66 protein-coding genes (2 of these 66 cut by a window edge) are annotated in these 54,656 nt (G+C 48.4%); 28 read left to right on the top strand and 38 right to left on the bottom strand.

Going from position 1 to position 54,656, the window contains the following annotated elements:
• The 4 genes in view from B3S86_RS06075 to B3S86_RS06060 are tightly spaced (at most 34 nt apart) and all read right to left on the bottom strand, a layout consistent with a single transcriptional unit that may run on beyond the window.
• Nucleotides 1–479, bottom strand: partial view of a protein phosphatase 2C domain-containing protein gene (locus tag B3S86_RS06075; protein WP_290750355.1) — the 5' portion only. Its footprint begins 313 nt before the window's first position; only the first 479 of its 792 coding nucleotides appear in the window; it begins with the start codon at nt 477–479; its stop codon lies beyond the left edge, outside the window.
• Between the two features lie 18 nt (nt 480–497).
• Nucleotides 498–1,418, bottom strand: coding sequence for an alpha/beta hydrolase (locus B3S86_RS06070; RefSeq protein ID WP_290750352.1), 921 nt, complete (start codon nt 1,416–1,418; stop codon nt 498–500).
• 34 nt (nt 1,419–1,452) lie between these two features.
• The gene (locus B3S86_RS06065) at nt 1,453–2,901 is read right to left on the bottom strand and encodes a PH domain-containing protein (protein ID WP_290750349.1); all 1,449 of its coding nucleotides are present in this window, start codon (nt 2,899–2,901) and stop codon (nt 1,453–1,455) included.
• Nucleotides 2,898–3,389: a PH domain-containing protein gene (locus B3S86_RS06060; RefSeq protein WP_290750346.1), complete on the bottom strand. Its 492-nt coding sequence runs from the start codon at nt 3,387–3,389 to the stop codon at nt 2,898–2,900. The genes B3S86_RS06065 and B3S86_RS06060 overlap by 4 nt, the downstream gene beginning before the upstream one ends.
• Before the next feature lie 126 nt (nt 3,390–3,515).
• On the opposite strand from B3S86_RS06060, the gene B3S86_RS06055 reads away from it, so the two are divergent.
• Nucleotides 3,516–3,971, top strand: a complete 456-nt coding sequence (locus tag B3S86_RS06055; protein WP_290750343.1) for a hypothetical protein — start codon at nt 3,516–3,518, stop codon at nt 3,969–3,971.
• 17 nt (nt 3,972–3,988) lie between these two features.
• Here B3S86_RS06055 and B3S86_RS06050 read toward each other — a convergent pair whose 3' ends face one another.
• Complete coding sequence (locus tag B3S86_RS06050) at nt 3,989–4,420, bottom strand: MarR family winged helix-turn-helix transcriptional regulator (protein ID WP_290750339.1); 432 nt, start codon at nt 4,418–4,420, stop codon at nt 3,989–3,991.
• Nucleotides 4,421–4,528: 108 nt separating this feature from the next.
• On the opposite strand from B3S86_RS06050, the gene B3S86_RS06045 reads away from it, so the two are divergent.
• Complete coding sequence (locus B3S86_RS06045; protein ID WP_023468292.1) at nt 4,529–4,951, top strand: organic hydroperoxide resistance protein; 423 nt, start codon at nt 4,529–4,531, stop codon at nt 4,949–4,951.
• Nucleotides 4,952–5,081: 130 nt separating this feature from the next.
• Here B3S86_RS06045 and B3S86_RS06040 read toward each other — a convergent pair whose 3' ends face one another.
• A complete protein-coding gene (locus B3S86_RS06040) occupies nt 5,082–6,218 on the bottom strand; it encodes a Six-bladed beta-propeller, TolB-like protein (RefSeq protein ID WP_290750335.1) in 1,137 nt (378 codons plus the stop codon).
• A 140-nt stretch (nt 6,219–6,358) separates the two neighbouring features.
• Between B3S86_RS06040 and B3S86_RS06035 the strand changes: the two genes are divergently transcribed.
• The 4 genes from B3S86_RS06035 to B3S86_RS06020 all read left to right on the top strand — a co-directional run bounded on the left by B3S86_RS06035 (nt 6,359) and on the right by B3S86_RS06020 (nt 8,837).
• Nucleotides 6,359–7,435, top strand: coding sequence for a GTP pyrophosphokinase (locus B3S86_RS06035; protein WP_231496854.1), 1,077 nt, complete (start codon nt 6,359–6,361; stop codon nt 7,433–7,435).
• A 71-nt stretch (nt 7,436–7,506) separates the two neighbouring features.
• Nucleotides 7,507–7,950: a MarR family winged helix-turn-helix transcriptional regulator gene (locus B3S86_RS06030; protein WP_035408025.1), complete on the top strand. Its 444-nt coding sequence runs from the start codon at nt 7,507–7,509 to the stop codon at nt 7,948–7,950.
• Nucleotides 7,951–8,022: 72 nt separating this feature from the next.
• On the top strand, nt 8,023–8,508 hold the full coding sequence (locus tag B3S86_RS06025; RefSeq protein ID WP_290750328.1) for a tetratricopeptide repeat protein: 486 nt from the start codon (nt 8,023–8,025) through the stop codon (nt 8,506–8,508).
• Between the two features lie 80 nt (nt 8,509–8,588).
• Complete coding sequence (locus tag B3S86_RS06020) at nt 8,589–8,837, top strand: hypothetical protein (protein WP_231496855.1); 249 nt, start codon at nt 8,589–8,591, stop codon at nt 8,835–8,837.
• A 75-nt stretch (nt 8,838–8,912) separates the two neighbouring features.
• On the opposite strand, the gene B3S86_RS06015 is transcribed toward B3S86_RS06020, so the two are convergent.
• The 5 genes from B3S86_RS06015 to B3S86_RS05995 are packed head-to-tail and all read right to left on the bottom strand — an operon-like array spanning nt 8,913 to nt 13,083.
• Complete coding sequence (locus tag B3S86_RS06015) at nt 8,913–9,800, bottom strand: aminoglycoside phosphotransferase family protein (protein ID WP_290750322.1); 888 nt, start codon at nt 9,798–9,800, stop codon at nt 8,913–8,915.
• 51 nt (nt 9,801–9,851) lie between these two features.
• Nucleotides 9,852–10,409: a guanylate kinase gene (locus tag B3S86_RS06010; RefSeq protein ID WP_214853717.1), complete on the bottom strand. Its 558-nt coding sequence runs from the start codon at nt 10,407–10,409 to the stop codon at nt 9,852–9,854.
• A gap of 10 nt (nt 10,410–10,419) precedes the next feature.
• Entirely contained in the window at nt 10,420–10,869 is a 450-nt protein-coding gene (locus B3S86_RS06005) for a hypothetical protein (protein ID WP_035408033.1), read from the bottom strand.
• Nucleotides 10,870–10,882: 13 nt separating this feature from the next.
• Nucleotides 10,883–11,605: a glycerophosphodiester phosphodiesterase gene (locus B3S86_RS06000; RefSeq protein ID WP_290750311.1), complete on the bottom strand. Its 723-nt coding sequence runs from the start codon at nt 11,603–11,605 to the stop codon at nt 10,883–10,885.
• The gene (locus tag B3S86_RS05995; RefSeq protein ID WP_290750307.1) at nt 11,605–13,083 is read right to left on the bottom strand and encodes a carboxypeptidase M32; all 1,479 of its coding nucleotides are present in this window, start codon (nt 13,081–13,083) and stop codon (nt 11,605–11,607) included. Before B3S86_RS05995 ends, B3S86_RS06000 begins: the two co-directional genes overlap by 1 nt.
• 155 nt (nt 13,084–13,238) lie before the next feature.
• Here B3S86_RS05995 and B3S86_RS05990 point away from each other — a divergent pair, with 155 nt between their 5' ends.
• Nucleotides 13,239–13,859 (top strand): hypothetical protein, encoded by a 621-nt coding sequence (locus B3S86_RS05990; RefSeq protein WP_056061341.1) that lies wholly within the window; start codon nt 13,239–13,241, stop codon nt 13,857–13,859.
• A 51-nt stretch (nt 13,860–13,910) separates the two neighbouring features.
• Here the strand turns inward: B3S86_RS05990 and B3S86_RS05985 are convergent, their stop codons facing one another.
• The 3 genes from B3S86_RS05985 to B3S86_RS05975 form a co-directional block, all read right to left on the bottom strand.
• On the bottom strand, nt 13,911–14,852 hold the full coding sequence (locus B3S86_RS05985) for a sensor domain-containing diguanylate cyclase (protein ID WP_290753218.1): 942 nt from the start codon (nt 14,850–14,852) through the stop codon (nt 13,911–13,913).
• A 386-nt stretch (nt 14,853–15,238) separates the two neighbouring features.
• Nucleotides 15,239–15,934, bottom strand: coding sequence for a hypothetical protein (locus B3S86_RS05980; RefSeq protein WP_290750303.1), 696 nt, complete (start codon nt 15,932–15,934; stop codon nt 15,239–15,241).
• A gap of 78 nt (nt 15,935–16,012) precedes the next feature.
• On the bottom strand, nt 16,013–17,305 hold the full coding sequence (locus B3S86_RS05975; protein WP_290750299.1) for a globin-coupled sensor protein: 1,293 nt from the start codon (nt 17,303–17,305) through the stop codon (nt 16,013–16,015).
• A 290-nt stretch (nt 17,306–17,595) separates the two neighbouring features.
• On the opposite strand from B3S86_RS05975, the gene B3S86_RS05970 reads away from it, so the two are divergent.
• The 3 genes from B3S86_RS05970 (at nt 17,596) to B3S86_RS05960 (ending at nt 20,559) form a co-directional block, all read left to right on the top strand.
• On the top strand, nt 17,596–18,648 hold the full coding sequence (locus tag B3S86_RS05970) for a hypothetical protein (RefSeq protein ID WP_290750296.1): 1,053 nt from the start codon (nt 17,596–17,598) through the stop codon (nt 18,646–18,648).
• A 118-nt stretch (nt 18,649–18,766) separates the two neighbouring features.
• The gene (locus B3S86_RS05965) at nt 18,767–19,369 is read left to right on the top strand and encodes a TetR/AcrR family transcriptional regulator (protein WP_290750293.1); all 603 of its coding nucleotides are present in this window, start codon (nt 18,767–18,769) and stop codon (nt 19,367–19,369) included.
• A gap of 8 nt (nt 19,370–19,377) precedes the next feature.
• Entirely contained in the window at nt 19,378–20,559 is a 1,182-nt protein-coding gene (locus B3S86_RS05960; RefSeq protein WP_290750289.1) for an MFS transporter, read from the top strand.
• Nucleotides 20,560–20,598: 39 nt separating this feature from the next.
• Here B3S86_RS05960 and B3S86_RS05955 read toward each other — a convergent pair whose 3' ends face one another.
• The 3 genes from B3S86_RS05955 to B3S86_RS05945 form a co-directional block, all read right to left on the bottom strand.
• Nucleotides 20,599–21,204, bottom strand: a complete 606-nt coding sequence (locus B3S86_RS05955) for an HAD-IA family hydrolase (RefSeq protein ID WP_290750285.1) — start codon at nt 21,202–21,204, stop codon at nt 20,599–20,601.
• Nucleotides 21,176–22,087 (bottom strand): PhzF family phenazine biosynthesis protein, encoded by a 912-nt coding sequence (locus B3S86_RS05950; RefSeq protein ID WP_290750282.1) that lies wholly within the window; start codon nt 22,085–22,087, stop codon nt 21,176–21,178. The genes B3S86_RS05955 and B3S86_RS05950 overlap by 29 nt, the downstream gene beginning before the upstream one ends.
• 133 nt (nt 22,088–22,220) lie before the next feature.
• Entirely contained in the window at nt 22,221–22,439 is a 219-nt protein-coding gene (locus B3S86_RS05945) for a hypothetical protein (RefSeq protein ID WP_155960153.1), read from the bottom strand.
• A 172-nt stretch (nt 22,440–22,611) separates the two neighbouring features.
• Here B3S86_RS05945 and B3S86_RS05940 point away from each other — a divergent pair, with 172 nt between their 5' ends.
• From B3S86_RS05940 to B3S86_RS05920, 5 genes are all read left to right on the top strand, one after another.
• Nucleotides 22,612–22,893, top strand: coding sequence for a hypothetical protein (locus B3S86_RS05940; RefSeq protein ID WP_290750277.1), 282 nt, complete (start codon nt 22,612–22,614; stop codon nt 22,891–22,893).
• 179 nt (nt 22,894–23,072) lie between these two features.
• Entirely contained in the window at nt 23,073–23,279 is a 207-nt protein-coding gene (locus B3S86_RS05935; protein ID WP_035408056.1) for a helix-turn-helix transcriptional regulator, read from the top strand.
• The gene (locus B3S86_RS05930; protein WP_290750273.1) at nt 23,279–23,755 is read left to right on the top strand and encodes a hypothetical protein; all 477 of its coding nucleotides are present in this window, start codon (nt 23,279–23,281) and stop codon (nt 23,753–23,755) included. Before B3S86_RS05935 ends, B3S86_RS05930 begins: the two co-directional genes overlap by 1 nt.
• Before the next feature lie 162 nt (nt 23,756–23,917).
• Complete coding sequence (locus tag B3S86_RS05925) at nt 23,918–24,448, top strand: GNAT family N-acetyltransferase (protein ID WP_290750270.1); 531 nt, start codon at nt 23,918–23,920, stop codon at nt 24,446–24,448.
• Nucleotides 24,445–25,230: an endonuclease/exonuclease/phosphatase family protein gene (locus B3S86_RS05920; RefSeq protein ID WP_290750267.1), complete on the top strand. Its 786-nt coding sequence runs from the start codon at nt 24,445–24,447 to the stop codon at nt 25,228–25,230. The genes B3S86_RS05925 and B3S86_RS05920 overlap by 4 nt, the downstream gene beginning before the upstream one ends.
• 246 nt (nt 25,231–25,476) lie before the next feature.
• On the opposite strand, the gene B3S86_RS05915 is transcribed toward B3S86_RS05920, so the two are convergent.
• From B3S86_RS05915 to B3S86_RS05890, 6 genes are all read right to left on the bottom strand, one after another.
• Nucleotides 25,477–25,962 (bottom strand): YusW family protein, encoded by a 486-nt coding sequence (locus tag B3S86_RS05915; protein WP_290750264.1) that lies wholly within the window; start codon nt 25,960–25,962, stop codon nt 25,477–25,479.
• The gene (locus B3S86_RS05910) at nt 25,959–26,576 is read right to left on the bottom strand and encodes a flavodoxin family protein (RefSeq protein WP_056061306.1); all 618 of its coding nucleotides are present in this window, start codon (nt 26,574–26,576) and stop codon (nt 25,959–25,961) included. The genes B3S86_RS05915 and B3S86_RS05910 overlap by 4 nt, the downstream gene beginning before the upstream one ends.
• A 108-nt stretch (nt 26,577–26,684) precedes the next feature.
• The gene (locus B3S86_RS05905; protein WP_290750262.1) at nt 26,685–28,343 is read right to left on the bottom strand and encodes an FAD-dependent oxidoreductase; all 1,659 of its coding nucleotides are present in this window, start codon (nt 28,341–28,343) and stop codon (nt 26,685–26,687) included.
• 15 nt (nt 28,344–28,358) lie between these two features.
• Nucleotides 28,359–29,654: an arsenic transporter gene (locus B3S86_RS05900; RefSeq protein ID WP_290750260.1), complete on the bottom strand. Its 1,296-nt coding sequence runs from the start codon at nt 29,652–29,654 to the stop codon at nt 28,359–28,361.
• Nucleotides 29,655–29,673: 19 nt separating this feature from the next.
• Nucleotides 29,674–30,003, bottom strand: a complete 330-nt coding sequence (locus tag B3S86_RS05895; protein WP_052019022.1) for an ArsR/SmtB family transcription factor — start codon at nt 30,001–30,003, stop codon at nt 29,674–29,676.
• Nucleotides 30,004–30,082: 79 nt separating this feature from the next.
• Complete coding sequence (locus B3S86_RS05890; protein ID WP_290750256.1) at nt 30,083–30,523, bottom strand: VOC family protein; 441 nt, start codon at nt 30,521–30,523, stop codon at nt 30,083–30,085.
• A 72-nt stretch (nt 30,524–30,595) separates the two neighbouring features.
• Here B3S86_RS05890 and B3S86_RS05885 point away from each other — a divergent pair, with 72 nt between their 5' ends.
• Entirely contained in the window at nt 30,596–30,913 is a 318-nt protein-coding gene (locus tag B3S86_RS05885; protein ID WP_290750253.1) for a bacteriorhodopsin, read from the top strand.
• A gap of 241 nt (nt 30,914–31,154) precedes the next feature.
• Nucleotides 31,155–31,658: a DNA topology modulation protein gene (locus B3S86_RS05880; RefSeq protein ID WP_290750251.1), complete on the top strand. Its 504-nt coding sequence runs from the start codon at nt 31,155–31,157 to the stop codon at nt 31,656–31,658.
• A gap of 142 nt (nt 31,659–31,800) precedes the next feature.
• Here B3S86_RS05880 and B3S86_RS05875 read toward each other — a convergent pair whose 3' ends face one another.
• Nucleotides 31,801–33,507, bottom strand: coding sequence for a methyl-accepting chemotaxis protein (locus tag B3S86_RS05875; RefSeq protein ID WP_290750249.1), 1,707 nt, complete (start codon nt 33,505–33,507; stop codon nt 31,801–31,803).
• Between the two features lie 162 nt (nt 33,508–33,669).
• Between B3S86_RS05875 and B3S86_RS05870 the strand changes: the two genes are divergently transcribed.
• Complete coding sequence (locus tag B3S86_RS05870) at nt 33,670–34,722, top strand: C45 family autoproteolytic acyltransferase/hydolase (protein ID WP_035408076.1); 1,053 nt, start codon at nt 33,670–33,672, stop codon at nt 34,720–34,722.
• Nucleotides 34,723–34,761: 39 nt separating this feature from the next.
• Here the strand turns inward: B3S86_RS05870 and B3S86_RS05865 are convergent, their stop codons facing one another.
• The 4 genes from B3S86_RS05865 to B3S86_RS05850 all read right to left on the bottom strand — a co-directional run bounded on the left by B3S86_RS05865 (nt 34,762) and on the right by B3S86_RS05850 (nt 37,336).
• The gene (locus tag B3S86_RS05865; RefSeq protein ID WP_056061289.1) at nt 34,762–35,238 is read right to left on the bottom strand and encodes a GNAT family N-acetyltransferase; all 477 of its coding nucleotides are present in this window, start codon (nt 35,236–35,238) and stop codon (nt 34,762–34,764) included.
• The gene (locus B3S86_RS05860) at nt 35,220–35,798 is read right to left on the bottom strand and encodes a GNAT family N-acetyltransferase (RefSeq protein WP_290750246.1); all 579 of its coding nucleotides are present in this window, start codon (nt 35,796–35,798) and stop codon (nt 35,220–35,222) included. Before B3S86_RS05860 ends, B3S86_RS05865 begins: the two co-directional genes overlap by 19 nt.
• Before the next feature lie 34 nt (nt 35,799–35,832).
• Entirely contained in the window at nt 35,833–36,321 is a 489-nt protein-coding gene (locus tag B3S86_RS05855; protein ID WP_056061282.1) for a GNAT family N-acetyltransferase, read from the bottom strand.
• 109 nt (nt 36,322–36,430) lie between these two features.
• Nucleotides 36,431–37,336: a methyl-accepting chemotaxis protein gene (locus B3S86_RS05850; RefSeq protein WP_035408084.1), complete on the bottom strand. Its 906-nt coding sequence runs from the start codon at nt 37,334–37,336 to the stop codon at nt 36,431–36,433.
• 259 nt (nt 37,337–37,595) lie between these two features.
• Between B3S86_RS05850 and B3S86_RS05845 the strand changes: the two genes are divergently transcribed.
• The 3 genes from B3S86_RS05845 to B3S86_RS05835 are packed head-to-tail and all read left to right on the top strand — an operon-like array spanning nt 37,596 to nt 40,134.
• Nucleotides 37,596–38,579: an ROK family protein gene (locus B3S86_RS05845; protein WP_290750243.1), complete on the top strand. Its 984-nt coding sequence runs from the start codon at nt 37,596–37,598 to the stop codon at nt 38,577–38,579.
• Nucleotides 38,576–39,739 carry an MFS transporter gene (locus tag B3S86_RS05840; protein ID WP_290750240.1) on the top strand — a complete coding sequence of 388 codons (1,164 nt, stop codon included), beginning with the start codon at nt 38,576–38,578 and terminating at the stop codon, nt 39,737–39,739. The genes B3S86_RS05845 and B3S86_RS05840 overlap by 4 nt, the downstream gene beginning before the upstream one ends.
• Before the next feature lie 17 nt (nt 39,740–39,756).
• On the top strand, nt 39,757–40,134 hold the full coding sequence (locus tag B3S86_RS05835) for a VOC family protein (protein WP_035408090.1): 378 nt from the start codon (nt 39,757–39,759) through the stop codon (nt 40,132–40,134).
• Nucleotides 40,135–40,199: 65 nt separating this feature from the next.
• On the opposite strand, the gene B3S86_RS05830 is transcribed toward B3S86_RS05835, so the two are convergent.
• On the bottom strand, nt 40,200–40,673 hold the full coding sequence (locus B3S86_RS05830; protein WP_035408091.1) for a hypothetical protein: 474 nt from the start codon (nt 40,671–40,673) through the stop codon (nt 40,200–40,202).
• Between the two features lie 445 nt (nt 40,674–41,118).
• Here B3S86_RS05830 and B3S86_RS05825 point away from each other — a divergent pair, with 445 nt between their 5' ends.
• Nucleotides 41,119–44,340, top strand: coding sequence for an ABC transporter permease (locus B3S86_RS05825; RefSeq protein ID WP_290750233.1), 3,222 nt, complete (start codon nt 41,119–41,121; stop codon nt 44,338–44,340).
• A 135-nt stretch (nt 44,341–44,475) separates the two neighbouring features.
• Here B3S86_RS05825 and B3S86_RS05820 read toward each other — a convergent pair whose 3' ends face one another.
• Both B3S86_RS05820 and B3S86_RS05815 read right to left on the bottom strand, forming a co-directional pair.
• Nucleotides 44,476–44,760, bottom strand: coding sequence for a hypothetical protein (locus B3S86_RS05820; RefSeq protein WP_035408095.1), 285 nt, complete (start codon nt 44,758–44,760; stop codon nt 44,476–44,478).
• The gene (locus tag B3S86_RS05815; protein ID WP_290750227.1) at nt 44,757–45,059 is read right to left on the bottom strand and encodes a DUF2089 family protein; all 303 of its coding nucleotides are present in this window, start codon (nt 45,057–45,059) and stop codon (nt 44,757–44,759) included. Before B3S86_RS05815 ends, B3S86_RS05820 begins: the two co-directional genes overlap by 4 nt.
• A gap of 187 nt (nt 45,060–45,246) precedes the next feature.
• On the opposite strand from B3S86_RS05815, the gene B3S86_RS05810 reads away from it, so the two are divergent.
• Genes B3S86_RS05810 through B3S86_RS05800 form a run of 3 tightly spaced genes read left to right on the top strand, consistent with a single transcriptional unit; the run spans nt 45,247 to nt 47,307 of the window.
• Nucleotides 45,247–45,660 (top strand): DUF4064 domain-containing protein, encoded by a 414-nt coding sequence (locus B3S86_RS05810; RefSeq protein ID WP_056061264.1) that lies wholly within the window; start codon nt 45,247–45,249, stop codon nt 45,658–45,660.
• 28 nt (nt 45,661–45,688) lie between these two features.
• Nucleotides 45,689–46,378: an ABC transporter permease gene (locus B3S86_RS05805; RefSeq protein WP_290750222.1), complete on the top strand. Its 690-nt coding sequence runs from the start codon at nt 45,689–45,691 to the stop codon at nt 46,376–46,378.
• A complete protein-coding gene (locus B3S86_RS05800) occupies nt 46,378–47,307 on the top strand; it encodes an ABC transporter ATP-binding protein (protein ID WP_290750219.1) in 930 nt (309 codons plus the stop codon). The genes B3S86_RS05805 and B3S86_RS05800 overlap by 1 nt, the downstream gene beginning before the upstream one ends.
• A gap of 118 nt (nt 47,308–47,425) precedes the next feature.
• Here B3S86_RS05800 and B3S86_RS05795 read toward each other — a convergent pair whose 3' ends face one another.
• The gene (locus B3S86_RS05795; RefSeq protein ID WP_290750216.1) at nt 47,426–47,758 is read right to left on the bottom strand and encodes a hypothetical protein; all 333 of its coding nucleotides are present in this window, start codon (nt 47,756–47,758) and stop codon (nt 47,426–47,428) included.
• A 75-nt stretch (nt 47,759–47,833) separates the two neighbouring features.
• Here B3S86_RS05795 and B3S86_RS05790 point away from each other — a divergent pair, with 75 nt between their 5' ends.
• The gene (locus tag B3S86_RS05790; RefSeq protein WP_290750213.1) at nt 47,834–48,409 is read left to right on the top strand and encodes a hypothetical protein; all 576 of its coding nucleotides are present in this window, start codon (nt 47,834–47,836) and stop codon (nt 48,407–48,409) included.
• A gap of 105 nt (nt 48,410–48,514) precedes the next feature.
• On the opposite strand, the gene B3S86_RS05785 is transcribed toward B3S86_RS05790, so the two are convergent.
• Genes B3S86_RS05785 through B3S86_RS05775 form a run of 3 tightly spaced genes read right to left on the bottom strand, consistent with a single transcriptional unit; the run spans nt 48,515 to nt 51,442 of the window.
• Nucleotides 48,515–49,474, bottom strand: a complete 960-nt coding sequence (locus tag B3S86_RS05785) for a FecCD family ABC transporter permease (RefSeq protein ID WP_290753216.1) — start codon at nt 49,472–49,474, stop codon at nt 48,515–48,517.
• Nucleotides 49,475–49,479: 5 nt separating this feature from the next.
• Nucleotides 49,480–50,463, bottom strand: a complete 984-nt coding sequence (locus tag B3S86_RS05780) for a FecCD family ABC transporter permease (RefSeq protein ID WP_035408110.1) — start codon at nt 50,461–50,463, stop codon at nt 49,480–49,482.
• Between the two features lie 58 nt (nt 50,464–50,521).
• The gene (locus tag B3S86_RS05775; RefSeq protein WP_290750210.1) at nt 50,522–51,442 is read right to left on the bottom strand and encodes an ABC transporter substrate-binding protein; all 921 of its coding nucleotides are present in this window, start codon (nt 51,440–51,442) and stop codon (nt 50,522–50,524) included.
• 183 nt (nt 51,443–51,625) lie between these two features.
• Here B3S86_RS05775 and B3S86_RS05770 point away from each other — a divergent pair, with 183 nt between their 5' ends.
• Both B3S86_RS05770 and B3S86_RS05765 read left to right on the top strand, forming a co-directional pair.
• Nucleotides 51,626–52,369: an arylamine N-acetyltransferase family protein gene (locus tag B3S86_RS05770; protein ID WP_290750205.1), complete on the top strand. Its 744-nt coding sequence runs from the start codon at nt 51,626–51,628 to the stop codon at nt 52,367–52,369.
• Nucleotides 52,370–52,374: 5 nt separating this feature from the next.
• Nucleotides 52,375–52,845: an NUDIX hydrolase gene (locus B3S86_RS05765; RefSeq protein WP_290750202.1), complete on the top strand. Its 471-nt coding sequence runs from the start codon at nt 52,375–52,377 to the stop codon at nt 52,843–52,845.
• A 44-nt stretch (nt 52,846–52,889) separates the two neighbouring features.
• Here the strand turns inward: B3S86_RS05765 and B3S86_RS05760 are convergent, their stop codons facing one another.
• The 3 genes in view from B3S86_RS05760 to B3S86_RS05750 are tightly spaced (at most 16 nt apart) and all read right to left on the bottom strand, a layout consistent with a single transcriptional unit that may run on beyond the window.
• Nucleotides 52,890–53,594, bottom strand: coding sequence for a DUF554 domain-containing protein (locus tag B3S86_RS05760; RefSeq protein ID WP_290750199.1), 705 nt, complete (start codon nt 53,592–53,594; stop codon nt 52,890–52,892).
• 16 nt (nt 53,595–53,610) lie between these two features.
• A complete protein-coding gene (locus B3S86_RS05755) occupies nt 53,611–54,543 on the bottom strand; it encodes a multidrug resistance efflux transporter family protein (RefSeq protein WP_290750196.1) in 933 nt (310 codons plus the stop codon).
• Nucleotides 54,543–54,656 carry the 3' portion of a GntR family transcriptional regulator gene (locus tag B3S86_RS05750; RefSeq protein ID WP_290750193.1) on the bottom strand. It continues 552 nt past the right edge of the window, so 114 of the gene's 666 nt are visible here — the last part of the coding sequence; the start codon falls outside the window, past its right edge; the stop codon is at nt 54,543–54,545. Before B3S86_RS05750 ends, B3S86_RS05755 begins: the two co-directional genes overlap by 1 nt.

The following is a 54,656-nucleotide window of genomic DNA, read 5'->3' as shown; positions in this document are numbered from 1 at the left end:
GCTTGTCCCATATTCATCAACTCTGGATGAAACAGGTACAAGACGACATCACCAATGGATAACCACCAGATGAAGCGCCCTTTGCGGACGGCGATCAAACAAGCGGTTTCTCCTTGCAACATCGCACACGCCGCTAAAAAGTCCGGGTCTTGAAATAGATCCAGCACGGTCGTCTCGATCCGTCGGAATGCTTCCGTAAGTGGTGCATCAAGATCAGTCCGAATACGCGACTCGTGTTGTGCCAACTGCTCTAAGACAAGTGCTGCACTATCCGCTGTCTTATGAGCGTCTAAGACGACGGTCATCTCCCAATCGTCGCCGATCAAGATGGCAGCCCCGTCTTCGTTTTTATATTGACCGCTTCTTGAGCAGCCTCCGAATCGACCGAGCGTCACCCGACCAATCTGGTCAATCTGCTTCGTGTCAACGAATGGTTCGTCGGATCCGACCCAGTAGTAGGATGATTGTGTCGTCTGCATGCATCAGTCTTCCCTTCTTTACATCTCCCGCAAGTACGGTTGCAGGAATAAGCGTAATCGTTTTTCGTAGTTGTCCGGGTCCATCATATACGTCTCGTCATGACCGGCATCGCGAACCGGATACAATTGTTTTAATCCCGTTTTTGCTTGATACAGTTCGTACATCATCCGAACCGGGACGAGATCGTCCTTCAGTCCGTGGATGAACATCGTCGGAACCCGACTCTTCGTTGCTTGGCGCGTCACCGAGACGTCGCCATAAAAGAAATCCTGCTCACCTTTGTTCCACATGCTCGCGACCGTCAGAGACGGCAGTGCCGGGTAAAGGATTTGTTCATCCGCGAGTAGACTGAACCAGTCGTCGAGTCGGGCGTAAGCTCCTTCAGCAACGATCGCCCGGACTTGTGTCGGTACGGTCTCGCCAGAAGCGAGTAAGACGGTCGATGCGCCGACACCGAGTCCATGATAGACGATCCGTGTATCGTCTCCGTTTTCAGCAAGCAAGCGCTTCGTCCATTCCAAGGCATCCAGTCGATCGAGCCAACCGTAATTCCGGACGCCACCGCTACGATCCTGACCACGCCGTTCGATGAGTAAGACATTAAAATCCGCCTCATGGTAATAGCGGGCAAGTGCATAAACACCGGTCTGTGAAAACATCATCTCATCCGGGACGAGGAGGACTGTCTGTTTGCTACCGTCAACCGGTAGATAACGACCGAAGCGGACGAGCCCGTCCTTCGACCATTGCTGTGTCTCGCTCGTTTGTTTGAACCATGTCTCGTCTTTCGTCACCTGTCCGTCCGTTCTCGTCGTCTTCAGAATCGGAGAAGCGTCCGACTGACCGATCAATGTTTCTTGCATCCGGTATCCATCATAGACGATGAACAGTAGCAGACACGTGACGAGCAACACGATGCCGATTCCCCATTTGCGCATGTGCTTCGCTTCCTTTCCGACAGTGAGTCTTTCCTTATTCGTCGTCGGTTTTCACTTCCCCTGCTAACGGGGTCGAAAGGAACGATTGTTTATACCAGCGCTGTAAGGTATCGATATCCGTTCGTTCGAAATAAAGCGCGTTAAAAGCAGTATTGCCCCGTAGTTGAATCTCAATCCGGGCAATCTCCTTTGCTTCGAGCCAGCGAGAAACGGACCAGGTCAATTCCTCGATTTTCAGTCGTGGCGTATAGACGGTCTCTTTTTGGACCCATTGTTTGCGTAACATCAAGAGATCGTGGCCGGTTCCGAAACGGGTCTTTCGGTAACCGCTGCGCACAGCGAAGTAATAGAACGGTAACCAGATGAACAGAAGCAAGATCAGGAAGCGCCATGAGGAATCAAGGACGATGATGACGACACTGCTTAATGCAGTAAACAACAGCGCATAACCGAGTAACGGCCAACGAACCCGGTAGCGAAAGCCAATCGGTGCGACTTCATGCTGCGGACTGAACTGTCGAAAGCGCGGCAGATATGTCGCCAGAAACGGATCAATCTCGTTCGTCCGGATGAACGGATGGAGCAACAGTCGCTCCTTCTCTCCGGTCGCTGAGATGATGTGCAAGGACAGGCTCGCTCGTCCGATCAAACGCTGAATCCAGCTTTCCTGAATGACGAGGGCTTGAATCTTATCAGCATGAAACGCGACCTCGGTCCGGTTCAACATCCCGTACCCGATCAACAATCGGTTGTGTTGCAAAACGGCACGGTACGAACCGTATTTCAAGATATAGACGATGATCGAGCCGATGTAGATGACGAGTAAGACGAGTACGCCAAGTCCCGTCAAAACGAACAACGATAAATGAGCGAGTTCTGAGAACAGTCGATCGACATAACGTTCAATGAACTGATCGATGAATTGATAGGCGGTCCCGATCCCGACGAGCGCTAGTCCGACGCGTCCCGACAAGGCACCAGCTAATGCCAAATCGCGGACAGGGATCGTATAGGCGACTTCCGCCTGTTGTTCTTCGACGACGAGCTGTCCCTCGTTTTTGATCGACGATTTCAGTTCTTTCGCAAAATCAAGTCGGATCCCTTTTAGTTCGACTTCCGGTGTTCCGCTCTCAGACGATGTCTCGACGGTCAACGTCGCAAGACGCAACAGTCGTTCGATGACGTTTTGCTGAATGCCGATCGACTCGATCCGTTTACGTTGCGTCGTCCGTTCACTTTTTTGGAGAATTCCTTTGCGGACCCGAATCGTCTCGGCATCAATCGTGATCGTATAGAAATACCAGGAGGCGATCCCGTATAAGAGGACGAACACAATCCCGACACTGATCCCGATCCACGTATAGGTGTTGATCTCGCCTTTTCGGATCGCATTTAAAATCAAGGCGGCGAACGGAATCAGGAGCGAGCGGATGATCGAGATACTCGACATCACGATGAACAGCGGGTGGACGCGCCGGGTCATAACGATTCCTCCTCCCGCTCCTCGAGTTTCGCGAATCGTTCGACTTGTGTGCGTAGCGCGTCTCCTTGAGCACGATCGAGTCTTGACAACGTGACGAAGCCGGATGCCGTTCGAATATCAAGTGTGATCAAATCATAGCGACGCAGAATCGGTCCCGTTTGGCTATCGATCAATTGCACCTTGACGAGCGGCACGGTGACTTCGCGGCGGAAGAAGATGCCGTTGCGGACGACGAGAAATTCCTCATCGATGCGATAACGCATATACTTCAAGCGAAGAACGGGTATGTAGACGATACGGGGAATGAAATAGATCAGCCAAAGCAGACCGACGATGCCCATCCACCAAGGTGTCAGGTCGAGCCACATGACTTGGGTGATCGTCGTTCCGATCAAGATGACGGCGATTAAGCCGTGTAACGGCAACAATCCGAGCCGTTCTGCTAGAATCGATCGTTCTGGCAGCGTATGCCATTGTACAGTAGACATCAAAAAACACTTCCTTTCGTTTCCATTTACGGTTAAAAACGTCGCTTGGTTTCAGACAGCGGTTGACATTTTGTTTGAATTCATCGCATATATAGAAGTGAAGAACTGTAACACCAAGGAGGAACCATGTTAACTTTTGAACAAAAATTACGAATTATCGAGACGTTCCCGCAACTCGTCCGAAAAGATGTCTCACTGAAGCGTGTCAATTTCCAATTTCCGGACAGTCAGTACGAGAAGAAGAATCTCGTCTATCATTTACATCCGAACGGTAACGGCTTCGTCTATGCCGCCGGTCTACCAGGTTATGAAACGGACGAAAAAGGGTTCGTCAACATCCGTGAATTCTCAGAGCCTGCTTTAATTCTCTTATTAGAAGATGCAATCAAAGCACTCTCAACAGTCCAATCGGTCGAAACACTCGAAGAAACATGGGTCAACGATAACCAGTTCGAATTGACGTTACTCAATGAAGACATCGACACGTGGCTCGTCTACGCCGGTGATCTTTTAGACGGTGCATTCAACTCGTATAAGGAAGCAGCGAATTATCTTGAAGAAGAAGGCTTCCGCCGTAAATAAGACAATGAGCGATCCGGTTAATCCGGGTCGCTCATTGTCATGACGAGACGATTCAGTGCCGCTTTGACGACGCGTAAGTCTTCCTCATCGACGTCGAGTGTTTGGACGAGATCAAGCGGAATGGTCTCTGCTTGTTTCCGTAACGCACGACCGGCATCTGTCAAAAAAATCTGGATGTGCCGTTCGTCTTCCGGCTTACGGACGCGTCGCAACAAATCTGCTGCTTCGAGTTTCTTTAGTAACGGCGTCAACGTACCGGAGTCAAGATGGAGCCGTTCGCCGATGGCTTTCAGCGATTGTCCCTCCTCCTCCCAGACGACGAGCATGACGAGATATTGTGGATACGTCAGACCGAGGGGTTCAAGTAACGGACGATAACGACGCGTGATCTCACGCGAAATCGCATAAAACGGAAAACAGAGTTGTTCATCTAAAGCTAACGGGTTCATAAAAAATTCCTCCTATCGTGAGCAAACGAGTTGCATTTCGATTTAAATTGTATACAATCTAATTGTAAGCTACTTATTTGAATCTAACAACGAAAGGGAGTTACACACATGAAACCAATGTTCACATCATCTGCAACAGCTGTCGGAGGTCGCGACGGACGCGTCGTATCGGAGGACGGAATCCTTGACGTCGCCCTCGCAATGCCAGTACCAGGATCGAAAAAACAAGCAACGAACCCAGAACAACTCTTTGCTGCAGGATATTCTGCTTGCTTCGACTCTGCCTTGAACATGGTCGCTCGCAAACAAGGGATCAAACACGATGGCAGTGAAGTCACAGCACACGTGACATTAAACGAAGCAGCTGACGGATTCATGCTTTCCGTCGAACTCGATGTTCTCGTCCGCGGGATCTCAGAAGAAGCGGCCGCTGAACTTGCGAAAGTCGCGCATACGGTCTGCCCTTACTCACGTGCAACTGCTGGAAACATTCAAGTCGACGTCTACACACGTACGACTGACGCAGAATAAGTGTAGCATTTCTAGCCAGTCTGAGGTTTACTCTCGGCTGGTTTTATTTTTTGTATTTATTTTGGTAGTTGAAATAATTTTATTCTAGATGATAAACGGTTGCTCTTACAAAAAGAACAACCGCCTTTTTTTAAAGTTGATGGACCGATAAGATGACGAGTTCCCCGGATACGGTGACATAATAGGCATCCTCGAACCGATAGCGTTCATTGTGTTCTGCGTCATAGACGGTGACCATTGGTTCCGCGTTGTCTCCAATCGCTTCGTGTAGATAGAAACGTCCGCGTAAGACACGTTCGAACGGTTCTTTATCAAGGAATCGGGCACCGTTGCGTAAGTTGATTACTTCATGATGGTGCTCGGATCGGTCATTAACGATGAAGATCGTTGACTCAACATCATCGTAGGTGAAATCGAGCGGTTCGTAGTCACTCCACTGGATCCGGGCGACCTCTTCGACACTCGCTTCCGTATCGATCCGGTAAAAGATTTCTTCGTTCAGACGATCGGTATAGGCACTGAAGATGAGATGCCCTTCTTGTTCCCCGAGATACTGGACGGTATCCCCTTCCCCATCTAATTTCAGTAGTGTCGCAAATGATAAATGTTCGACACCTTGTTCAATCTCCTCAATCAAGGTCGACAGTGGTGCGATCAACAGACTTTCGGAGTGATCAATCGGATCTTCTGGTGAGATGACACCACTTTCAAGGGCATCATAGAACGAGAACTCATCGAGCCGAGCATTACAGACGATGTACTCCTTCTCTTCGAGCGTGACGAGAAAGAAATAGAGTTCCCGGTAATTCTCCGTCATCCCGTAGAGCCGTGGATCGCGAATCGTCTGCCGCGACTCATCTTTGACGTCATACAAAAACGCGGACGTCGTATCGGTCGTTTGTAAGAATACGAGATAATTCTCATTGAGCACCCAGTAGAGCGTCAAATCCCCTTCGACATAAAACGACGCAATCTGCTCGCGTTTCCCGGACAAGAGATCGAGGACGAGCACTTCCGTCTCCCCGCCCTGCTCTTGCGTATGTTCATTCAAACAATAGACTCTTCCGTGCCGCACGAACGGTCGGGTCGGTCCGTGATCCGTCAAGGCTTCTGGCGTTAGATCGACCTGTTCCTGATCTTCAAGATCATATCGGCTGATGTGGTAACGGGCGTCATCAAGACGACGTCGAAAATAGATCGACGATGGTGTGACATGCAAGACATCCATATGATCGGCGGGTAAAGCACGGGCATCCACTATTTCCATGATTAATCTCCTCCCGGACACGTACTACTTGTCTTTTTCCCACGAATCGTACTGCTTCAAACAGGGTCTTGCTGTGCGTTTAACGAAGCAGAGTGCTACAATATGGCTAGATGACTACAGGATGAGGAAGGTGCGAAACGGTGCAATCACAAGATTTAAATACGATGATGCTCGAATATGTCAACGATAAGGAAGAATACGATGCCTATGCCGACAAGTTGAAGATGCTTCTGTCCGAGCTGTTAGACGCAGCGGGTATCAAGTACCACTCAATCGTCGCCCGGACGAAGGACTCCGAGAGTCTGTATCAAAAAGTCTTACGGCAACCGAACAAATACCGTTCCCTCAAGGACGTCCATGACTTGACCGGGATCCGGATCGTCACTTATTTCCATGACGATGTCCGGGAAGCGGCACGCATCATCGAGAATGAGTTCGCAATCGATCGCGATCAATCGGTCGATAAGTCGACCTTGCTTGATACGACGGAATTCGGTTACCTCTCGGTCCACTTCGTCGCGTCACTCAGTGAACAGCGGCTTGCCTTGAGCGAGTATGGACGTTTCAAGGACTATACGGCAGAGATTCAGATCCGCTCGATCCTCCAACATGCGTGGGCCGAGATCGAGCATGATCTCGGATATAAAAATCCGAACAGTGTCCCGGCAGAAGTTCGGCGTAGCTTCAGTCGAGTGGCAGGACTTCTAGAGATCGCCGATCAGGAGTTCGTCAATATCAAGAAACAGTTGAAACAATTTGAAGACGAGACCGTTCAACAAATCTTGTCTGATCCCCATCAAGTCCGGATCACGGCAGATAACTTGAACTATTTCATCGATCATTCCCCGGTCATCAACGAGCTCGATAAACGACTCGTCACGTCACAGATGATGCTCGATTCCGATCAACAACTGATCAACGAACTGATTCGGATGTTCCATTACGTCGATATCCGGACGTACGGTGAACTGATTGAAGCGGTCTCGACACATAGTCCGCTCGCCTTACGTTGTGCAAAGGTCATGCCGAACCCATTCTTGCCTCGTCAAGGAATCGGGATCGCCTATATCTGTATGGCATTGACGATCGCTGGCGAAGATACGCACCGCATTGACTACTTCTTCCGCCGTTTCTATCCGGAGTTACGTAACGTCGAAGAAATCGTCGCTCAAGTCGCCCGTGTCGTCGAGTCAGATGATTCAAGAGAAAAATATTGATTAAACTAAAATTTTTCACTATACTAAATCACGAGTGAAAGAAACTACGGTATAGAAAGAGTGAAGGATACATGGCAACTACACTAGAAGTAGCACTACGCGATCAGTTGATCGTCGATACGGAAAAAGGATTACGGATGAACTACCGCGCGATCAAAAAGGACGTGCGTAGCATGTTTACGACTTACTTGACACGTAACGAGTTCTTCATCTTAAAATCACTTTGTGCGAACAGTCCACAAATTGCTTCAGCGCTCTCACAAGAGTTCCAGTTTTCAGCAAGCATGATTACGGCTCTGGCAGACGAATTGACGAAAAAAGAGTTGATCTCACGTGAGCGGAGCGAGCTCGATCGTCGTGTCGTCGAACTGCGAGCAACACCGAAAGGCATCGAGCTTTACGAAAAACTCGAGTCGATGAAGATGGATTACCTTGCAGACGTCTTTGAGGACTTCTCGGATCAGGAACTGGAGTTGTTCCGTTCGCTCTTAACGAAGCTTGAAAAAACAGTCTAAGCTGTTCGATGGAACGGATCCGGTCAAAAGCGATTGGATCCGTTTTTTAGTAATCGATTAGGAGGAAACACGATGTTTGATTTCGAATCAGTCCAACACTTACGAAAGACAGGGCAGTATGAAGCAGCAAAGGAACTCGTCCGTCAGTATGTCGAAACAGCCCCTAACGATCCGACGGTCCTCTATCAGATGGCCTGGTGTCATGATAGTCTTGGTGAGGAACAGGCTGCTGTCCCCTACTATGAACAAGCACTTGCGCTCGGTCTTGCTGGTGAGGACCGCTTGCAAGCTTATATCGGGCTCGGCAGTACATACCGCGTCATCGGTCAGTTCAAACAAGCATCAAGCGTTTTCCGAAGCGCGTTGCTTGAATTTCCAGACGCCCACGCCTTACAAGCATTCCTCGCGATGACGGAGTACAACCTTGGTCAAGTCAATCAGGCTGTCGGTCGGTTACTCAAGAGTCTTGCTGCGACGTCGTCGGACGCCTCGATTCAGACATTTAACCGGGCACTTCGTTATTATGCCGATCATTTGGACGAGATCGACACGGAATAAAGCAACAGTTGACGATGGATTGGTTCGCACAGCATAATGTAACAGCCAAGCGGACTCGCTTTTGGCAGGAAAGGAAGTTAATGATGTCATCAAAAAAAGTATGGACAGTAGAAGGTTATGAAGAACAAGGGCAAGAAAAACACGGCAAGGCAAGTAAGTCAGAAACATATACGACTGAAGCGGATGCTAAGAAAGCCGCTAAGAAGATGGCGGATCAAAACGATCATCTCGACGTCTACGTGATTTATACGAATACGGTAAACGGTAAAACAGAAGAACGGTTCTTCAATTCGAACGGCAAGTATAGTGAAGAAGGATTCGAATGGTAATCTCCCTTTTCATTTAAAGGTCCACTCAAAAAATAATGGATTCGTTTCTCTTCAAGTGAGAGACGAATCCATTTTTTAGTCATGGCTTTGCCTCTCATACCAAAGCGGTATTTCACACTGAAACCCATCGTGGTCTCGGATGATCCGCTGAACACGTCGTTGCATTGCCTCCAATCCGTCTACATCGAACCGTTTTGCCCAGACGAGAGACGAGAAGACGACCATCGCCATATAGAGGCTGTAGATTTGCCAAAAGTTAGAAGGTACTTCGTTCTCAAAGTATCCATCGATCATGTGACGGGCAAAGACGGGACTCGTCTCGACTTGAAACAACCCACATTTGACGAAGTCATGCCACGGATCGCCGTAATCATGGTTCCCGTAATCGAGGAAGGCACAAAGATGTCCATTCTCAACAAGAAGATTATCGAGATGGACATCGTCATGTTGCAGTTGATTCGGACGCTCAGCTAAAAGGGAGAGCCTCAAAAGAATGAACCGATCGAGTCGCTCGATCCACTCTGGCTCAAGCAACCCATCAACCGCTGCGCGATAGCGGTCATGTTTCGCCTGACAACGTTCCTTCCATGCCGCCGTCCCGCTCGGTGCTATCACGTCATGAATGCATCTCAACGCTCGCCCTGCCTCCTGGCCGAGTCGAGGGGCTAATTCTGGTGACTCGAGAAGCACGCTTCGAACGGTTCGTCCGGGTAGGTATGGATAAATGCCGTACGCGGTCGTCGCAGTCCGTCCGGTCGCTAGCGGTAAGGCGTGAGAAATGCCCTTTTGTTCTGGGATCATTAAAGCCGCCTCACGTTCAAACTGACGACTTAATGGGTCCGTCACGACCTTGACGATGTAGTGTGCTGTTGCCGTCTTGACGGACCAGACGGCTTGATGCGAGCGTCCGGTAAGCCGTCTAACGCTATCGATATCAGTCAGTAATGGATGATCTGGTAGCATGAAGACTCCTTTCTGAAGACAAAAAGAGGACGCTTACTTGCGTCCTCTTCGTCATGCCTGTGGGATATAGCTGGCAATGATCTCAAGCAGATCGGCATACGCCGTTTCGAAATCGATGTTTTCGATCATATAATCGTAGTGATCGCGGTCTTTCCACGCTTCCTCGTAATCGACGAGTCGCGCTTCGAACTCCGGTGTATCACCGCGCATCAACAATCGCTCCTTCATCAAATCGGGTGGGACCGAGACGAAGATCGTGATGACTTGGTCACCAAACAGACGTTTAAAGTTTGCTGCTCCTTTTGGATCGATGTCCTTGATGACGATTTGATCCTGCTCGAGGACATCGACATACGCTTGCCGTGGTGTTCCGTACCACGCGCGGTGAACATGCGCGTATTCGATGAACCCGTCCTCTTGGATCAGTTGCTGGAACGTCTTGACGTCGACGAAGTGATAGCTTGCTCCATCAATTTCCGTCGGACGTTTCGGTCGTGTCGTCACGGACGGGATGAACCGGACGTGTGCGTATTCCGTCCGCAGACGTTTGATTAGGGAAGACTTTCCGCTGCCCGATCCACCAATCAAGAGAATGATTTTACCTGACATCGTTTTCCCCCTATTGTTGTGTCGTGAAATAACCTGTAAAGCGGAGCGCGAACTGTTCTAGTTCACTATCAACGACCGTCCCGTATATTGGTCGGATGACGATCAAGTAGCGTTCATACGAGATGATCCGGGACGTCTCATTACGTGTCATCTGGACTTGAGCTTCCGGGTAACTCTCAACATAGTACCAATCGACCGCAATCCGTTCATCGGATGGGGTCTCATAGATCCAAGTCACCGTCGTTCCATTAGCAGGAAGGGTGCTTTTCAAGGTGAAGCGCTGAATCTGCTTCAATTCACGTTTCGCTGATGCAAGTCCTGCCTCATAATCCGCAGGGCGCATCGGTGTCGTCGTCACTTGTTTCGGTTTTGGTTCCGGCAAGCGGGCAAATCCGAGCTGGAGACCGACGAATAAAGCGACGAGCGACAAACTAATGACGAATACGTATTCCTTGCGCATCCCTTCCTCCTCCTCATCCTTCGAGTGTGTCGCGCATTCCTTTTGGATCATTGACGATGACGGCGTCAACACCGATCGTTTGCATCTGACGGACATCGTCGATCGTCTTCGGGGTATAGACCCGAACCGTGACGTCTCTTGCGTGAGCGAACGCGACATCCGCCTCCGTCACGCGTCGGTAATCGGGATGAATCCCTGTCGCACCGATCCGGAGGGCTTGTTCTTCCGGATGATAGATCGGATACGGATACAGAATCGCCGTCTCGACGCTCGGGTCAAGCTTGCGAATCAGAGCAACCGAATAATGGTTGAACGAACTGAACAACAACCGATCCGTCGCAATGCCGTGCGCCACGCAACGCTCGAGGACATACGCCTCAATGCCATCATAGCGAATCGTATCCGTCTTCAGCTCGATGTTGAGCCGCAGTGTCGCTGGTGCGAGGATTGCGAGTACTTCGTCAAGCGTCGGAATCTTCGTCTTGATCGCTTCCCCTTTGAAACGTGCTCCGGCATCGAGTGCTTGCAGTTCAGCGACCGTCATGTCGATCACACGCCCTGTCCCGTTCGTCGTCCGGTTGACAGTCTCGTCATGAATGATGACACCAACACCATCCTTTGAGAAATGGACATCGAACTCGACACCATCGACGTCGTCTTCGATCGCAGCGGCGATTGCTTCAAGCGTGTTCTCAGGAAAACGGTCACTGACACCGCGGTGTGCAAACCATAACATCAGAGTGCCTCGACGACACGCGTGTATTTCTTCGTCAAGTAGTTGACGAGGGGTGCGACCGAGATCGATTGACCCGTTGCTGCTTCGATCAGTTCAGCCGGTGTCTTCGATTTCCCGTGACGGTGAATGTTTTCTTTCAGCCAGCTTTTGATCGGTGCGAGTGTACCAGCTGCAATCAGACCATCGACGTTTTCGACGTCACGACGAAGCGCTTCGTTCAATTGTGCTGCATAGACGAGACCAAGCGCGTAACTTGGGAAGTAACCAAACGAGCCTCCTGACCAGTGGACGTCTTGTAAGACCCCTTTATCGTCACTCGGGACATCGACGCCGAGATACTCTTTATAGAGACGGTTCCATTCTTGCGGGAGATCCTTCACTTCGAGTTCTTTCGTCATCAGGCGCTTTTCAAGCTCATACCGAATGATGATATGAAGGGCATATGTCAATTCATCGGCTTCGATCCGAATGAGTGACGGCTTGACTTCGTTGACCGCTGCGTAGAAGCGTTCGAACGGGACATCAGCAAGCGACGGGATTGCTTGTTGTAGACCATGATAACGCGCTGATAAGAAGCCTTGATTACGTCCGATGAAATTCTCGAAGAACAGTGATTGTGATTCGTGGATCCCCATCGAAGCACCTTCACCGAGACCGAGAGAATCGAGTTCCGGTTCGATACCTTGCTCATACGTCGCGTGTCCGGCTTCATGCATCGTGCCGAAGACGGAGTTCCGGTAGTCGTTCTCATCATATTTCGTCGTGATCCGCGCATCCTTCCGGTTGATCGTCGTTTGGAACGGGTGAACCGTCTCATCCAATCGACCGGACGTGAAGTCATAACCGATATCACGGAGCCATTCTTGATTCAAGGCGATCTGTGTCTCGCGGTCCGCTGACCAATCAAGCGTCGGGAAGTCTTTTCCTTCGAGCTGACTGAGCAAACCAATGATTGCTTGACGGAGTTCCGCAAACAATGGATCGAGTGTTGCGACCGTCATCCCTGGCTCATAGTCATGCAACAATGCGTCGTATGGATGCGCGTCATAACCCCAATACTCAACAAACTGGCGTTCCATCGCGACGATTTTCTCGAGATATGGTTCAAACATCGACCAATCATTCGCGTCCTTCGCCTTTTCCCAGACACTCTCTGCCTCAGAGATCAACGTGATGAACGTTTGATACTCGGCTTCTGGAATCTTCGAGTCGCGATCGAATGCTTCTTTTGCTTTCGCGAACGAGATTGCTTCGATGCCCGTCAGCGTCTCTTGCTCCATCGCTGCCAGTAATTGTTGGTACGTTTTCCCTGTCCGGCGACGGAAGCTCTCTGTTGAGAGGAATCCGATTGAAGCGGAACGGTTCGCTGCACCTTGATCCGGCATGTATGTCCGCATATCCCAGTATAGTAATGCGACGGCTTCTTCGTATGCGCGAAGACCATCAAAATGGTCGCGCCATTGTTGTGTCGTTGACATGATTAGAGACCCCCTTGAAGTATGTAACAGTGTAGCATTTTTAGCATATCACAAAATGTTCAAAACTTTCACACACGAATGATTTTTGAAACTTTTCCCGTCAGATGAGCGTATAATGAACATACGATCAAGCAGAGCGAAAGGAAGTGGCAACAGTGAAGACAGACGCTGAGTTAGCCGATTTGATTCAGTTGAAAGAAACGGGACCGGTCTGTACGATCGAACATCTCCCAAAAGAGCTCGACTGGATCGGCACCGGTCGTAGCGCCTATGTATTCCGGGTTCGTGGCACCGACCGCGTCATCAAGAAGTTCTATCCGTCATTTCGTCCTCTCGCTGAGTTAGAAGGCGGCATTTATGAACAACTGACGACGTTTTCGACGTATGCGAGGATGTTCGAATATGGACCCGATTACCTTGTGCTCGAATACATCGAGGGACAAACGTTATTCGAATGCCTCGTCAGCGGGACCTATATTCCAGAATCCGTCTTAACGACAGTCGATGCAGCGCTAGCAGAGGCACGCGCCGTAGGTCTTAATCCATCAGATATTCATCTACGCAATATTTTGTTAACGGCAAATGGAACACGGATCATCGATGTCGCAAGGTTCCGTCAAACCGAACCGTGTACACAATGGGATGATTTGAAGAAAGCCTACCAGTATGTCTATGCAAAACCGTTCTTCCCGAAAAAACTGAGCGAGACGTTCCTCAATACGATCGCTGATGTCTATAAGGGACGCTTGTTCGAATCGATTCGAAAGACCGGTTAATTGAAAACGCGATGCTCCTCCTTGTGAGGAAACATCGCGTTTTTTCGTTGATTATTGGATGCGATGTGAGACAGCATCCGCAAAACGAAACGTATTCTTACCGTCTTTTTTTGCGGCATATAACGCACGGTCTGCCTGTTGAATGATTGTTTTTAGCTTAATGGTTTCATCATCAAACAGCACGATCCCGATGCTGGTCGAGACAGCGTATGGCGTCTGCCATGTTCCAAGTTTCTGAAGGAGCTGCTGCGCAATTCGTTCGTACTCCTTTTTCGTCTTCTGATGGGTGAAACGAATCAAGAACTCGTCTCCCCCGATCCGGACAGTAAACGCGTCTTCATAAGAACGTGTACTATCCTGTAGTCGTTTCGCGACATCGACCAACACTTGGTCGCCGGTCTCATGCCCATACACGTCGTTCACTTGCTTGAATCCGTCGAGATCAAGATAAAACAGTGCACCGGAATGTTGCTGTTCCATTTCCCACTGTCTCGTCAAATAACGTCGGTTATACAATTGTGTTAGCGTGTCCTTCCAAGCAAATTGTTCGAGCTCAAGGTAATACGAAAACAGTTTCGCGATCCGTTGGAGAAGTTGAATGCTCTTCTCTTCGAATTGACTTGCTTCATCATGGACAGCGCACAACGTACCAAAGGTTTGACCATTCGTTAAACTGATTGGAATCCCGAGATAGGACTCGATCTGTAACGCTTTTAATGCGTCCTGCATATCTTCTAAGCGCTCGTCATCGCTAATGGACTCATACCAGATGGGTTCGTTCTGTTCGAAATTGATGTGACGACAAAGTGTCTTTTCCATCTCAAACACTTGTCCTGCTCGAATCTCGATTCGTTGATGATCATTTGAGAGTCGTAAAATCATCTGTTGGTTTTCTTCGATCGTCGTTAAATATAACAATTGATCAGGTAGAATCTCTTTCGCTAATTCCAATACATCATCTGCCAGTTCGTTAAAATTCCGATACAGTGTCATTTCTTGCAACGTATCACACCTCATTCGTTATTCGTTCTTTTTAGATCATAATCGATTGCACAATCCTTATATTTTCCAGTCGTATTGCGAATCATCACCCATACACTCCTTCTTGAATCATACCGACCTTCTGCATGATTCCTCCTGGAGCTTTATCGATATTATGGGCGACTGAAACCTTATAAAGGAGCATTTCTTGAAAACCAAAGACAAGGACTGCAGCTAATCCCTCACTACCATTTCCATTGTTCCACAATCCGTTCTAAACATCGCTTCCGTATCAGCCAGTCGGATTTTTCGTAATCGGAGCCGTTTAGTATGTAATGCCGTACTCCCTTGAAACCGATTCATTTTATTTTAACAGCAATAAGGTATTTGAAATAAAATCATTTTGAATAAACAAGTCGAAAGACGATCATGCTTGCGACAGCTAATAGACGTATATTCGTCTCACAATCAAAGTCAAGTTGCGCCCCGTGTCGTGAACCCGTCGCAATGCAGTCCCCGTTTTGATAAACGCCGATCTTTCTTTTGACTGTTGAGGAACGAATTTGATACTCCTGACCGGCATACGAGACGAGTAAAACTTCTTGTAATCGCAATTGCTGACGAAGTGCCGGATCGGTACGGATTGTACCGACGTCACGTCCATCTTTACGAATCACGAAATGTGTCGTATTGCGAAGCCATTCCGTTCTCGTTTCTTTAATTTGAAGACGGGTTCCTTCTCCGTCGAACGTTACATCGAGGAAAAACGATTCAAACTTCTTGAAGCGCACAAGGATCGCCTGCCACCACGTGGCATAACGTCGTGAGAACGTCAGCCATTGTTCATGCGCGAGAAAAACCGTATTCGTCTTTTGGGTCGCCCGGTCCGCTAAGTGAACGGACACCCCTGCCTCTCGTCCACGATAACGCAAATCACGCCGGATTTGCCACCATTCGACTCCACCGATCAAGAAAGCGACGCCCGTTAAACCAAGTAATCCATACAACTCACGTGGAGCGAGTTCCCCTGTCATCAGGTAACGTCCGATCAAAGCGAAAAAGCATAAAACAATCAATAATAGACTCTGCACCATAAACCTTCCACACCTCCAGCTTTATTTTTCCATAAAACGTCAAAAAAGTCCTCCTTTCACATGGAAAGGAGGACTAAATCAGAGGGTCGCGGCGACTTCTTGTAAATCATCCGCTGTCTCAGCAATCGCTTCTGCAATCTTACGCATGCCTTCGATCGTGCCGGCGACATCCTTCGTATCAGTCGATAGTTCATGAATTTGCCGCGAGACATTGTCGGTCTGTTCCGAAATCCGTGAAAAGGCACGGACGACTTGTTGCATCTCTGTCGTAGTCCGGACGACCGCTGTCTCCGTCGTTCCCATCCGCTCTGAGACGACGAGCATCTTTTGCGTAATCTCTTGGGCGATCCGCGACGTCTCTGTTGCCGACTGTTTACTCTCTTCGGCAAGCTTCCGAATTTCTTGCGCAACGACGGTGAACCCGCGTCCCATCTCCCCGGCACGTGCCGCTTCGATTGAGGCGTTCAAACTGAGTAGATTCGTCTGATCAGAAATCGTCGTCACCATCCCAGCGATTCGTTCGATTTCCTGCGACAGACGGGACAGTTCAGCGACTTGTTCGGTCGTCCGTGATAAATCTGCAACGACATGCTCAAAGCGCCGTGTCTCTTCTTCAACCAGGACGACACCCGCTTCTGCTTCACTGACCGCTTCCGTCAACTGGATCGAAATCGCGTTTGTCGTCGTTGAGACGTGTTTAGCGTGCCGTTCAATCTCTTGGAAGTTCGCTGACGACTCCTCACTCATCGCAGCGAGTTCCTCGGTCGATTTTTGAACGCCATCCCCGACGTGTTGTTTTGCTGTCACGATCGCTTGGCGTTCTTCATCGATTTGATCCTCATACATCGTCATGACGATCTGTTGTTCGAGGTTGAATAGTTTTCCCGCTGCCCGCATGATTCGGACGCGCTCTGCTTCCGGCCAAGCACTGTCGTCAATCTTCTCACTGAGAACATTCCAGACTTTCTGGAAGGCAGCGATGTACCATTTATTGTGCAAACCGATCCGAACATGCCGTTCAGCAATCCGGCGCCGGGCTTCGATGTAGTCCATTGTCACCTGACCATCGAACATTTGTAAGATGTGCCGAGCGAGGGTGCCTTTCAATCGTTCGAGTGTCGAATGTTTTTCAATCAACTGACGGAGAGACGGAACCCGGACTAACTCCTCGTAGAACGCATCGACCATGCTCGGCATCCAACGGGAAACATCCTCGCGGATGACTCGTGCAATTTGTAAATCGATGGCGTGTAGACCGATTAGACGTAATTGTTCATGTAAAGATGCTGGAACATTCAATATGACATGCGTGCCTTCGACTTCAATGAGCGCGTCAAAGGAAGGTGAAGGTGATTTCTTAAACCAATTCATATATTCATCTCCTTGTTTTAAATTCACTTCACCTCTTATATCGTCACCGTTGATTGACCTTTAAAGGGATACGTTAGTCTCTTTCTACATGTCATGGTAATTGCATGTTGGAATATTCCGGATATTTTGAAGTTCATACGATCATTAATCATGTAACTGTAATACTAGGTTTCTCATTGTTACTTCCCGGAAATATAAGAGCTATGCGCGTAAGAAACTTGAGGTGAAGCTTTGCTATTCATGAACATCTCAAACTTGAAAGATTAATTTTGGGAGAGGTAGTGCTGATTATGGAAAAAACAAATAAAGGCTTTTCATCCCATTTCCGAGCGGAAGCGGACGATGCGGGTCGTAACATTTCATGGAGTTCAATTTTTGCCGGTGTGGTATCATTCTTATCTTTATTGATTCTTTTCAGTCTGATCGGATCGGCGATCGGTCTCGGCGTCACGGACGTCACGTCGAATAACCCGTTCGATGGCGTCGGAACAGGCTTGATCATCTGGGCGATTCTGTCATTGCTCATTTCGTTATTCGTTGCCGGATTCGTTTCTGGTGTGACGTCAGCTCGAGCCGGTCTCATTCACGGATTTTTGACTTGGTCGACGAGCGTCATCCTCTTGTTCGCTCTCTTGACGTTTACGACCGTCAATACGTTACAATCGGTCGGTTCATTACTCGGAACAGTCGGTGGAGCTGCCGGTAGCGGCATCGGGTCTGTTGCGTCGACTGCTAAAGACGCTGCGACGAAAGGATTCGACTCCGTTACGAAAAACGTCTCAGATATCGATACGAAGGAACTCGATGGAAACGTCGAAGAAATTCTTAAGGATACAGACATCAAAGAATTACAACCTAATTACCTGCAAGGTCAACTGGATGCTGTCAAAGATGACGTCACGGCTGCCGGTAAAGAGGCTATTACGAAACCAGAAGACTTCGACAAAATCGTTCAGGATCTCGGTGATTCATTGACAGCACGATCTGAGAAAATCGAGAAATCCGTCGATGAAAAGAAAATCGCTGACGCTGTTGCGAAGAACACGGATCTTACAGGCGCCGAGGCAGATAAAGCGACGCAAAACATTGTCGATGGTTTAAACACGGCAACAAAAGAAACAACGCAACAAATCAATAATGCGAAACAAACACTTGACGAGACATCAGCTGACTTGAAGAAAACGGTTCAAGATGTTCGTCAGCAAACGGAACAAGCGACACAAACGGCATCGAAAGTTTCGATCTGGGCGTTCGTCGGTCTCCTTCTGACACTGATCTTCACATCATTCGCTGGGATTGTCGGTTCACGCGTCGCAACACGCGGTCGTGTCATGAATAAATAATGATTCCTTATAAAACTGATTCCGCCATGGCGGAGTCAGTTTTTTTGTGCGGTAGGACACTCTCATTGACTGCCCATGAAATTTCCTGTTACAGTATTACCTAACGACCGTTAGGAAGGTGATTTATCTGAAAGCGCAACAATTGTTACAGACGAGCATCCATCATTTTGCAGCGCATGGTTATGAAGGAGCATCGCTACAAGAGATCGCAACAGAAGTCGGCATCAAAAAACCGTCCATCTACGCGCATTATAAAGGCAAAGACGACCTTTTTCTGCAAGCGACGACATATGCCTTGCAGGAACAAAAGCGTCGTTTCGCTACGTATTTCACAAAAACACGACAGCAACCGCTCGAGCAATCCTTGCACGGCTTCTTCGATTGGTTCATTTTAGAGCAACAGGATGATGTCCTGATGCGATTCATCCTTCGGGCAGCCTATTTTCCACCAGAAAAACTCGAACAAGAGATGACCGATCGCTTCAACCCGTTCTTCGATTCACTGCATGATTTATTGACGCGTCTGTTACGCGAACGTGACCGAACGGAACAGATCCTCTATTCGACGGATTACAAAAGTGCAGCGCTTGCTTATTTGACGGTCGCTGAAGGTACGCTGACAGAACTTGTCTATAACGGCGTCGACGCCTTTCATGCTAGACAGCAAGCCGTATGGCCAATCGTCTGGCGTGGCATGTCGAAAACGATCCCAAACAATTGAGGTGACCTATGCAAAACAATACATTGATTTTAAGTACACTCCTGCTCAACTTATTCATCGCTTTTCTCGGAATCGGACTCGTCATTCCTGTCACACCAACGATCATGAATGAGTTAAGCATTTCCGGGGCGACGGTCGGTTACATGGTATCTGCCTTCGCCTTCGCGCAATTGATTCTGTCCCCGCTTGCAGGACGTGCCGTCGATAAGTACGGACGCAAGCCAATGATCATTATCGGTTTATTCATCTTTAGCATGTCTGAGCTCTTGTTCGGTCTCGGTCAACAGGTCGAAGTCCTGTTCGCGTCGCGGATTCTCGGTGGTGTCAGTGCGGCCTTCATCATGCCAGCTGTCACCGCTTTCATCGCTGACATCACGACGAACGAAACCCGTCCGAAAGCGCTTGGCTATATGTCTGCCGCCATCTCGACCGGTTTCATCATCGGACCCGGGATCGGCGGGTTCCTTGCTGACCTCGGCACGCGGACGCCGTTCTTCTTTGCTGCCGCGTTCGGTCTGACGGCAATGGTGTTATCTATCTTTACGCTCAAGGAACCTAACCGTCATTATGAGGCGACGACCATCAAACAACAGACGGGTTTTCGGAAAGTATTTAGTCCACTCTATTTCATCGCTTTCCTAGTCCTATTGATTTCGTCGTTCGGCCTCGCCTCGTTCGAGTCCTTGTTCGCGCTTTTCGTTGACCGGAAGTTCGGTTTCACGGCGAAAGATATCGCGCTTGCGATCTCCCTTGGTGCGATTGTCGGCGTCATCGTCCAAGTCGGGCTGTTCGATCGTTTGACACGTTGGTTCGGCGAGATTCGCTTGATCCGTTACAGCTTGATCGGTTCGACGTTGCTCGTCGTCTTGATGACGTTCGTGACGAACTATGTCTCGATCATTCTCGTGACGATGGTCGTCTTCGTTGGCTTTGATTTGATGAGACCTGCCGTCACGACCTATCTTTCGAAGATTGCCGGGGATGAACAAGGTTTTGTCGGTGGAATGAACTCGATGTTTACGAGTATCGGGAATATTCTCGGACCGATCGTCGGCGGATTATTGTTTGACGTCAACCTCAACTATCCGTTTTATTTCGCGACGATGATGCTTGCGGTCGGTATTTTACTGACATACTTCTGGCATGCACCACGCACTGAAGTAACTGAAACCGATCGTTTGTCTTCTTAAAAAACAGCCCCGTTCCCATCACTGGAAGCGGGGCTGTCGTTATGTCAGCAATCGTTCGTGTAATTGTTCAGGCGTCGGCACCGTATAGGTCGCTACCGTCTCATTTGGTCGTTCGTTGATCAGACATGTGGCAATACCCGCACGATGTCCCGCTAAGACGTCGAGTTCCCGGTCCCCGATCATGATCGTCTCGTCTAGAGCCATCTGATGCCGATTAATCAAGTACGTGACAGCTTCCGGATCCGGCTTACGGACGAAGCCATGTGCTGCAGTCAGGATGTCTTGAAAATGATGCGTCAATTCGTGTTTTGCAAGCAACGCATGAATGGATGTTCCACGATGGGTGACGATATGATGCGTCGCACCACTTGCCGATAATGTCTCAAGCAATTCATGAATTCCCGGAAACGGACCGGACCGTTCGCGCTCGATCGTCGCCTTTTGTTGTTTGTAGTTCGTAATGAATGCTTCGGACACCGCAAACGCCTCATACATCGTCTTAGCCGAGATCGCTATCAACTCAGCGACACGTTCTCGATCGACCGATTGCCCCTCGCTCTCGAGCATGTCCACGAAAATATCGATCAACACCGGATATGTATCGAACAAGGTGCCGTCAAAATCCCAAATGAAGTGTTTCAACATCTGCCTCTTCCTCTCCCACTTTCTTTACACCAACAAAGACGGCTTGCCCGTCCATCTCAACCTTCCAGTCGTTGTGATTAAGTCCTTCACCGGAGACATGAATTTTTACCTGACCTGATCGTCCTATCTCATGTCCTTGCTCGACAGTGATCATCGTTCCTGAGACGGATGGCTTCATGAATTTTCGGTAGTAGACACCCATCACACCACTCGCCGTTCCTGTTACCGGATCTTCAATGCTGCCTGATCCCGTTGCTGAGAAGTGACGTCCGTGTAAAGTCGCCTGCGCATCATATGTATCGAAACAGATGGGGTGAATCGATGCTTGAGGATAGTCAGCCAAAACGGATGCAAATTGTTGATGATCTGGCATCATCCGTTGAAAATCGACGAGACGGCGAATCGGCAACACAAGCGTCCAATTCCCGGTACTTCCATAAACGATCGGAAATCGTTCATCTAAATGTTTCATTTCTAATCCAATCGATGCTAAGACTGCCTCAACGTCACCATTAAATGGGTGCAGACAAGGTCGCCCTTGTCGTAAACGAAACATGCCATGCGCTAATCGAATCACAGGCAAGATACCTGATTTTGTCTTGATGTGACATGTTGCAGGTACACCAATGTGTGAATCGATCGCCGTCAATGCAGCGATCGTACCATGTCCACACAAGTCCATCTCCCGTTCTGGTGCAAAGAAACGCATTTGATAATCTGCCTGCTCGCAAGAGAGGACGAATGTCGTTTCCGTGAATCCACTCGTTCGAGCAATCCGTTGCATCTCAAGCTCCGACAATCGATCGGCGGATAACACGACTCCGGCTGGATTACCGGTTCCGGGTGTCGTCGTAAATACATCATAGTGCAATATTTCAATCATCTGTCTCCTCCTGTCCAGTTTTCAGATCACGCACCGTGTTGTTATGTATCTTTGATTTCTGACATGCTGATTTCATTTTTATAAAATAAGTCTAACAGAACAGATGAAAAAACAAGGACGAGACGCCCTTGCCTTAGGATGATTGCATTTGCTGCCAGTCGTCTTCTTCATAAATCGACTGGACCCATTCGATCGGTACATAGAGGGACCTTGCAATTGCTTCGTCTGTCTTACCCAGTTTTCGCAACAGATGGACGATTCGAATCCTTCGTTCGAGCTCCCGGTCATCCGGTATCAGTTCAGGCATCATCTTCTCTTCTCCTTTCCACTGAATCGGCGATGGTGTTTTCATGATGATACCCGATTATTATCTGAATATTCCGATTGGTGCGTAGAAGCAAGGATTTTTGATAAAGTTCCGAGAAAGATAACAGACAGGAATTCGATTCATTTTGACGAATGACTAGAAGGTAGACGCACCGATCACGAAGTCGTGCATCAAAAAACAGATGAGGAGCATCTATATGATTAAATCCAAAAAACGGTTTCAGCTCTCGATTGGTTTGCTATTGATTGGTGTTTTTAGCGGGATCCTTTTTCAAACACTGGGCTACTTTCCGCACGCGACAGCGTATCTATTGAGTATTCCGATCGCTTCCCATGACACGGAATTTCTTTTAGGATGGATTGTTACCGGTGTCACGATCGCAGGGCTTGTTTTGCTTCCCTTGTCCTTACGACGACATCACGTCATTACGACGTTCGTATGTCTCGTAGCCATCATTGTAACGCCGCACATCATGTAATGTTTGCAAATGGCTCGCTTCATTCCCATTGCAATATAAACCAATTTGAATGTATCGCTTACGACTTAGCCAATGGATCGTCTTGATTCATTGGCTTTTTCTCATCCAAAAAGTAAAGTTCGCTTTACAAAATGTAAAACAGACTTTACAATATAAACAACTGGAAAGGAGGTCGCTGGATGAAGCTGACGAATCAAGTCCGGATTTACCGCCAACAACAGAAGTGGACGCAGGAACAGTTCGCTGAACGGATCGGCGTGACACGCCAGACCGTCATCTCGCTTGAAAAAGGCAGCTATACGCCATCCTTACTACTCGCAATGCAAATTGCTCGCGTCTTCGATCGACCAGTAGAGGAATTATTTCAATTAGAGGAGGAGTCTTGATGAACCGCGTCATAACCCAATCTGTCTTAAATTGTTGTCTCTATTTTTTAGCTGCGTCTCTCATAAGTGCGATTCATGACAAACTTCAATTATTTCAAGATGATCCTGTATCCGGTACCGGTCTGTCGTTTGAGCTCGATCTCAGCATCATGCTACCACTGATCATCATCGCTATTGTCGTCTCATGCATTGGCTATTTCTCACGAACGGATCGCTCCCGGTCATTTTCAAAATGGTCGACGTCAACAGCAGAATTCTCTGACTCGGACGAACGAGAAGCCCTCATCACTGGTAAGGCGACCCGCGCAGCGTACGTTGCTTTTTTGATCAGTCTTCCTATCCTGATGATTGCCTTTTTATTTGAACAGCCACTACTTGAACGGTATCCTTCGTTTCCGTTTTATGCGATCGCGCTCGTCCTATCGGTTGGAACCCTTACCTATATGACCGCTTGGATCGTCCACGTTCGCCGTTAACATCGTTTGACGAAGGACTATTGAGTTTGCGCCTGCTCCGGATGGTCCGTCAGTTGACCCTATTCGTGATACACCGTTTCCCTAGCATATACATGTGACCGATTACAATCCGACAACAATACCACAATGCTGGCATATTCTATCTAGATGGGAGGCTAATATATGCAGACGACGCACCACTCATTTAATACGCAACGTTACCACATTCGTCCGGCTCGTCTTAGTGATGCTGAAGCACTTGCTGCACTACGTCAAGCACTTGACGCGGAAACGGAGTACTTCGACCGGATGCCTGGTGAGGACGTGATGACGGCGACCGATTTCGTTGATCAGTTACACAATTCATCGGTTCCGGATCAAATCCTCGTCGTTGAACGGGAGGAACAACTCATTGCTTACGCCAGGTGTCGTGGATTTGCATTAAAGCGCTTTGCCCATAAAGCATCGTTCGGCTTAGGGGTCCTGCGTTCGGATTGGGGACAAGGAATCGGCACCCAATTGACGATCCGGATGATCGCTTGGGCGAAGACGCAGTCGCTTCTGAAAATCCAACTCGAAGTCGTCGAGACGAATCACGGGGCGATCCGACTCTACCAACGTCACAGTTTCCTAGAAGAAGGACGACTACGCCACGATCGGTTGCTGTCGGACGGCTGTTATTATGATACTGTCCTGATGGGCTTAGCGTTATGAGTTTCTCATTATCGATCGCGACGTATAACATTTGGCATCATCCATACAAGCGTCAGGAACGGTTTGCGGCATTGTGTGCGGAAATCAATCAGCATCAACCGGATGTTCTTCTTCTGCAGGAAGTGATGTCGACGTTTCATCCGGATGAACCGTTCGTCTCAATCGCCGAACATCTCGCAGAGGCGACCGGTTATCCTTATTGGATGATGGATCCTTATATGGATTCACCGGATGAAGGACTTGCCATTTTAACGAAACTGCCGTTTGAGCGAACGGATTCGAGTGCCGCCGCGACAGCAAACATCAATCATCACTGTGCGATTCGGATTCCGTTTTCGATTAAAGGTGTTCGTTTTGCCGTGACGAACATTCATTTCAACTGGCGTGCTTCAGACATTCGACTCGATCAACTTCGATTCGTCAACGAATGGATTGCCTCACAGACGGATGACGCGACGGTCGAGTTCCTTGGTGGTGACTTTAATGATTGTCCAAATTCTTCTCTGCATCAAGCAACGCTTAAGGAGTGGGTCGATCTCGCTGACAGTTTTGCCATGCGGACCGGTCAACTTGCTCCTGTGACTCTTGATCCTATGACGAATTCGTATGCTAAAAAGAATGACGGAATCACGACACCTGCCCGGTACGATTGGTTGCTGTGTCAACGATCACCGGCACCAGTAACCTTACAACGCGTTCAATTGATCGGACATGAACGACTGCCCCATCACGTCATACCAAGTGATCATTATGGGGTCCTCGCTCATATGACGATTCACTAAAACGACGAGGCTGACTCAAAAAAGAATGACGCGTCTTTTTACGCCCTTTCCTCAGGCGAGACACAAGCCAGTTTTCTTGCTTCATTCAAGCAGGAAAGCGGGTCTTGTTTGTCTCTGACAGCGCATAATACGCTTTTTCCTGTAGGAGTGGCGTGTGACGCGTCATTTTTTTACGAGATAAGGGTGGCAGATCATCATTCTGCCACCCTTATCTTTAGAGGACGACATGTGAGTCAGCCCCGTCGTTTATTTTTTGTATTCTTTTTCTGTTCCGTCCGAGAAGTCGATCTCCACCTCGAGGCGGGACGCATCTTGAATCGCAAATACACGCTCCACTTCCGCGATGACATCTTTCTCAGATGTATCCGCATCTACTTTTAAGTTCTTGAACTTCGCGTCGAGTTCCGTCATCGCCGCGTCCCCGCGTTTGTTTTCATCTTTATACTGGTATTCGGCTTCCGTGCCGTCATTCTCTCGGTCATAGCTGATGTCGATTGCGTCCATATCCCCGTTGACGTCCGCTTCAATCGATAAACTGGTGAATCCATAATCCGTATCTGCATTTTTCGTGACCGCATCCTTATCTTTCATCGTATTGTCGGTCGTATTCGAGTTTGTAGATCCGTCCTCGACCTTGTCCGACGCCGTTTCGTCGTTCCCGCATCCTGCTACCATTAGACTCATCGCAAATAAGGTCGCAACACCGTATCCTGTAACATATCCTCTCTTCATTCCATCACATTCCCTTCTGCTGGAATCGGGTGCGCTTTCAATAGCCGAGCAAGATGCAAAAGATTGGCAGCTAAAAACTGGGCATGCCGTTTCGTGAAGTCATTGTCACGTCCGGCTTCGATGTAAGACGGTCCAGGTCCCGCTTCACCGACCCAGTACGCATCGACATTGGGGGGAATCGTGAATCCGATGTGCGACAGACCGTATAAAATCGACGCGGACGCGTGTTTCGCCCCATCCTCGTTGCCGGTGACGATGACACCACCGACCTTGTTATAATAGATGGCTTGTCCAACGTCGTTCGTCAAGCCACTTCCCCCGTATAACCGTTCGATGACTTGTGTCGCGACACTACTTTTTTCACCGAGCCACAGCGGCGTCCCGATGACGACGATATCTGCCTGTTTGACTTTGTCGAAGAGTGCCGGCCATTCGTCGCCGTTCCCTTCATCTTCCGTCACACCGAATGCGACTTGATGATCGACGACTCGAACAATTTCTGAATCGACGTCCTCATGCTCCCAGTACGAAATCACGTCGCGAATCAACGCTTCCGTGTTCGATGGTTCTTGTGATGCTTTTAAAGTACAGTTCAAAAATAAAGCGCGTACCATCCGTTCATCCTCCCCTTTTGAATTGACATGTTCCTCGTCCTTAATCCTTTCCTGATTCTAATCCGAAGTAAACAAAAAAAGCCTCCGCTTTCGCGAAGACTTTCCTTGTCAGAGACATGACTTGATGTGTTGATAGTTTTGATTGCCACCGGATAAGTTACAGACGTCCCTGAACCCGAGATTCTTCAAGACGTTCTGTGCCGCGTTTCCTGTGACACCTTTATTGCAGTAAACGATCGTCGGTACCGTCGGATCAAGTTCCTTCGCCCGCTCACGTAACTCACCGAGCGGAATATGGATTGCCCCGTCGACATGACTCTTCTCGAACTGAGCGCGTGAGCGCGTATCGATGATTTGGAAGACCTGACCCTTAGCGACCTCTTCCATCAAAGCATTCGGTGTTTTCAAGCGTGCGTTTTGTTTGATTGCGTTATCGAGGGCCATCCCGGTGTAAAGAACGGGGTCCTTCGTCGTCGAGAATGGCGGCGCATAGGCTAGATCAAGATGGAATAAGTCTTCCGCTTTTGCCTTGAAGCTGATTGCGGTCGCAAGGACATCAATCCGTTTATCGACCCCTTGCGGACCAACGATTTGGGCACCGAGGACACGACCATCGTTCCGATCTGCAATCGCCTTGATGACCATTTCTTTCCCGCCGAGATATTCCGGGCGATCCGGCTTGATGTTGTGTAACACTTCGATATCATACCCGGCGTCGTGGGCTTCTTTTTCAGTCAATCCGGTCTGGGCGACCGTCAAATCGAATGCTTTAAAAATTCCCGTTCCAAGGATTCCCCGGTGTTCAATCGCTTCACCAGTGATGACCATCCCAGCAATCCGCCCCATCTTGTTCGCTGTCGAACCAAGCGGGCGGTAAAGGGGTTGACCGGTGATGACGGAAAAGCTCTCGGCGACATCGCCGACCGCATAAACGCCTTCGATGTTCGTCTGCATCTGTCGATTGACGGCGATCGCACCCGTCTGCCCAATCGTCACACCGATCTCTTGTGCGAGTTGCGTGTTTGGTTTGACACCGACTGACAGGATGACGAGATCCGTCTCGATCGTCTCGCCACTTGCAAGAACGACTGCACGAGCCGTTTTCTCCCCTTCGAACGAAGCGACGGACTCACCGAGTCGCAAGATGACGCCCTTCGCTTCAAGATGGTCACTAACGCGTTTTGCCATATCAACGTCTAGCGGTGGCATGACTTGCGTCAACCGTTCTACGAGTGTCACTTCGATTCCGCGATATGTCAACTGTTCCGCCATCTCGAGTCCGATGAATCCACCGCCGACGATGATAGCACGTTTTGGAGCTTGCGCGTCGACGTACCGACGAATCGCATCTGCATTACGGATGTTACGGACCGGGAAGACGTTTTCGAGATCGACGCCCGGTAGCGGCGGAATGATGCTAGAGGCACCAGTCGCGAAAACGAGCGTATCGTACGTATCCGTGAATGTCTCACCCGAATCCAGATGACGGATCGTCGCTGTCTTCGTCTCGTGATCAATCGCTTCGACGTTATGACGCGTCTTAACGTCGATGTTGTAACGTTTCTTGAAGAACGCTGCGTCGCGTGGCGTCAATTCATCGAGCTCAGCGACTTCACCGCCGACGAAATAGGGAATCCCACAACCGGAATAGGAAATGTCCTCGTCCCGGTCGTAGATCGTGATCTCTAAGTCTTCGCTATTACGGCGTGCCTTCGCCCCAACTGATGTGCCGGCAGCGACCGAGCCGATGATAAGTAGTTTCGCCATATTCATGTCCTCCTCTTAATAGAGTAATAAACTGATGTAGAGTCCGAGCAACGCGATGGCGAGCGTCGGAATCGTCAAAACGGTACCAATTTTGAAATATTGTCCCCACCCAATCCGGACCCCTTTCGAGCGCAAGACATGGAGCCACAGTAAGGTTGCAAGACTTCCGATCGGCGTGATCTTTGGACCGAGATCGCTACCGATGACATTTGCGTAGATTAAGGCGTCACGAATCGCTCCCGTCGTTGCCGTATGCTCGATCGACAACGCATTGATCATGACGGTCGGCATATTGTTCATGACAGAAGACAACAGAGCGGCAAGGAATCCCATTCCAAACGTCGCCGATGCGAGGTTCGTCGCCATCCACTCGATCAACTCCGCAAGGACTTGCGTCAGTCCCGCATTGCGCAGACCGTAGACGACGATATACATACCGAGCGAGAAGAAGACGATCGCCCACGGGGCACCGGCAAGGACCTTCTTCGTCGGAACACTCGGTGATTTTTGCGCCAGGAATAAGAAAAAGACAGCGATGATGCCAGCAACGAGACTGACCGGAATGCCAATCGCATCACTCGTAAAGTATCCGACGAGCAACAAGCCAAGGACGATCCATGAAGCACGGAACATCCGCATATCGCGAATCGCAGACGTCGGTTTCGCCAAATCCTCGACGGCATAGACTTTCGGGATCTGCTTCTTGAAATAGAAGTACAAGACAAGCAGACTACCAACGACCGAAAAGACGTTGACGAAGACCATCCGTGCCGCATACTCTGTAAAACCGATGTGAAAGAAGTCCGCCGAAACGATGTTGACGAGGTTCGAGATGACGAACGGAAGACTTGCCGTGTCGGCGATAAAGCCGGAGGCGAAGACATATGCCAGGACGACCGCATCCGGTAACTTCAAGTGACGGACCATCGCGAGGACGATCGGTGTCAGAATCAAGGCAGCCCCATCATTCGCGAACAAGGCCGAGACAAGGGCACCGAGTAACGTCATGTAGATGAATAGTTTAAGACCGCCACCGCGGGCGATTCGGGCCATATGTAACGCGGCCCATTCAAAGAAACCGATCTCATCTAAAATCAACGAGATGACGATCAAGGCGATGAAGGTGAACGTCGCGTTCCAGATGATCCCCCAGACGGTCGCGACGTCTCCCAGTTCGACGACGCCCGTTAAAAGTGCGACAATCGCCATCCCGATCGCCGAGTATCCGATGCCGAGCCCTTTCGGTTGTTTGATGATCAAAAATAAGGTGATCAGAAATATTCCGATCGCAAGCCATTGTGATGCTGTCAATTAATTCACTTCATTTCTGTTAGATTTCTAATACGGTACAGGAACTGGAGCGCACATCTGCTGTATCCAGCCGTCTTAGCATCCATTCCAGTTGACCGTAATAAGGATGTTCCCGATTTAAGCGATAATAGATCCATTGCCGATCGCGGCGTTCGGAGATGATCGCTTGTTCTCGAAGTCGTTTTAAATGTCGACTGATCGCGGGTTGTGAAATATCGAATGCCGCGGTCAAATCACAGACACAGTGTTCGCGCACCTGTAATCGACGTAAGATATCCAGCCGTACCGGATCACTTAACCCTTTGAGATACTGACTCATCGTTTCTATTTCTGGATCAAATCGTGTCATGAGTTTCCCGTCCTTTCTTCATCAGGATATAATATAACCATTTGGTTATACAACAAGAAATAAAAAATCGATCCCGTGTTTATACGGAATCGATTTTTTCTGCTAGCTCTATGATCACACCTTCAGGTCCTCTTACGTAACATAGGCGATACTCATTTTCGTAATTCGCGACTTCCCCAATCGGTTGATATCCATGATTCGCTAACCGTACGAGGAGTGTATCGAGTCCTGTCACTTCAAAACAGAGATGACGCAATCCACTGGAATAAACGGGCTGAACGACAGTGGACGTCTCAACTGGTCGTTTGAACCGAACCAGTTCGAGCCAGATTGCTTCACCTGGTAACCCAAGAGCGACACAGTCCGTCTTTGCCCCGTCTAGATTCAACAAACGATCGAGCAACTTCCCTTCCATTTCCCATCGTCCACGTACTTCGAGCCCGCAAAGCGAAAAAAAGTGAATCGCTTCTTCTAGGTTCACGACGTTCAGACTGATATGATCCGTTCGTTTAATTGGCATCCGTCATTCCTCCTCCAGTGTGTCAAAATGTTTTCAAAACGTTGATAGAAAGCACATCTAGAGCGTTTCGACGTGGTGTCTGCAGTTTGTATCGTCAGTTGCTATTTCATGAAACAAGCCGTTGGTGACTCCGGATCATTATCGAAAATTGATGGCTTTCTGACTGAAATCCTCTACATCGACTGGCTCGTGACGACCCCGCTCCTCTTGATCAAGATTCCGGTATTGCTTGGATTAAAAGAAGGGAAAGGACGCGCATTGTTGACGAAACTCGTCATCGCCGACATCATCATGATCACCGGTGGCTACATCAGTGAATCGTCTATCAATCTAGCGGGTGACTTCACACAACTTAGTCTTCGGGCATATGTCATCAGTTGTATCGCTTAGTTATATATCACTTAACTGCTGTTTACGAATGTCACAAAAGCTGCTCAAGATAACCCGACACCGATTCATAAAGCTTTGTTTCAGATACGCTTGTTCTGCATCCCAGTAAGAGAAATAGAAAAACAATCGTCATGCCTTCGATTATGAAGTTTGGTACCATCTCATTCACTCCTTTCGTTCTATCCTCGACTAGAAAACCGTGGTATGATCAATTCCTATGACAAAAAACAGGAGGTCTATGATGCGAAAAATCATCCTGATTGGTTCTGGTGGGTCTGGTAAATCGACGCTTGCCCGCGAGATGGGCAAAAAACTAAGTTATCCCGTTGATCACCTCGACAGCTTATTGTGGCGACCGAACTGGGAGGCGGTTTCGCGTGAGGAACAACGCCAGATTCAACAAACACTCATATCGCGTGATACATGGATCATCGACGGTAATTACGGTGGAACGCTTGACTTACGAATCGATGCCGCTGATACGGTCATCTTCCTTGATCTGCCGCGGACGCTTTGTCTGTACCGTGCGCTGAAACGGACCTTGCGCTATCGTAAGACCGGCCGACCGGATATGGCGGCAGGCTGTCTCGAGAAACTGTCGCTTGATTTTCTGAAATGGATTTGGCGGTTTCCGATCGATAAGCGACCGAGTATCCTTTCAACGCTTAAAGCGACGTCCGATAAACAAATCGTTCATTTGCGGTCCCGCCGCGCTGTCAAACAGTTTCTTCAATCACTTTCATAACATCCGTCCATCTGTTACCTTTCGTCATCCTTAGTGATGTACATACGACGAAACAAATTTACTCTCCTGCCCGTTTTCCAGTCATTACCACAAATAAAAAAACGACCATGACGGTTACCCCTCATGGTCGTAGTGTAATATCTTACACGCTGAATCTGCCTGTGACTTGTTTTAAATCATCCGCCATCGTCGCGAGCGATTGCGATGCAGACGAAATTTCTTCCATCGACGCCATCTGCTCCTCGGTCGAAGCGGAGATGTTTTGTGTCCCAGCAGCGGTTCCTTCCGTCACCGCTTGAATCGTCCGCATGACAGAAGCGATTTGTTCACTCGCTGCCGCCATTTCCTGAACGGCGCCGGACACATCTTCGACGTGCCCTGTCACGTCGGTGATCGCTGTCTCGATTTCCGAGAAGGATTTCCCTGCCTGATCGACGACGGCAATCCCGCTCGTCATCTCGGTCGAGACTTTCTCCATCGAGGCGACCGATGCTTCTGTCTCTTGTTGGATGACCTGAATCAAGGACTCGATCTGTTTTGCCGAGACCGCCGATTGTTCCGCAAGCGTCTTGACTTCCGCTGCGACGACGGCAAATCCGCGTCCTTGTTCACCAGCGCGTGCTGCCTCGATTGCTGCGTTTAAAGCGAGGAGGTTCGTCTGTGCCGCGACACCTTTGATCGAATCCGTGATTTGACCGATTTCCTGTGATCGGTTGCCAAGACCATCAATGACTTGGCTGAGACGCGACACGTCTTCTTGAATACGTCCCATCTGCGTTCCGAGTGATCCGACGACCTTCCCCCCGAGTGCGACTTTTTCCATCGCGTCTGTCGTCCGTTGCGTCATCTGTTGCGCATTGCCGGCGACGTAGCGGACGGACGTCGTCAACTCTTCAATCGTCCGTGAAGCATCGGACACTTGATGCAGCTGTTGACTTGCACCGCTTGCCATCTCTTCCATCGTCACAGCGACCATCTCTGTTGCTTTCGTCGTTGATTCCGCATTGACGCTAAGCTCATCCGACGCAACGGCGACGCGGTCTGCCGTTCCCGTCAGTTCAAGGACGACTTGTTGTTGTGAGGCGATCATTTCATTAAACGATGTCGTCAATTGACCAAGTTCGTCTTTCGAATCATAGTGACCTCGGACAGTCAAGTCACCTTTACCTGACTGATTCATCCAACCCTGCAGTTGACGAATCGGACGCGTGATGAGACGTGTGATGTATAAGGCAAGTCCTGCAAACAAGAGGACCGCCAGTAAAAAGATACCGAGCATTAAGTAAAAGGCGGTTTGTTTTTCCGCTTGATTCTGGGCATCTAACATCTTCGCTTGTTTCGTCATTGAGGCCATTAATGCTTTTGCCGAGTTCGCGACGTTATCCCGGACTTGTTCCAAACCATCGGAATACGCCGTGTAGGCTTCTTCCTCTTCATTTCGTGTCGCCGCATCTTGAACGAGCGTCATCGAGTTGTCGTAGGCGAGGACATTATCCTTCAACTCCTCGAGTTGTTTCTTTTCTCGCGCATCAAATTGTCCCGTTTTTTCAACCTTCGTGACCGACGATCGAATCTGAGCCTGTCGCGTATCGATATCGGCTTGGAGTTCCGTGATTCGTGCTTCATCCTTCGTTAGGATCATCTCCACTAAAAAGGAATCGAGAGCCCGTGTATCGATCCGAATCTGTGCCACTTCTTGGATCGGAATCAAGTTCTCCTGATACATCGCTCGGGAAGCGTTTGACATCTGGTTCAAGAAATAGAGTCCTGCTCCCGCAATGAGTAGCATCGCAACGACGGCTGTTGCGATCAAAGCTTGTATCTTCCGTCTGACTGACATATGTTTCATTCCATCCCCTCCCGTTTTTGTTATCGGTTCAGGATTGAAAAAGTTGACTATTTTTTCAATATTCCCATACTTTAGATGTGCTTTAGTAAAGACTTGCCATACGACTTTCTCCCTTGCGTTCGATATAATCAGCATACAGCAGTTGAAGAAAGGATGAGTCCCATGCAACGAGTAGCCAATGAAATCACGCAATTCCGCGGCAGTCATTATGAGTTCGGTCGCGAACAAGGGCGTTACGTCAAACGAAATCAGTTGCTCCATAACCGAGAGGACAACTGGAAAATCCGTGTTCCTCGCTTTCAAGTCGATCCGGTCGAGACGAAGGAGATGTTCCTTCGGTATGCTCCGCACATCTGGGACGAGTTGCTCGGACTGCAAGATGAACTCGAACTATCATTGCCAGACACATTACTCCATTTCGGACATTACCGGGTCGAAGGACCGAAAAGCGGTTGTTCAATCATGACCGGTGATAATTTCCTCGTTCGCAATTATGACTATCATCCGATGACATATGACGGACGATTTTCCGTCTTTCAACCGAACGATGGTGGTTCAGCGATCATCGGTCCGGCTTCACGGGTGACAGGCCGGATGGATGGGATGAACGAACATGGTCTTGCGATGGGTTATAACTTCATCAATCGTCGGCGGCCGGGAGATGGATTCGTCAGCTTCATGATCGGACGGATCATCCTCGAGATGTGTACGTCGGTCGACGATGCGATCTCACTCGTCAAAGAGATTCCACATCGCGGATCGTTCACGTACGTCGTCCACGATAAATCCGCGCGTTCGTTTGTCATCGAGGCGACGGCACGCGACGTCCAAGTGCGGGAATCGAACATGTGTACCAATCACTTCGATTTGCTACAGCACGAAAACCGCTATCACCTGGATGACTCAAAACGTCGGATGATGGAGCTAAAGACACATCAACATATGATTCAAGATGCGGAATCCGCTTTCCGACTCTTGAACGATACTGATAAAGGCGTCTTCGCTGATTTATATGCGCAGTGGGCAGGAACGATCCATACGTCTGCCTACTTCCCGGAAGAGTTAAAGGTATGGTTCGCGCTCGGTGGTGATCAGGAACCGGTCACGTTCGACTTTGCTGACTGGCTCGCCGGCAATGACTTCACAGCAAGTGAAATCACAGGAGAACTTGAGACGACCATCCAGTTTGCAAATACACTTCAGACATGGCGTTAAACGAAAAAGATGCCTCCTGCTTGCGCAAGAGGCATCTTTTTACTGGGAAACGTCTAGTCGTTTCGACATATAATAATCCGTTTTCTCATACCCAAGCGAGTCATACACATGAATCGCCCGTTCGTTATGCGCGAAGACGTGTAACGAAATCTTTTTGACGTTCATCCGTTTTAACATCACTTCCAGTAATCGGAGTGCTTCTTTGCCGTACCCTTGGTTTTGTTTATCGGACGTAATCTTGACATCGAAGATGAAAGCGGAACGTCCGCGTGATTCTTCTTTTACGTGAACCCAGACCATTCCAATGTCGCTGTCTGTCTCGTCACGAAACGTAAACAAATAATGATCCTTCGTTTTCAGACCTTCAGGCAACAACGTCGCAAACTCATCTGTCGACTTATTATGCGCCTCGTTCTCTGACCACGTACCGGCGCGACACTTATCTGCCGCATATTCCTCGATTGCCACGGGTAGATACACCTCATAGGTCGCTTGTTTCATTGGCTCGATGCGCATGCTGCTACCTCCTGCGTTTTCGTCCAGTCCCGTCGTAACATCGCATAGACCTGGAGGTCGTGATAAGTCCCGTACAATTTCTCAGCGTCCCGTAAGACGCCTTCTTCCGTGAACCCGAGTCGTTCCGGGATCCGTCTGCTCCGGACGTTTCCAGTCGCACACTCGATGACGACGCGGTTCAAGCCGAGCGTCTCGAAACAATAATGCGTGACGAACCGGACGACGTCCGTCATGACACCTTTCCCGAGTCCTTTTTCTCCTAAGTAATAGCCGATCGACGTTTGCCCGAGATGCCGATCGATTGCATGCAAACCGATCGTTCCGACGAGCTCCTCCTGAAGATAGATGCCACACGTAAAGCCGTTGCCATCGGCGAACTGTTGCAGCCATGCTGGGATGACTACTTCCTGATATGTAATGGCATCTGTTGTACTATCAACCCAACCGAGCCATTCGCGAAGATGTGCGCGATTGGCATCGACAAGGGCGAATAATGTCTCCGCATGGTGCCGTTCGAACAATTGAAGCGATACGTGATCGGACACTTGTAACCTGAACATGACCTCTCCCCTTTCTAGTAACTGTTGTTTGACGTCACGACGTCGTTTCCCTGCTAGACGTCACGTTCCATTCCATCCGTCTTGAGCGGACAGACATTCCGAGTGCCTCGTAAAAGGCGATCGCTTCTTGATTGGCGTCATCGACGCCGAGTTCGATCCGGTCGCAACCAATTGTTTCCGCATGCGCGTAAGCGGCTTGCATCAATCGCTTGCCTACGCCTTGCTTCTGATGCGTATCCGCAACGACGAGACTGATGACCCGTAAGTAATGTTTATCGAAGACGAAGCCGCTCCCTTCGATGATATCTTCCTTTAAGACGATCACACCGGCAAGTCCTTTGTATTCCGCGACGAAGATTTCGAAATCTGATCGGTCGAGTTGCGACAAAAATAAGTCTTCCGAAACCGGCATCTCGTGCGGACGGTAGTGATCGGGGCGTAAAGCTACATGCTGCTCATGAATTTGTTGGAATAGCGGAATCAACGCCTGAAAATCGTCAGGGCGGGCAGTACGGATATTCATCAGAAATTCGCTCCCTTTTCGTTTTGTAGTATATTAACATATTATTCCAAAGTGTAGGGGTACTTTTTATACAAAACGGCACTCCGTTTATCGGAATGCCGTCTCTCACTTAAATTGCTTTTGTAAAATCTCGCGCTGTCTCCGTTAACGACGATGCTGCACTCTGCACGTCATGGAAACGATCAACCGTTTCCGCAACGACGATGACGCTTGCTTGTGCATCGGTCGTTGCTTGCGTCATCGCACGGGCAATCCGCTGTAGTTCATCGTTCATTCGCTGTGTCGTTTGCCGGACATCAACGACGGCTTGCTCGACGAGTTTCGAGAGATTGCGGACCTCTGTCGCGACGACATTGAACCCTTTCCCGTGTTCACCGGCTCGTGCTGCTTCAATCGAGGCATTGAGTGACAAGAGATTCGTCTGGGACGCGATCGTTTTAATCGTCTCGGTCACTTGGGCGATATCTTGCGCCTGGCGCTGCAAGCGTTCAATCGTCTGATGGTTATCACGGGTCGTCTCAGCCATCTGCTCGATTGTTTGCCGTAACGCTTTGCTCTCCCGCTCGCCATGCGTCGACCGCGTGTTCAGATCACTGGCGATCGCATCAAACGAAGTCGCGAATTGTTGAATCGTCTGCTGACGATCGGTGATATCAGAGGCGATCTTCAAGACACCGGTCACTTCTGTTCCATCGTATATCGGCATATAGGTCGCTTCTAGCCAAATCGATTGACCATACGCATCGATCCGTTCAATTTTATCCGCCGTACTGAAGCCGCTGAAAAGCTTCTGCCAAAATGCTTGATAATTGTCGCTCATTGCGAACTCCGTCGTACAGAATAGATGATGTTGCATCCCAATCATCTCTTCTCGTTTATATTTCATCGTCTTCGCGAACAAGCCATTGACATCAACGACACGACGTTGCCGATCGAATCGAATCATCGCGACGTTATCGCGCAGGGAGGCTACAATATCTTGGGATCCTAGGTCGGTTGATAGTTGTGTGGTCATGATTACAAGCTCCTCTCGCCATCTACCTCCCGTTACAGGCTATCCAAGATATTACAAATCGGAATAGTATGAATTAAAGATATATGACTAAAATTTTTTCACTTCTTTTATTATTATCCAGAGAGAGTAAGAATGAAACATGATTTTCAGTGGATTTATTTCTTTCCTCTTTTTGTTGTCTATATTTCCCGACCTGCTATACTTAAATCAAAACTTATTAAAATATTTTAATAAGTAATCCAAATTGGAGGTTTATCCTTTGACTGAAGTCCTCTCTCGTACGCGTCACGCTTTTTTGATCGACCATCTCGATACGATTCCGGTGATTCGGAACGTCCTAGACGTCAGTTTTCCGACTGCGAGCAAACAGATTGATCAGATGATCACTGCTCGGGAAATTGAAGAGACACCACTTGAATTGGTTCGCGGTGGTCGTCCGGCAAAACGGTATCGCTATCGCGTGAATCACTTTCACGGACTCGCTCTTTATCTCGAACGGACGTATCTGCAGTATCGCATCCACGACGTCGGTGGACATGTGATCGCAACGGATCGCCTGAACTTCGATTCGACGGATCATGGATCTGTTTTATTGAGCACGCTGACAGCATTACTTAATGATCATCCACGTATTCAGACGCTTGCGATTGGTGTCGCCGGTGCCGTTGATACGACCGGCACAATCCTATTCGCCCCGGATTATCCGACGCTAGACGGTCGCCCCTTACAACAAGAACTGACTGAACGGTTCGGGCGACCCGTCATCGTCGAAAATGATATGAACGCTGCGGTCCGTGCGCAAGCTTCTGATAACGAGACGACCGTCTATATGTATCTCGGAACGAACGGACCGGGAGCCGGTGTCGCCGTTTCAGGTCATGTCGTCCACGGAGCGCATCACTTCGCTGGAGAGATCTCGTTCATCCCGTTTGACGACAAGCGAAATGTCGGACAAGTCCTCGCGACGACTACACCACACTCTGACGACTGGTATGAGGCATTAAGTCGAATCATCCTCTCGTTTAGCGCCACCTTAAATCCGGATGTTATCTTGTTCGCAGCGTCAGATGTCTCGGATGACGGGTTAGCTCGATTGACGGATCGATGCGCCAAGCGCTTTCCGCTCAGCAAATTACCTCAGTTGCGAAAAGGCGACTGGGAAACCGATTATTTAGATGGTTTGATGCAACTCAGCATCCAGTCATTCATTGAACAAATTCCGTTAGGAGGTCTCGCCCGATGACCCGTCTACTATTACCTTTGATTTATCTCGCTTTTATCAGTCTTGGTCTTCCAGATGCGTTACTCGGTACGGCGTGGCCTGTGATGCGGCTCGATCTCGACGCCTCGCTCGACATGGCAGGTTGGCTCTTCATGACGATCGCTGCCGGAACGATCGTCTCGAGTCTGTTTAGCGGTCGACTGATCGAACGTTATTCAACAGGTCCGATCACGGCAGCTTCTGCCGGTTTGACTGCTCTGGCATTGATTGGTTTTTACGTTGCTCCGTCCTTGATTTGGCTCTTCGTCCTTGCGATTCCGCTTGGACTGGGCGCTGGAGTCGTCGACGCGGCGTTGAATCATTTCGTCGCCACGCATTATCAAGCGCATCATATGAACTGGCTCCATTGCTTCTGGGGCATCGGTGCGACGGCTGGTCCGCTCATCATGGCTGGTGTATTGCTCGATTCCGGCTGGCGTTTTGGTTACCTCGTCGTCGGCGCATTGCAACTCGTCTTGATGATTGTCTTAATCGTCAGCTTACCCCTCTGGAAGCGGGCTCCGAAACATGTGTCTCAACAGGTTCAGACCGTGAGTACGTCGTCAGGAAAACCACGCGGATTGATTGCCGCTCTCGCTGCCTTCTGCTTTTATTGTGGAGCCGAAGCGGTCGTCGGGCTGTGGGGCAGCAGTTATCTTGTCCAAGTCCGGTCCTTTTCCGTAACATCAGCAGCGACGTGGATTTCCGTCTACTACGGAAGTATCACCGCGGGGCGCTTCATCAGTGGTTTTCTATCGCTGCGCTGGTCGAATCGTCGTTTGATTCGTGTCGGTCAATGGACGGCATTCGTCGGAGCCACCTGTTTCATCCTCGCACCTGCTGCCTGGATGCCGCTTGGTTTCGTACTTGTCGGGCTTGGTCTCGCACCGATTTATCCGGCAATGCTCCATGAGACGCCGGTTCGCTTCGGGAAGGCCGCGGCGCAACGGCTGATGGGGGTACAAATGGCATTCGCCTATACCGGTAGTACCTTCATGCCGCCATTGTTCGGATGGCTGGCGACGTCCTACTCCTTATCGTTGTTCCATTGGTTCACGATCAGTCTCATCTTCTTGATGCTGATCGCTACGGAAGGATTGAACCGGATGTTATTCAGACAGCGATTGGCAAAAGCGTCTTGAAAAAAGGAGGAATGAAGATGAAGATTGAACATATCGCCCTTTGGGTGGCAGATCTGGAAGGGATGCGTCAATTCTACGAAACACATTTTAATGCTACGACAGGCGAGCGATATCATAATCCGATGAAAGGGTTCACGTCATATTTCCTGACGTTCTCGAGTGGTGCGCGTCTTGAATTGATGCAACGGACGGATATCACGGAACGGACGATGAATGCGCTCGGTTATGCCCACCTCGCCTTTTCGCTCGGCAGTAAACAAGCAGTCGATGACTGGACAGCTCGGTTACAGGATGAAGGTATACAACATCTTGACGGTCCTCGGACGACGGGTGACGGGTATTATGAAAGTACGATCGCGGACCCGGAAGGTAATGTGATTGAATTGACGGTCTAATAGATGAAACGAAACAATCCCTCATTCTGATTAGAGTGAGGGATTGTTTGTCGGTCGATGACTGTTCAATTGTTTTCTGCTTGTTGGTATTTCTCTTGACGAGCAGACTTCCGACGATTGATCATTCGTTCAAATACGAGAAGAGACCCTACTGGGTAGAACAATAAGAAGATTACTTTCAATAGAATCTCCGTATCCATCCACGCTGAAAATGGTGGCAAGATGCCAAATAGAAGAAGAATTAATAATGTCAGAACTCCTCCTAACAGCAGGTGCAGGACGATCGACCATCTACGCTTATGCTTTTGCTGACTCACGATATATTCAATCCCTAATGATAGCGGTGTCCCGATCCCTAAAAAAATCAAACTCGTATAAAAGACCGTCACGACATAGACCTCGATCAGAACGAAGATCGTCATGAACAGATTTTCTTCAACACTCCCGAGGTTCACTGGATTCATCAATAAATAGATGAATCCAAAATGAAGACTCATCAACAGAATTGCCTTCATTTTCTGCAATACTCGCTTTTTCATAGATGCCTCCCCCTTTCGAAAATAGTAAAAGACAGTAAAAGCCTCTATGAACTGAGGTTCCTACTGTCTTTATCGCTCGATTCACCTATCTTAACATAACGTATAGTTCTGTAAAACATTGACAACGTTCGTTTAATAATTCATCCATTACATTTCAGAAAAACAGTCGCTCATCCTAGTCCATTTATTTGGTAAATATGTAAATTGACTAATTTTTCAGTTATTAACTTTCTCATTTCATTTTATCTATGGTTATAATTAGGTAGGTATTGGATTTATTTACTTACATATGGAATTTAAATCGTCATTAAGGAGGTTTTACGTATGACCAATTCGTTACACGCATTCAGTCATACTTCACTTCAGTCGATGCTTAACGCAAGATCGACTCATCGAAATCCGTTAATAACGAGACCGTACATTCAAACGCAGGAGGTTTTTGCCGATGCTTAAGTTCATCTGGAATTCCTGGTGGCGCAATAAAGAGCGCTTCATCCTGCTGCTCGTCGGTGTCCTGATCGTCAGTACCGGACTGAGTTATTTGATCGGTACGACGCAAGCCAATAACGGGACTGTCGTCGATGAGCTACAAAAGCGTTGGGGATCTTCTTACGACATCGTCGTCCGCCCGGAAGGCAGCCGGAGCGTAACGGAAGACTTGAAGTTACTTGAGCCCAACTATATGAGTGGTCTCGATGGTGGGATCACCCGCAAACAATACGAGACGATCAAAAAAGTCACTGACGTCGAGGTCGTTGCCCCGATCGCGATGATCGGCTACAATCAAACAGTTTCGAGTGTCGGTACGCACACGATCGATCAAGAAGGGATTTATAAACTGACGATCAAAGATACGCAAGATACCGGATTACAAAACGAATCATCGAGTGGGGTCACCTACTTAGCAGCAGGATGGGAACCCACAGGGGATGCAAAAAAATCAGGGGTGTCTCCCCTCCTCCTTGGAAAGCAGCCACTTTTTGAGTATGGGAGCCAAGTCATGATTGCAGGGGTTGATCCCGAAGCGGAAGCCGCACTCGTCGGCTTGGACCAAGCGACGACAAAAGGAACCTATAGTAACTATTTTTCAAAAGATGATCAGGTCATCTCGTTCGGGGAAGACGGTGTTCAAATCCCAATCTTGTTGAACAATCGTGAATACGTGGACGCAACGCGGATCTACACGTACGAAAAAGTCGAGCTTCCGTCTAAAAAGAAATCCATCAACGACATGGTACAACAAGTCGAACAAAAAGGCGGAAAAGAATACTTAGACTCCTTACCGACAAGCGATGCGAAACGTTATACGATCACGACACAAGATGTCCAGAAGAAGCTCGTCAATGATATTTTGAAACACACGTTACCGACCGCTGAAGAGACGAACAGCAATTCCTTTACATGGATTGCCTTAAAACCGTCTCCGATCGACTACCGTTCGATCAAAAGTCCTTACGCTTCACGTTGGCCGTTCACCTATCAAGTCCAACCAAAACAAGTCGACCAAGATTCCTTGCTCGCTAAACGCAGCATGTACCGGGAAGCGCGCATGTTTGGAAAAGATAGCGTGGATTGGCCCAAAGTCAACTTAAACTATATCGGGGTCTTCGATCCGAAGAAATTGAATATCTCGAAAGACCCGCTGACAGAACTGCCGATGGAGACGTACTTCCCGTCAAAAGCCCAGTGGGTGATGGACAAGAATGAACGTCCCGTCAATCCGGTCCGAGACGTTAAACCAACGAATGATCCTTATGATTTCCTGACGAAACCACCATCGATGCTGACGACGCTCGATGCTGCGTTTAAAATTCGTGGCGACAAAGCAATCTCTGCCATCCGCGTCAACGTCAAAGGTGTCGAGACAATGAACGCTGCTAGCGAGAAAAAGCTCCAACAAGTGGCGACAGAAATCGAACAGAAGACAGGTCTAATCACGGATGTGACACTTGGTTCCTCGCCGCAACTCGCTTTGACCTATTTACCGGGGCTAAAAGACGAATCAGCGCTTGGCTGGGTTCAGCAACCGTGGATTAAGCTCGGCTCGTCGATTGCGATCTTTCAGGAAGCAAAAGTTGGGATGAGCGGCATCATCGCCAGTGTCATCGCCGTCGCACTCGTCTATGTCTTCAGCTCGAATATCATCTTGCTGTATACGCGAAAAAAAGAGTTTGCGATTTTACTTTCGCTCGGTTGGCGTCCGCGTCAACTCTCGAAACTGCTGTTCATCGAAGCAACAATACTTGGTACACTTGTCGTCTTGATTGCTTGGACGATTCTCGGTTCGTTCTGGGTCACGACGGACAACCCGATCGCAATCGATCGGATTCTATTGATCGGTCTTGCTGGTTTACTCATTTACTGGGGTGGAACGCTCGTACCGATGACGCTCATCCGACGCATCAAACCGTATGAAAGCATGCGTTCTGGTGAAGTCTCAAAAGGTCGTCGTTTCGTCCGCGCGCGTGGCGTGCTTGGGATGAGTACCAATCAGCTTGTCACGTACTGGCAACGGACAGGACTCTCGGTCGTCGCGATCGCCTTACCGACGAGTCTGTTCATCTTCTTCCTGTTCATCACGTTCCGACTCAAAGGCGTCTTGTACGCAACGTGGCTCGGAGAATATGTCGCGCTTGAAGTCGGCACGATGCATTACGTCGCGATGGGTGTCGCTCTACTGATCGCCATCCTGACGACGACGGAGATCATGTGGCAAAACGTTAATGAACGCAAGAGTCAGCTTGCTGTTCTTAAAGCGACGGGCTGGCAAGACGTGCAAATCCGTTTACTTGTATTGAGTGAAGGGATGATGACAGGACTCTGTGCTGGTGTGATCGGTCTCTTGACAGCATTTGGGATGATCGGCTTCGTTTACGGACAATTCCCGGTTCAAGAGCTCGGTTTCCTTAGCATCATGCTCTTGATTCCGGTGATCACGGGTCTGTTAGGTGCCTTACTTCCTGCCGAGCGTGCCGTCCGCATCACACCGAATGCGGCACTCGGTAGTGTCGTTGAAAATACACAGGCGACAGAACGACGTTTCAAATGGGTTCTCGGATCGATTGCTGCTTCCTTGTGTATCGGGGTTGCGAGCCTGTTCTTGTTCGCCTCAACCGAATCCTCGACGACTACACCACAGAGTGCGTCGCCGAAACAACAGACGAGCGGACAAAAATTAAGAGACTTGGCTTCGGAAACAAAAACATCCGCTGACAAGAAAACAGACGATCAAAAAGCACTTAAAAAACTGATGAAGAAAGGAGTCATCCAAACGTATCCGGGCGATCCGGAAGCAACTTCTGAACTGTTCTATGCTAAATCACTCATTCCAACACCGAAAGAACTCGATTTAAAGGAAAAGAGCGGTTATCGGTTCGTTACGGTTCCTGTTGTCATGTACGATCCCGATAATAGAGTAAAAGGCGCTTATGCTATTTACCGACCTGGCACCTTTACATTGACGTCGCTCGACGGAAAAGAATATGAAACCGTTGATTACGTTAATCATAATAAGAAAGCATTCAGAAACAGTTATCAGTATCTCTCACCATATAAGTCAACCGTTGATTTAGTCTATCAAGTTCCTGATGACCAGAAGGTATTCGTTCTCTTTGCTGCGGATGAAGCTTTTCCAAAGAATACGACAGTGAAGGTTGAACTCGATTAAAATGAACGGAATATAAATCTAGCTCGTAACACGTAAATGAGAGTAGCCTCTGTTTCATCAAAACAGAGGCTACTCTCTTTTATATAAAAACAATCTCTTTTAAGATCGTCTTCATGTGAAACGATATGTATGACTTTACAGCGTATCGTGCACGCGCATTCGTTCTAGTTCTTTTTCTTGATTCTTTTTTAAAGCTTTTCGACCACGCGACCATTGTTCCCAAAGTGAAATCAACCCGATTCCTAAAATCAACACGTAGGCTAATAGGCTATTATATCTACCATCAAAGTAACGCCACGTCATCACGATCACTAAAATGATCGGCATGATGATGCCGAGATATGGATTGTGACGACTCGATAAGAAATACTGTATTCCTAAACAGATACTGATAAGTAGAGCAGAAACGAAGAAATTCATTGATTGTTACCCCTCTCAAGTCGATATTTTTCGATGATTTTTTTGGCATCTTCAATCGTGACCCGGTCTTCGATGGCCATTTGTTTAATATATGTGATGAACGGTTCATTCTCGATTTTCTCATTCACTTCGATTTTCTGAATGATACGATCGACACGAATTCGGACGGTCGGATAGGACACATCATAATGTTTTGCTAGTTCCTTCAAGGAACCTGAGCTTACGATGAATTTTTTCACGAATTCCACTTCTTCCAATTCTAGAGATAAAATCCAATCGGGAACATCATCTTTCTTCATTTACCATTTCCCTCCTATGTATTCACAATAGCATTTATTTAAATAAAGTTAAAGTATTTTTGATATTAATTAAACATTTAACCAATAAAAAATTAAAATATATTCATTTTTCCACTTGTCATAGAGATTCAAGTCATGGTAGTTTAGGAATGTCAAATCGGAAAAATAAGGAAAAGGAGTGTTTTACTTGAAAAGAACAACAGAGTACATATTTGCAGTCATCGGTATCGTTTTGTTTGGATCATTGTGCTTAGGCGGTTTTCTATTGTCTGGCTCGATTGCGGATCACGCTGGCATGAAAGATTTGGTTGATCAATTCATTCGCGATGAGAACATCACGGATGTCACGGCTAATCAAATCCTCACATCCTTTCAACAATTCTTCTTGTACCTTGGTGCCGTCTCGCTCTTATGTACATTAGGAGGCATCTTCTCAATCGTCCGGATTCGCAAAAACGGTTCTGCTGGAAAGCTATTGATCATTACAGCGATTCTCGGGGGAATCTTTACGTTACTCGCCGGCGCCTTCGGTTCAATCGCTTACTTGATTGCCGGTATCACGAATGTATCGAAGAATAAGAAGCTAGCGCGACAATATTAATCTTACTTAGAGAAAGGTGCGTCTACATATGTTTGCCATTACGCTTCGCGAATTCAAATCACTTTTTCAAAGCATCCGCGCCATCCTGATCATCGTCGTCTTGTTCGGCGTGACGACTGGTTCTGCTAAACTCGTCAGCCAGTTCAAAGGGCAACTCAGTGATCTTGGTCTAGGTAACAATGCGTATATCATCGGATTGATGTTACTTCTGTTTTTAGCTGCTCCTTTATTCGTGACAAGTATTTCTCATAGTAGTGTCAATAAAGAGATCGAGTCGAAGACGATTCGTTTTCTTGCAACAAAAACGTCCCGTGAAAACATCATTTTCGGGAAGTTTTTAGGCAACGTATCGTTTTGGGTCCTCTGCCTGACAGTTGCCCTCATATTAATCGTTCCCTTTTCAAAGTCGTTTCATTTCGTCGATTTGATTCAAAGCATCATCTTCGTCTCTTATTTCATTGGATTGTCGTTGTTTCTTTCAACAGTCGTCAATAATTCCTCGATGACGATGTTCGTCGGAATCTTCATCTCGATCGCACTTCCGGTCATCGGGATGTGGAGTCTTATTTCGAAGAATGTCATCGTTGATACGTTGTCTTACTTAACGCCGTATTATTACTATACGCAAGAAAACACTGCTTATACTTACCTTGTTTTGATTCATATCGCTGTTTTCGTCTTGACGACTCTGATTATCTTTAAAAGGAGAGATCTCTGATGTTAGCCCTTCGTGCAACCAATTTAACGAAACAATACGGCAATAAGACCGTCGTCAACCAGTTGAATCTCGAGATCGAGCAAGGGGCCATCTTCGGATTCCTTGGTCAAAATGGCGCCGGTAAATCAACGTTCATCAATATGATCACTGGACTGGTCCGCCCGACGTCCGGAACATTCGAGTTACTCGGAGCGCCGAACGATTCCTTGAAAGATGTCCGGACACGGATTGGTGTTCTACCGGATTACTCGACCTTTTACGAAAACTTCACGGCGCTCGATCACTTGAAGTATTTCAGTAAAGTCCTTGGTCTGAAGACGACGATCGACGAGTTGAAGCAACTTCTGCGTGATGTACAACTCGAAGACGCAATCGATATGAAAACGAAGAGCTACTCGTTCGGGATGAAAAAAAAGCTTGGCATTGCCCAAGCTTTAATCAATCGACCGGATATCTTATTTTTAGATGAACCGACATCTGGCGTTGATGCCAACTCGATTCTCGGAATCCACTCTTTGATTCGCAAGATTGCAGCAGACGGAACGACGATATTTCTAACGTCCCACAACTTGGACGAGGTCGAAAAACTATGTACGGAGATTGCAATCATGCAGGCTGGATCAATCCAAACGCAAGGTACGATGGAGGAGTTACGGGAACAATATGAGAAAAACATCACTGTTCATGTCAAACATGCGTTGCTCGACAATGAGATGCAACTACACTTGCAGTCCAAGTTGTCGACGCTTGCGAAAGACGTCAATGTCTCCCCGACTCAGTCAACGTTCATCGTCCAAAGTGAACAGGATATTGCGACGATCAATTCTTATCTTGTCTCACAACAGATCCATGTCTATCGACTCGAAGTAGAAGAAGCGTCCTTAGAAGAAATCTTCTTGAATCTAGGCACAGAAAGTCGCTCGGCTTAAACACTCGTTTTGAATCGATACATTGTGAATTAAAAATCAGGCTTCCTAGCATCGTGAATATACGATGTCAGGAAGCCTGATTTATGTAGCTCAATTCTATTTTATATAAGATACCACTTTAAGGACCCGTACCGCAGGAAACAGCATACTTTTCCGCGTTTACCTTCTTTGAATAACAGATAAAAGGCGTTTCTCCCGTTTCACTTTTCCAATCATACCAAAACATATGGTACCGTTCTGCAACAGGATCTTGTTCCGTAATGATCGCAAAGTAATTTTGATAATAATAGCCTTGTTTGTATAGTTCGTGTCTAAGAGCACCTTTAGACGTAGCATCCGTAAACAGAATAGGTGATAGTACCGGCATGAGTAATACAATGAGGGCTATAACTCCTAAAAATAGTGCCAAAAATTTCTTTTTCCTTTTTTTCTTAAAATTCGATTTACTCATTTTTATAACCTTTCCTTTTTTTGGTTTTTTTGTTATATAATAACATGAATCAAACAATAGAAAGAGGTCGCGATCGTGAAAAAAACTATTTTTTCATCCCTCACTTTAGGTGTCATCCTATATGCTGGTTTCTTATGGAGTAATGCGATTGCCGATTCTAATGTTGCACAAGAAAAATCTAAGAGTAGCATCACAGAGGAACAAGCTTTCGATTTTTTCACTACAGTGCTTGAGCAACAAAAAGCAGATTTCTTGAACAATACTCCGTTAGCGCATACTAACCTTTCAAAGTTATCTGAAGGGGACGAGGCTGTATTGATTTTTCTATCCACTACGGAAGTCGATAAAATTCAGCTGAATTCATTCAAATACAACATTTCTGATGTCAAAGTCTATTCAGAGAATCAAAAAAATTATGCTGAAGCGTATGTCACACGAACTTTTAACTTCGGAAAAAGTGGTCTTGAAACGGGTTTAGGTGATCAATTGGTACTTGAAATTCCATCACATGTAGACGATCAAAGCACATCGGTTTCTTCGAGTAAATTAACCATTGAATCGCATCCAAACGCTAATAACGTTTCAGTTGATGAATTTTTAGAAAAGTACAAAGAGGAAGTAGAAAAATCAAACCAACTTGAAGCCAAATAAATATAGAAAGATGTCGCCATGATTCGTCAAGTGCGTACTTCTTTCCTTTCATAAAAATGGAGTCCTTCGCGTAATCGCTAGGACTCCATTTTGGTAGATCGAACATCATGCCGTCCGTTCTCTCCGTAAAAGATACAGGAAATATGGCACACCGATGATCGCTGTAATCAATCCGGCTGGTACTTCAAGTGGTGGATGTATCCCTCGACCGAGTGCATCCGCGACGACGAGTAACCCTCCGCCGAGCAACAGCGCCATCGGCAACACAGCAAGATGCTTATGACCAACGAGACGCCGTGCCATATGTGGCGCAATCAGTCCGATGAAACCAATCGCACCGACCGTCGCGACGGCAACACCAGCTAGAATGACCGCGAGCGCCAAGAAGATGTGCCGCGTCCGCTGAATTGGTAACCCAAGACCGATACTGACTTCTTCACTGAGTGATAAGACATCGAGTTGACGATGGCGATAGAAGATGATTGCACCAATCACGACGAGCACGGGCGCTAAGATCATCACTTCCTGCCACCCTTTCCCGAACAGACTCCCAGCGAGCCAGACGAGTGAATCGTTCGTTTGGAGCGGAAACTTGATCAACAAGTATTCCGTCCCGGAAGCACAAATCGCACTGACCGCGATACCAAGTAACGCAAACGAACTACGAGAGACATTCCCGCCCCGCTGAAGCATCATTAAGGCGATCATGACAAGTGCTGCTCCGATGAAAGCAGCGATTGGTGTTAACAAGAGCGGACCATCCGGCACGAGGGCAATCGTTAAAACGGCGAACAGTGACGCACCATTCGTCACACCGATCACGTCAGGCGAAATCAATGGATTACGGATGACACTTTGTAAGATGACTCCGGCAAGTGAGAAACTCGCACCTGCTAAGAAAGCAAGGACAGTTCGCGGCAGACGGTAATTTTGGACGATGAAGGCATCCTTTCCACCAAAGAACGACTGCCATAGTTCCGATAACGATAACTGAATCGAGCCGACCGACAGTAAGGCAAAACTCGCGAAGAACACGAGCACCGCAACAATCAAAATCCGACGCATGTCTTTCATCGTAATCCCCCTTTCATCTGACGACGTGCCAGAACAAGGAAGAATGGTGCACCGAGCAATGACGTCACGATGCCGACCGGTGACTCATACGGATAGGCGATGAACCGCGCGAGGACATCGGCATACGTCAGCAGAAGTCCACCGATGACGGCAGCGACCGGCAGAACGATCCGGTAATCTTCCCCGACGAGGCGCCGCGTGATGTGCGGAACCATTAATCCAATGAAACCGATCGCTCCGGCGACAGCAACGGTGACGCCTGCGAGTAAGACGACACTGATGCCGGCAAGCAAACGGATTCGCGTCACTTTTTGCCCGAGACCGACCGCGACGTCTTGCCCCAGTTGGAAGACAGCGAGCGATTTCGCGAGACTCGCCGCAAGAAGCAAACCAGCAATCGACCATGGGAGGACGATCCGTAGTTCAAGCCAGCTCGCGTCACTGAGCGAACCGGACAACCAGTACAAGACGTTCGTGATCCGGTCGTTAAAGAGAATCAAGCCTTTCGTCAGCGACGTCAACAAGAGATGGATCGCCATCCCGACGAGGGCAAGTTTTAATGCTGTCATCCCGCGAACGGAGGCGAACGAAAAGACAAGCACTCCACCGACTAAGGCACCGGCAAAGGCGAAGTAGATCAAATTTGCCGTTCCGAGCGACGGAAAGACGAGCAGGCTTAAGACGACGAGAAATGACGCACCGGCATTGACACCAAAGACTTGCGGTGAAGCGAGCGGATTTCGTGTCACGGCTTGCATGATTGCCCCTGCAACGGCAAGATTCGCTCCGAGCAACAATCCGAGTAAGAGCCGCGGTAAGCGCAGATTTGTCAGGACGAGCCCTGCTTTTGATGTCGTGCCACTAATCCACTCTTGGACTAAGTGAATCGGATTCATCTGTGTGATGCCAAAGAACAGGCTACTATAAACCGCCAAGCAACCGAGTAATAGAAGTACAAAAATCAGACGTTTCCGCTGCACCGGAGCGTTCCCCTTTCATCAAGACGAAAAGCCAGATTGCTCCGGCTTTTGTCGTTCATTATTTCTGTTGTAACAATTGAATTGCTTCGTCAACGATCTGTTCTGCAGCGTCAAGTCCTCGATAGCGTGTCCAGAGGTCACGATTGACTTCATAAACTTCCTTGTTCTTAACCGCTGTGATCTGATTCCAGAGCGGATTGTTTTTCCACTCCTTCAGCAGTTTCGGATCGGCTTCCGCCATGAAGATGACGTCCGGATCCCATTTGACCATCTGCTCTAACGTAATCGTAACGGTAGGTTCCGCTGTTTTCGTAACAGCGTTCTCGATACCGATCTTCTCGAGTAATTCACCATCAAACGACGTCTCACCGTGTGCCGTCAGTGAATCGGCGCGGAAGACACCAACCATCACTTTTCGGTCGTCGTTTGGATCCACCTTTTTCTTCGCTACATTCAATCGTTCTTCATGCAGGGCAAGTCGGTCATCCATCTGTTTAGTTTTCCCGACTGCTTCCGCAATCGTCTTGAACGATTCGATGTTCTCTTCGTACGTCGCATTCCGACTCTTCAAGATGATCGTCGGTGCGATTTTTTGCAGTTGCTTGTAGATTCCTTTATGGCGGTTGAAGTCGCCGATGATTAAATCCGGCTGCAAGGAACTGATCACTTCAAGATTCGGTTGTTGACGTGTACCGACTTCCGTGAACGCGATGTCTTTTCCGAGTAATCCGGAGACATCGGTCTTATTTTCTTGTGCGATTCCGACTGGTGTAATCCCAAGTTCGTCTAACGCATCAACGAATGAGTATTCAAGTGCGACGACCTTCTTCGGGTGCTCCGGCACTTTCGTTTTTCCTGCCTCATGCGTAATCGTCCGCGTCTTTTCGTTTGTTTGTTCTGCTTGACCTGAACAGGCCGCAAGCATCAAACTGCTCAACACGAGGAGCGTCAACGCTGTCATCCAAGTTTTCCGTCTCATGATGAGACCTCCTTTAGTTCGTGATTCGACATTGAGAATCATTCTTAATTAATCCTATTTCAGCATATCAAAGATTCCCATCGAACAAAAGGGTTATCCTTATTTTCAGATAATATATGCTCAAATCCACATTTTCTGAAGCAATATGGGATAATCAGGTAGTATATAAAGGAGGGATTACAGATGGATTGGATGAAGGACTTGGAACAACGGCTCGGATTTCCGCTTGAGACGATCACGTTTGATCAGTTACCTCGCTTACTCGAAGCCTTTGCCTACCAGTTACCGTTTGAGAATACGACTGTACTTGAGAAACGAATCCGTCCGTTTAACGACGAGCGCTTCATTGAAACGTTTCTGACGGAGCGACGTGGTGGTGTCTGTTATGACTTGAACGGACTGCTGCATCGTGTCCTACAAGAACTGAATTGTCCCGTTCGCCTCGTACAAGCGACCGTCTATGATCAGAAATCAGCAGCCTGGTCAGCGACGGGGCCGACACACGTTGCAATCATTTGGAATGAGACACACCTACTTGATACCGGCTTCGGTGTCAATTTACCGCTCGTTCCGGTTCCCTTGAGTGGGGAGACGGTTCATTCCGCTAGCGGTAGTTACCGGATTGGCAAAGGTGATGTTCTCGAAATGCAACGGACAGGACAAGCCGAGTTCGTGACTGGCTACAAGTTCGACCGTGAGAAGGCAATTACAAAGGGTGACTTATCGAAGATGGAACAGATCATCCAACAGAGCGAAGCTTCACCGTTCAACAAAGGTCGTCTCATCGCAATGCGGACTCCAAGCGGTCAAAAGACGTTGACCGAACGGACGTTACGAATCGAAGACACGACGACGACCGAATTGCCGGTCGCAGGTCCCGCTCAATTCGAGATGCTGTATCAGTCTCACTTTTTAGGACAGGAGTAATGAACATGGATCGATATACGCTTTGTTTAATTCGCCACGCGGATAGTTTTTTACTCGTCAACCGCCAAAAACGACCAGCGATGGGCATGTGGAACGGTGTCGGCGGCAAGATTGAACCGGGCGAGACACCGGAAGTTGCTGTCATCCGCGAGACGTTCGAAGAGACGGGCATCACGCTCAACAAAGTGACAGCAAAAGGCATCGTTCGCTTACACGGGGAAGAAACGTCTGGCATGTATCTCTATCTTGCTGAACTAGAAGACCGCCCGTTTCCGACACCGGTCATGACGATCGAAGGTATCCTTGATTGGAAAACACTCGACTGGATCTTAAACGATGAAAACATGGGAATCATCAGCAATCTCCGGCATTACTTACCGGTCGCTTTGTCAACGGATCAACCGTTGTTGCATGACTTCCATTACGATGGACATACAATCACTGCTTACGAGACACACAAATTGATCGAGACATAAACAGAAAATCCCCACTCGTCCGTTATCGGATAAGTGGGGATTTTTCATGAGAACAGATGGATACCGGTGACGATAACTGCGACGATGACGATTCCCGGTAACAAGTTCGCAACACGAATCTTCGTGATGCCAGCGAGATTAAGACCGATTGCCGCAATCATCACTCCACCAGTCGCCGTCATCTCAAGAATAAATTCCTGTAGTGCGGCGTCGGGAATGAATTTCGTGATCGCAACGGCACTTAATGCAATCGCCCCTTGATAGAGAAAGACGGGAATCGCTGAGAACATGACACCGATCCCGAGCGTTGAACTAAGGACGAGTGCCGTAAAACCGTCAATCAATCCTTTCGTATAAAGGACGTCGTGATCCTGACGTAATCCACCGTCGAGGGCTCCTAACACACCCATCGCGCCAATGACGAAAATTAACGTCGCTGTCACGAATCCTTCCGCGATGTTCGACGGACGACCGCGACTGATCTTACGTTCGAGCCACGCTCCCATCCGGTCGAGTTTCTCATCGAGCCGGAACCACTCGCCGATTGCACCACCGAGAACAAGACTACCGATGACGATCAAAAAGTTCGTGCTTTTCATCCCCATCTGCATTCCGAGCACGACGACAGCGAGTCCAATCGCCTGCAGGACGGTCTCCTTCATGCGTTCCGGAATCCGGTGGAACATTAATCCAAGCAACGTCCCGATGATGATCAGGACGGTATTGACGAGTGTACCTGTTAAAACCATCTGACAGCCTACTTTCTCAATTGATTTTTCGTTTAGCGGAACGAACGACGGTTCGCTCTGCCTGATTCAAACTATGCAACGTCATCCCGAGCATGACGAGGATGATTCCGAGTGTCGCGAGTCCCGTTGGTAGTGCCGCGTGAAGGAAAAGAATCTCTCCGAGAACAGTAAAGACAATCTCGAACGATTGCGTTGCTTCGATCGCTGCTAACCGAACCGGATCTGTCCGAACGAGCGACGTCGCGTAGAAGAAAAGCGACGTTGCGATGACGCCGGAGAACAACGCGACGAAACCGGACTGGGTCACTTGGCTGACGCTCGGTAAGCCGACCTGTATGTAAGCAATCACGAAGAGAACGATCCAAAACGGCAGACTGGCGATCGTCATTCCGAGAATCCGCTCAAAAACGTCAAGTTTGTCCCCATACCGTTCCATCATCTTCCGGTTCCCGAGCGGATAGGCGATCGCAGCGACGAGGACCGGCAAGGCACCGAACAAAAGCGACTGCAGCGATAGACTTCCTGCGACGGATACTTGCATGACGACGACACCGAGGACGATCAGGACGGAATACTTCAGTGCTGACCACGGGATCCGTTGGTTAAACAAGGGGGCAAGCAACGGTCCCGCTAAAATCGTCAACTGCCATGTCCCGGCAATCAACCAGCCTGGTGCGTAGTCAGCAGCAAAACAGATGCTGCCGTAGAACAGTCCGAAGCCGATCGTTCCATACAGTAACCAAAAGCCGATATCGGCTCGAAGCGCCTGGAAGACGCGCCCGATCCCCCGTCGCATCATGACGATGACGATAAAGAACGGCAACATCAGGAAAAAGCGAAGCGATGCACTATAAATCCAGTGACCGCCTGCCCCTTGCATCGATTGATTCAAGATGAAGGTGACGGCAAAAAACATTGCCGCTAAAATTCCATAAATGATCGGTCGCATCAGCTCTCCTCCTTTAGTGTCGAGACGAGTAGACGCCCGAGCCCGTTCCAATTATGCTCCGTCGCCTGGACGAGCTGCTCGACATCCTGTTGTTGACATGCATCTAAAATCGT

Source organism: Exiguobacterium sp. UBA3968 (assembly GCF_002385115.1).
GTDB lineage: Bacteria > Bacillota > Bacilli > Exiguobacteriales > Exiguobacteriaceae > Exiguobacterium_A.
This window is presented reverse-complemented; position numbering and strand designations above follow the sequence as displayed.

Excerpts from the sequence above, each read along its gene's own strand:
- B3S86_RS06070 (WP_290750352.1), bottom strand. The coding sequence starts at position 1,418 with ATGCGCAAATGGGGAATCGGCATCGTGTTGCTCGTCACGTGTCTGCTA.
- B3S86_RS06065 (WP_290750349.1), bottom strand. The coding sequence starts at position 2,901 with ATGACCCGGCGCGTCCACCCGCTGTTCATCGTGATGTCGAGTATCTCG.
- B3S86_RS06060 (WP_290750346.1), bottom strand. The coding sequence starts at position 3,389 with ATGTCTACTGTACAATGGCATACGCTGCCAGAACGATCGATTCTAGCA.
- B3S86_RS06055 (WP_290750343.1), top strand. The coding sequence starts at position 3,516 with ATGTTAACTTTTGAACAAAAATTACGAATTATCGAGACGTTCCCGCAA.
- B3S86_RS06050 (WP_290750339.1), bottom strand. The coding sequence starts at position 4,420 with ATGAACCCGTTAGCTTTAGATGAACAACTCTGTTTTCCGTTTTATGCG.
- B3S86_RS06045 (WP_023468292.1), top strand. The coding sequence starts at position 4,529 with ATGAAACCAATGTTCACATCATCTGCAACAGCTGTCGGAGGTCGCGAC.
- B3S86_RS06040 (WP_290750335.1), bottom strand. The coding sequence starts at position 6,218 with ATGGAAATAGTGGATGCCCGTGCTTTACCCGCCGATCATATGGATGTC.
- B3S86_RS06030 (WP_035408025.1), top strand. The coding sequence starts at position 7,507 with ATGGCAACTACACTAGAAGTAGCACTACGCGATCAGTTGATCGTCGAT.
- B3S86_RS06025 (WP_290750328.1), top strand. The coding sequence starts at position 8,023 with ATGTTTGATTTCGAATCAGTCCAACACTTACGAAAGACAGGGCAGTAT.
- B3S86_RS06020 (WP_231496855.1), top strand. The coding sequence starts at position 8,589 with ATGATGTCATCAAAAAAAGTATGGACAGTAGAAGGTTATGAAGAACAA.
- B3S86_RS06015 (WP_290750322.1), bottom strand. The coding sequence starts at position 9,800 with ATGCTACCAGATCATCCATTACTGACTGATATCGATAGCGTTAGACGG.
- B3S86_RS06010 (WP_214853717.1), bottom strand. The coding sequence starts at position 10,409 with ATGTCAGGTAAAATCATTCTCTTGATTGGTGGATCGGGCAGCGGAAAG.
- B3S86_RS06005 (WP_035408033.1), bottom strand. The coding sequence starts at position 10,869 with ATGCGCAAGGAATACGTATTCGTCATTAGTTTGTCGCTCGTCGCTTTA.
- B3S86_RS06000 (WP_290750311.1), bottom strand. The coding sequence starts at position 11,605 with ATGTTATGGTTTGCACACCGCGGTGTCAGTGACCGTTTTCCTGAGAAC.
- B3S86_RS05995 (WP_290750307.1), bottom strand. The coding sequence starts at position 13,083 with ATGTCAACGACACAACAATGGCGCGACCATTTTGATGGTCTTCGCGCA.
- B3S86_RS05985 (WP_290753218.1), bottom strand. The coding sequence starts at position 14,852 with ATGACACTGTATCGGAATTTTAACGAACTGGCAGATGATGTATTGGAA.
- B3S86_RS05980 (WP_290750303.1), bottom strand. The coding sequence starts at position 15,934 with ATGGTGCAGAGTCTATTATTGATTGTTTTATGCTTTTTCGCTTTGATC.
- B3S86_RS05975 (WP_290750299.1), bottom strand. The coding sequence starts at position 17,305 with ATGAATTGGTTTAAGAAATCACCTTCACCTTCCTTTGACGCGCTCATT.
- B3S86_RS05970 (WP_290750296.1), top strand. The coding sequence starts at position 17,596 with ATGGAAAAAACAAATAAAGGCTTTTCATCCCATTTCCGAGCGGAAGCG.
- B3S86_RS05960 (WP_290750289.1), top strand. The coding sequence starts at position 19,378 with ATGCAAAACAATACATTGATTTTAAGTACACTCCTGCTCAACTTATTC.
- B3S86_RS05955 (WP_290750285.1), bottom strand. The coding sequence starts at position 21,204 with ATGTTGAAACACTTCATTTGGGATTTTGACGGCACCTTGTTCGATACA.
- B3S86_RS05950 (WP_290750282.1), bottom strand. The coding sequence starts at position 22,087 with ATGATTGAAATATTGCACTATGATGTATTTACGACGACACCCGGAACC.
- B3S86_RS05945 (WP_155960153.1), bottom strand. The coding sequence starts at position 22,439 with ATGAAAACACCATCGCCGATTCAGTGGAAAGGAGAAGAGAAGATGATG.
- B3S86_RS05940 (WP_290750277.1), top strand. The coding sequence starts at position 22,612 with ATGATTAAATCCAAAAAACGGTTTCAGCTCTCGATTGGTTTGCTATTG.
- B3S86_RS05935 (WP_035408056.1), top strand. The coding sequence starts at position 23,073 with ATGAAGCTGACGAATCAAGTCCGGATTTACCGCCAACAACAGAAGTGG.
- B3S86_RS05930 (WP_290750273.1), top strand. The coding sequence starts at position 23,279 with ATGAACCGCGTCATAACCCAATCTGTCTTAAATTGTTGTCTCTATTTT.
- B3S86_RS05925 (WP_290750270.1), top strand. The coding sequence starts at position 23,918 with ATGCAGACGACGCACCACTCATTTAATACGCAACGTTACCACATTCGT.
- B3S86_RS05920 (WP_290750267.1), top strand. The coding sequence starts at position 24,445 with ATGAGTTTCTCATTATCGATCGCGACGTATAACATTTGGCATCATCCA.
- B3S86_RS05915 (WP_290750264.1), bottom strand. The coding sequence starts at position 25,962 with ATGAAGAGAGGATATGTTACAGGATACGGTGTTGCGACCTTATTTGCG.
- B3S86_RS05910 (WP_056061306.1), bottom strand. The coding sequence starts at position 26,576 with ATGGTACGCGCTTTATTTTTGAACTGTACTTTAAAAGCATCACAAGAA.
- B3S86_RS05905 (WP_290750262.1), bottom strand. The coding sequence starts at position 28,343 with ATGGCGAAACTACTTATCATCGGCTCGGTCGCTGCCGGCACATCAGTT.
- B3S86_RS05895 (WP_052019022.1), bottom strand. The coding sequence starts at position 30,003 with ATGACACGATTTGATCCAGAAATAGAAACGATGAGTCAGTATCTCAAA.
- B3S86_RS05890 (WP_290750256.1), bottom strand. The coding sequence starts at position 30,523 with ATGCCAATTAAACGAACGGATCATATCAGTCTGAACGTCGTGAACCTA.
- B3S86_RS05880 (WP_290750251.1), top strand. The coding sequence starts at position 31,155 with ATGCGAAAAATCATCCTGATTGGTTCTGGTGGGTCTGGTAAATCGACG.
- B3S86_RS05875 (WP_290750249.1), bottom strand. The coding sequence starts at position 33,507 with ATGAAACATATGTCAGTCAGACGGAAGATACAAGCTTTGATCGCAACA.
- B3S86_RS05870 (WP_035408076.1), top strand. The coding sequence starts at position 33,670 with ATGCAACGAGTAGCCAATGAAATCACGCAATTCCGCGGCAGTCATTAT.
- B3S86_RS05865 (WP_056061289.1), bottom strand. The coding sequence starts at position 35,238 with ATGCGCATCGAGCCAATGAAACAAGCGACCTATGAGGTGTATCTACCC.
- B3S86_RS05860 (WP_290750246.1), bottom strand. The coding sequence starts at position 35,798 with ATGTTCAGGTTACAAGTGTCCGATCACGTATCGCTTCAATTGTTCGAA.
- B3S86_RS05855 (WP_056061282.1), bottom strand. The coding sequence starts at position 36,321 with ATGAATATCCGTACTGCCCGCCCTGACGATTTTCAGGCGTTGATTCCG.
- B3S86_RS05850 (WP_035408084.1), bottom strand. The coding sequence starts at position 37,336 with ATGACCACACAACTATCAACCGACCTAGGATCCCAAGATATTGTAGCC.
- B3S86_RS05840 (WP_290750240.1), top strand. The coding sequence starts at position 38,576 with ATGACCCGTCTACTATTACCTTTGATTTATCTCGCTTTTATCAGTCTT.
- B3S86_RS05835 (WP_035408090.1), top strand. The coding sequence starts at position 39,757 with ATGAAGATTGAACATATCGCCCTTTGGGTGGCAGATCTGGAAGGGATG.
- B3S86_RS05830 (WP_035408091.1), bottom strand. The coding sequence starts at position 40,673 with ATGAAAAAGCGAGTATTGCAGAAAATGAAGGCAATTCTGTTGATGAGT.
- B3S86_RS05825 (WP_290750233.1), top strand. The coding sequence starts at position 41,119 with ATGCTTAAGTTCATCTGGAATTCCTGGTGGCGCAATAAAGAGCGCTTC.
- B3S86_RS05820 (WP_035408095.1), bottom strand. The coding sequence starts at position 44,760 with ATGAATTTCTTCGTTTCTGCTCTACTTATCAGTATCTGTTTAGGAATA.
- B3S86_RS05815 (WP_290750227.1), bottom strand. The coding sequence starts at position 45,059 with ATGAAGAAAGATGATGTTCCCGATTGGATTTTATCTCTAGAATTGGAA.
- B3S86_RS05805 (WP_290750222.1), top strand. The coding sequence starts at position 45,689 with ATGTTTGCCATTACGCTTCGCGAATTCAAATCACTTTTTCAAAGCATC.
- B3S86_RS05800 (WP_290750219.1), top strand. The coding sequence starts at position 46,378 with ATGTTAGCCCTTCGTGCAACCAATTTAACGAAACAATACGGCAATAAG.
- B3S86_RS05795 (WP_290750216.1), bottom strand. The coding sequence starts at position 47,758 with ATGAGTAAATCGAATTTTAAGAAAAAAAGGAAAAAGAAATTTTTGGCA.
- B3S86_RS05785 (WP_290753216.1), bottom strand. The coding sequence starts at position 49,474 with ATGCGTCGGATTTTGATTGTTGCGGTGCTCGTGTTCTTCGCGAGTTTT.
- B3S86_RS05775 (WP_290750210.1), bottom strand. The coding sequence starts at position 51,442 with ATGAGACGGAAAACTTGGATGACAGCGTTGACGCTCCTCGTGTTGAGC.
- B3S86_RS05770 (WP_290750205.1), top strand. The coding sequence starts at position 51,626 with ATGGATTGGATGAAGGACTTGGAACAACGGCTCGGATTTCCGCTTGAG.
- B3S86_RS05765 (WP_290750202.1), top strand. The coding sequence starts at position 52,375 with ATGGATCGATATACGCTTTGTTTAATTCGCCACGCGGATAGTTTTTTA.
- B3S86_RS05760 (WP_290750199.1), bottom strand. The coding sequence starts at position 53,594 with ATGGTTTTAACAGGTACACTCGTCAATACCGTCCTGATCATCATCGGG.
- B3S86_RS05755 (WP_290750196.1), bottom strand. The coding sequence starts at position 54,543 with ATGCGACCGATCATTTATGGAATTTTAGCGGCAATGTTTTTTGCCGTC.